The organism is Myroides sp. 1354, assembly GCF_030324495.1.
Taxonomy (GTDB): Bacteria; Bacteroidota; Bacteroidia; order Flavobacteriales; family Flavobacteriaceae; genus Flavobacterium.
The window spans coordinates 1-57,671 of sequence record NZ_JACAGN010000011.1; the positions used below are offsets into that span (position 1 = coordinate 1).

52 protein-coding genes and 2 tRNA genes (1 of these 54 running past the window's edge) are annotated in these 57,671 nt (G+C 36.8%); 19 read left to right on the plus strand and 35 right to left on the minus strand.

The genetic code is table 11. The features are described from left to right. Positions 1 to 179: 179 nt before the first annotated feature. The 12 genes from HX004_RS11750 to HX004_RS11805 form a co-directional block, all read right to left on the minus strand. On the minus strand, positions 180 to 1,352 hold the full coding sequence (locus HX004_RS11750; RefSeq protein ID WP_286442725.1) for a porin: 1,173 nt from the start codon (positions 1,350 to 1,352) through the stop codon (positions 180 to 182). Between the two features lie 26 nt (positions 1,353 to 1,378). Continuing rightward, complete coding sequence (locus tag HX004_RS11755; protein ID WP_286442726.1) at positions 1,379 to 2,731, minus strand: anaerobic C4-dicarboxylate transporter family protein; 1,353 nt, start codon at positions 2,729 to 2,731, stop codon at positions 1,379 to 1,381. A gap of 115 nt (positions 2,732 to 2,846) precedes the next feature. After that, on the minus strand, positions 2,847 to 3,917 hold the full coding sequence (locus HX004_RS11760) for a type II asparaginase (protein WP_286442727.1): 1,071 nt from the start codon (positions 3,915 to 3,917) through the stop codon (positions 2,847 to 2,849). A gap of 17 nt (positions 3,918 to 3,934) precedes the next feature. Continuing rightward, on the minus strand, positions 3,935 to 5,344 hold the full coding sequence (gene aspA / locus HX004_RS11765) for an aspartate ammonia-lyase (RefSeq protein ID WP_286442728.1): 1,410 nt from the start codon (positions 5,342 to 5,344) through the stop codon (positions 3,935 to 3,937). A 498-nt stretch (positions 5,345 to 5,842) separates the two neighbouring features. After that, positions 5,843 to 7,819, minus strand: coding sequence for a DNA primase (gene dnaG, locus HX004_RS11770; RefSeq protein WP_286442729.1), 1,977 nt, complete (start codon positions 7,817 to 7,819; stop codon positions 5,843 to 5,845). Between the two features lie 167 nt (positions 7,820 to 7,986). Further along, positions 7,987 to 9,117: a hypothetical protein gene (locus tag HX004_RS11775; RefSeq protein WP_286442730.1), complete on the minus strand. Its 1,131-nt coding sequence runs from the start codon at positions 9,115 to 9,117 to the stop codon at positions 7,987 to 7,989. 1 nt (position 9,118) lies between these two features. Beyond that, positions 9,119 to 9,739: a hypothetical protein gene (locus HX004_RS11780; RefSeq protein WP_286442732.1), complete on the minus strand. Its 621-nt coding sequence runs from the start codon at positions 9,737 to 9,739 to the stop codon at positions 9,119 to 9,121. After that, a complete protein-coding gene (locus tag HX004_RS11785) occupies positions 9,721 to 10,293 on the minus strand; it encodes an RNA polymerase sigma factor (RefSeq protein WP_286442733.1) in 573 nt (190 codons plus the stop codon). The genes HX004_RS11780 and HX004_RS11785 overlap by 19 nt, the downstream gene beginning before the upstream one ends. Positions 10,294 to 10,838: 545 nt before the next feature. Continuing rightward, positions 10,839 to 11,819, minus strand: coding sequence for a polyprenyl synthetase family protein (locus HX004_RS11790; RefSeq protein WP_286442734.1), 981 nt, complete (start codon positions 11,817 to 11,819; stop codon positions 10,839 to 10,841). A 95-nt stretch (positions 11,820 to 11,914) separates the two neighbouring features. Continuing rightward, the gene (gene rlmN / locus HX004_RS11795) at positions 11,915 to 12,955 is read right to left on the minus strand and encodes a dual-specificity RNA methyltransferase RlmN (protein WP_286442735.1); all 1,041 of its coding nucleotides are present in this window, start codon (positions 12,953 to 12,955) and stop codon (positions 11,915 to 11,917) included. 98 nt (positions 12,956 to 13,053) lie between these two features. After that, on the minus strand, positions 13,054 to 13,794 hold the full coding sequence (locus tag HX004_RS11800) for an SDR family NAD(P)-dependent oxidoreductase (RefSeq protein ID WP_286442736.1): 741 nt from the start codon (positions 13,792 to 13,794) through the stop codon (positions 13,054 to 13,056). 156 nt (positions 13,795 to 13,950) lie between these two features. Next, positions 13,951 to 15,552 (minus strand): fumarate hydratase, encoded by a 1,602-nt coding sequence (locus HX004_RS11805; RefSeq protein ID WP_286442741.1) that lies wholly within the window; start codon positions 15,550 to 15,552, stop codon positions 13,951 to 13,953. A 269-nt stretch (positions 15,553 to 15,821) separates the two neighbouring features. Here HX004_RS11805 and HX004_RS11810 point away from each other — a divergent pair, with 269 nt between their 5' ends. Then, positions 15,822 to 16,670 carry an alpha/beta hydrolase gene (locus HX004_RS11810; protein WP_286442742.1) on the plus strand — a complete coding sequence of 283 codons (849 nt, stop codon included), beginning with the start codon at positions 15,822 to 15,824 and terminating at the stop codon, positions 16,668 to 16,670. 108 nt (positions 16,671 to 16,778) lie between these two features. Here the strand turns inward: HX004_RS11810 and HX004_RS11815 are convergent, their stop codons facing one another. The 9 genes from HX004_RS11815 to hemA all read right to left on the minus strand — a co-directional run bounded on the left by HX004_RS11815 (position 16,779) and on the right by hemA (position 23,968). After that, positions 16,779 to 17,192, minus strand: a complete 414-nt coding sequence (locus tag HX004_RS11815; RefSeq protein ID WP_286442743.1) for a c-type cytochrome — start codon at positions 17,190 to 17,192, stop codon at positions 16,779 to 16,781. A 163-nt stretch (positions 17,193 to 17,355) separates the two neighbouring features. Next, positions 17,356 to 18,348: a porphobilinogen synthase gene (gene hemB, locus HX004_RS11820; RefSeq protein ID WP_182648537.1), complete on the minus strand. Its 993-nt coding sequence runs from the start codon at positions 18,346 to 18,348 to the stop codon at positions 17,356 to 17,358. A 60-nt stretch (positions 18,349 to 18,408) separates the two neighbouring features. Beyond that, positions 18,409 to 18,558 carry a hypothetical protein gene (locus HX004_RS11825; protein WP_286442744.1) on the minus strand — a complete coding sequence of 50 codons (150 nt, stop codon included), beginning with the start codon at positions 18,556 to 18,558 and terminating at the stop codon, positions 18,409 to 18,411. A gap of 126 nt (positions 18,559 to 18,684) precedes the next feature. After that, positions 18,685 to 19,596 carry an oxygen-dependent coproporphyrinogen oxidase gene (gene hemF / locus HX004_RS11830; RefSeq protein ID WP_286442745.1) on the minus strand — a complete coding sequence of 304 codons (912 nt, stop codon included), beginning with the start codon at positions 19,594 to 19,596 and terminating at the stop codon, positions 18,685 to 18,687. A 39-nt stretch (positions 19,597 to 19,635) separates the two neighbouring features. Continuing rightward, positions 19,636 to 19,995, minus strand: coding sequence for a hypothetical protein (locus HX004_RS11835; protein WP_286442746.1), 360 nt, complete (start codon positions 19,993 to 19,995; stop codon positions 19,636 to 19,638). Between the two features lie 63 nt (positions 19,996 to 20,058). Then, on the minus strand, positions 20,059 to 21,087 hold the full coding sequence (gene hemE, locus HX004_RS11840; RefSeq protein ID WP_286442748.1) for a uroporphyrinogen decarboxylase: 1,029 nt from the start codon (positions 21,085 to 21,087) through the stop codon (positions 20,059 to 20,061). Positions 21,088 to 21,123: 36 nt separating this feature from the next. Then, positions 21,124 to 21,780, minus strand: coding sequence for a uroporphyrinogen-III synthase (locus HX004_RS11845; protein WP_286442749.1), 657 nt, complete (start codon positions 21,778 to 21,780; stop codon positions 21,124 to 21,126). Between the two features lie 3 nt (positions 21,781 to 21,783). After that, the gene (hemC, locus tag HX004_RS11850) at positions 21,784 to 22,716 is read right to left on the minus strand and encodes a hydroxymethylbilane synthase (protein ID WP_286442750.1); all 933 of its coding nucleotides are present in this window, start codon (positions 22,714 to 22,716) and stop codon (positions 21,784 to 21,786) included. Further along, complete coding sequence (gene hemA, locus HX004_RS11855) at positions 22,709 to 23,968, minus strand: glutamyl-tRNA reductase (RefSeq protein WP_286442752.1); 1,260 nt, start codon at positions 23,966 to 23,968, stop codon at positions 22,709 to 22,711. The genes hemC and hemA overlap by 8 nt, the downstream gene beginning before the upstream one ends. A 227-nt stretch (positions 23,969 to 24,195) precedes the next feature. On the opposite strand from hemA, the gene HX004_RS11860 reads away from it, so the two are divergent. From HX004_RS11860 to HX004_RS11880, 5 genes are read left to right on the plus strand one after another with little or no spacing between them, the layout of a single operon-like run. Further along, entirely contained in the window at positions 24,196 to 25,071 is an 876-nt protein-coding gene (locus HX004_RS11860) for an AraC family transcriptional regulator (protein ID WP_286442754.1), read from the plus strand. Further along, the gene (gene hemH / locus HX004_RS11865; RefSeq protein WP_286442755.1) at positions 25,071 to 26,090 is read left to right on the plus strand and encodes a ferrochelatase; all 1,020 of its coding nucleotides are present in this window, start codon (positions 25,071 to 25,073) and stop codon (positions 26,088 to 26,090) included. Before HX004_RS11860 ends, hemH begins: the two co-directional genes overlap by 1 nt. Before the next feature lie 4 nt (positions 26,091 to 26,094). Further along, positions 26,095 to 26,640: a CopD family protein gene (locus tag HX004_RS11870; protein ID WP_286442756.1), complete on the plus strand. Its 546-nt coding sequence runs from the start codon at positions 26,095 to 26,097 to the stop codon at positions 26,638 to 26,640. Next, positions 26,637 to 28,106, plus strand: a complete 1,470-nt coding sequence (locus tag HX004_RS11875; protein ID WP_286442757.1) for a sensor histidine kinase — start codon at positions 26,637 to 26,639, stop codon at positions 28,104 to 28,106. The genes HX004_RS11870 and HX004_RS11875 overlap by 4 nt, the downstream gene beginning before the upstream one ends. Before the next feature lie 14 nt (positions 28,107 to 28,120). Then, a complete protein-coding gene (locus HX004_RS11880; protein WP_286442758.1) occupies positions 28,121 to 28,900 on the plus strand; it encodes an enoyl-CoA hydratase/isomerase family protein in 780 nt (259 codons plus the stop codon). Positions 28,901 to 28,985: 85 nt separating this feature from the next. Here the strand turns inward: HX004_RS11880 and HX004_RS11885 are convergent. Then, positions 28,986 to 29,056: transfer RNA gene (locus tag HX004_RS11885), tRNA-Gln, on the minus strand. Between the two features lie 485 nt (positions 29,057 to 29,541). Then, positions 29,542 to 29,612, minus strand: a tRNA-Gln gene (locus HX004_RS11890). A 177-nt stretch (positions 29,613 to 29,789) separates the two neighbouring features. Here HX004_RS11890 and HX004_RS11895 point away from each other — a divergent pair. The 6 genes from HX004_RS11895 to HX004_RS11920 all read left to right on the plus strand — a co-directional run bounded on the left by HX004_RS11895 (position 29,790) and on the right by HX004_RS11920 (position 41,031). Beyond that, positions 29,790 to 33,029, plus strand: coding sequence for a glycosyltransferase family 117 protein (locus HX004_RS11895; protein WP_286442759.1), 3,240 nt, complete (start codon positions 29,790 to 29,792; stop codon positions 33,027 to 33,029). Between the two features lie 143 nt (positions 33,030 to 33,172). After that, complete coding sequence (thiL, locus tag HX004_RS11900) at positions 33,173 to 34,216, plus strand: thiamine-phosphate kinase (protein WP_286442760.1); 1,044 nt, start codon at positions 33,173 to 33,175, stop codon at positions 34,214 to 34,216. A gap of 141 nt (positions 34,217 to 34,357) precedes the next feature. After that, positions 34,358 to 34,738, plus strand: a complete 381-nt coding sequence (locus tag HX004_RS11905) for a hypothetical protein (RefSeq protein ID WP_286442761.1) — start codon at positions 34,358 to 34,360, stop codon at positions 34,736 to 34,738. Positions 34,739 to 34,912: 174 nt separating this feature from the next. Then, positions 34,913 to 35,290 (plus strand): hypothetical protein, encoded by a 378-nt coding sequence (locus tag HX004_RS11910; RefSeq protein ID WP_286442762.1) that lies wholly within the window; start codon positions 34,913 to 34,915, stop codon positions 35,288 to 35,290. A 214-nt stretch (positions 35,291 to 35,504) separates the two neighbouring features. Further along, entirely contained in the window at positions 35,505 to 39,863 is a 4,359-nt protein-coding gene (locus HX004_RS11915; RefSeq protein WP_286442763.1) for a CusA/CzcA family heavy metal efflux RND transporter, read from the plus strand. Between the two features lie 4 nt (positions 39,864 to 39,867). Continuing rightward, entirely contained in the window at positions 39,868 to 41,031 is a 1,164-nt protein-coding gene (locus tag HX004_RS11920) for an efflux RND transporter periplasmic adaptor subunit (protein ID WP_286442764.1), read from the plus strand. Positions 41,032 to 41,061: 30 nt separating this feature from the next. Here the strand turns inward: HX004_RS11920 and HX004_RS11925 are convergent, their stop codons facing one another. Then, the gene (locus HX004_RS11925; RefSeq protein ID WP_286442765.1) at positions 41,062 to 41,469 is read right to left on the minus strand and encodes a hypothetical protein; all 408 of its coding nucleotides are present in this window, start codon (positions 41,467 to 41,469) and stop codon (positions 41,062 to 41,064) included. Between the two features lie 210 nt (positions 41,470 to 41,679). Between HX004_RS11925 and bla the strand changes: the two genes are divergently transcribed. Further along, entirely contained in the window at positions 41,680 to 42,420 is a 741-nt protein-coding gene (gene bla, locus HX004_RS11930) for an MUS/TUS/MOC family subclass B1 metallo-beta-lactamase (protein WP_286442766.1), read from the plus strand. Between the two features lie 92 nt (positions 42,421 to 42,512). Next, positions 42,513 to 44,057 (plus strand): glycine--tRNA ligase, encoded by a 1,545-nt coding sequence (locus tag HX004_RS11935; RefSeq protein WP_286442767.1) that lies wholly within the window; start codon positions 42,513 to 42,515, stop codon positions 44,055 to 44,057. Between the two features lie 53 nt (positions 44,058 to 44,110). On the opposite strand, the gene HX004_RS11940 is transcribed toward HX004_RS11935, so the two are convergent. Both HX004_RS11940 and HX004_RS11945 read right to left on the minus strand, forming a co-directional pair. Then, on the minus strand, positions 44,111 to 44,530 hold the full coding sequence (locus tag HX004_RS11940; RefSeq protein ID WP_286442768.1) for a hypothetical protein: 420 nt from the start codon (positions 44,528 to 44,530) through the stop codon (positions 44,111 to 44,113). Then, positions 44,527 to 45,297 (minus strand): hypothetical protein, encoded by a 771-nt coding sequence (locus tag HX004_RS11945; RefSeq protein WP_286442769.1) that lies wholly within the window; start codon positions 45,295 to 45,297, stop codon positions 44,527 to 44,529. The genes HX004_RS11940 and HX004_RS11945 overlap by 4 nt, the downstream gene beginning before the upstream one ends. Before the next feature lie 181 nt (positions 45,298 to 45,478). Between HX004_RS11945 and HX004_RS11950 the strand changes: the two genes are divergently transcribed. After that, positions 45,479 to 46,054, plus strand: a complete 576-nt coding sequence (locus tag HX004_RS11950) for a YceI family protein (protein ID WP_286442770.1) — start codon at positions 45,479 to 45,481, stop codon at positions 46,052 to 46,054. 53 nt (positions 46,055 to 46,107) lie between these two features. Here the strand turns inward: HX004_RS11950 and HX004_RS11955 are convergent, their stop codons facing one another. The 3 genes from HX004_RS11955 to HX004_RS11965 all read right to left on the minus strand — a co-directional run bounded on the left by HX004_RS11955 (position 46,108) and on the right by HX004_RS11965 (position 47,402). Continuing rightward, entirely contained in the window at positions 46,108 to 46,740 is a 633-nt protein-coding gene (locus tag HX004_RS11955) for an NAD(P)H-binding protein (RefSeq protein ID WP_286442771.1), read from the minus strand. A 91-nt stretch (positions 46,741 to 46,831) separates the two neighbouring features. Beyond that, entirely contained in the window at positions 46,832 to 47,206 is a 375-nt protein-coding gene (locus HX004_RS11960; RefSeq protein ID WP_286442772.1) for a YchJ family protein, read from the minus strand. A gap of 4 nt (positions 47,207 to 47,210) precedes the next feature. Then, on the minus strand, positions 47,211 to 47,402 hold the full coding sequence (locus HX004_RS11965) for a hypothetical protein (RefSeq protein ID WP_286442774.1): 192 nt from the start codon (positions 47,400 to 47,402) through the stop codon (positions 47,211 to 47,213). A 65-nt stretch (positions 47,403 to 47,467) separates the two neighbouring features. Between HX004_RS11965 and HX004_RS11970 the strand changes: the two genes are divergently transcribed. From HX004_RS11970 to HX004_RS11985, 4 genes are all read left to right on the plus strand, one after another. Then, the gene (locus tag HX004_RS11970) at positions 47,468 to 48,193 is read left to right on the plus strand and encodes a ComF family protein (RefSeq protein ID WP_286442775.1); all 726 of its coding nucleotides are present in this window, start codon (positions 47,468 to 47,470) and stop codon (positions 48,191 to 48,193) included. A 68-nt stretch (positions 48,194 to 48,261) separates the two neighbouring features. Further along, positions 48,262 to 49,869 carry an Ig-like domain-containing domain gene (locus tag HX004_RS11975; protein ID WP_286442776.1) on the plus strand — a complete coding sequence of 536 codons (1,608 nt, stop codon included), beginning with the start codon at positions 48,262 to 48,264 and terminating at the stop codon, positions 49,867 to 49,869. Positions 49,870 to 50,195: 326 nt separating this feature from the next. Beyond that, positions 50,196 to 50,621, plus strand: a complete 426-nt coding sequence (locus HX004_RS11980) for a lipocalin-like domain-containing protein (RefSeq protein WP_286442777.1) — start codon at positions 50,196 to 50,198, stop codon at positions 50,619 to 50,621. Between the two features lie 21 nt (positions 50,622 to 50,642). Next, positions 50,643 to 51,059 (plus strand): lipocalin-like domain-containing protein, encoded by a 417-nt coding sequence (locus HX004_RS11985; RefSeq protein ID WP_286442779.1) that lies wholly within the window; start codon positions 50,643 to 50,645, stop codon positions 51,057 to 51,059. A gap of 93 nt (positions 51,060 to 51,152) precedes the next feature. Here the strand turns inward: HX004_RS11985 and HX004_RS11990 are convergent, their stop codons facing one another. The 6 genes from HX004_RS11990 to HX004_RS12015 all read right to left on the minus strand — a co-directional run. Then, positions 51,153 to 51,920, minus strand: a complete 768-nt coding sequence (locus HX004_RS11990; RefSeq protein WP_286442781.1) for a nitrilase family protein — start codon at positions 51,918 to 51,920, stop codon at positions 51,153 to 51,155. 178 nt (positions 51,921 to 52,098) lie between these two features. Continuing rightward, positions 52,099 to 52,887: a hypothetical protein gene (locus HX004_RS11995; protein WP_286442782.1), complete on the minus strand. Its 789-nt coding sequence runs from the start codon at positions 52,885 to 52,887 to the stop codon at positions 52,099 to 52,101. Positions 52,888 to 53,018: 131 nt separating this feature from the next. Next, the gene (locus HX004_RS12000; RefSeq protein WP_286442783.1) at positions 53,019 to 53,759 is read right to left on the minus strand and encodes a succinate dehydrogenase/fumarate reductase iron-sulfur subunit; all 741 of its coding nucleotides are present in this window, start codon (positions 53,757 to 53,759) and stop codon (positions 53,019 to 53,021) included. Between the two features lie 51 nt (positions 53,760 to 53,810). Further along, positions 53,811 to 55,811, minus strand: a complete 2,001-nt coding sequence (locus HX004_RS12005; protein ID WP_182648465.1) for a fumarate reductase/succinate dehydrogenase flavoprotein subunit — start codon at positions 55,809 to 55,811, stop codon at positions 53,811 to 53,813. Positions 55,812 to 55,828: 17 nt separating this feature from the next. After that, complete coding sequence (locus HX004_RS12010) at positions 55,829 to 56,656, minus strand: succinate dehydrogenase cytochrome b subunit (protein ID WP_286442784.1); 828 nt, start codon at positions 56,654 to 56,656, stop codon at positions 55,829 to 55,831. Between the two features lie 182 nt (positions 56,657 to 56,838). Continuing rightward, positions 56,839 to 57,671, minus strand: the 3' portion of a protein-coding gene (locus HX004_RS12015; protein ID WP_286442785.1) for a ChaN family lipoprotein. 22 nt of this gene lie beyond the right edge of the window; only the last 833 of its 855 coding nucleotides appear in the window; the start codon falls outside the window, past its right edge — the gene reads right to left on this strand; the stop codon is at positions 56,839 to 56,841.

Sequence of the window (57,671 nt, forward strand, 5' to 3'; positions counted from 1 at the left end):
TTTCCATTTGCTCTTATCTATATATAAGGAGAGAATCAAATAAAATCATCTTTCATGCAAAAGGGCAGATAGCTATCAGCCCTCCTATTTAGAAAAAATAGCTCCCATTCGAAAAAGAAACTTCAAACAAAAAAAGCTCCCCGAAGGAAGCTTTCTGTACAAACGAAGTGCAATGATTTTTAAAAAATCAATAACGGTGCAATAAATCCAACACTTAATCGACCTGTGTTGTAATTTTCTTGACCTAAATGTTCTTTAGCATAACTTGAATAGTTGTAATATCTACCCACATAAGAAGCATAGAATCGAATATTCATATTTTTAAAAGGCATGTATTCGACAGTTGGAATGAACCCATAACTAGAACGAATATGACTAACCCCACTATCTTCTGCTACTAAATTTTTAGCATACGCATTATTATTCATCAAAGTCAACGTAACATTTACTTTTGGCGTTACCAAATATTCTGCTTTAATCCAGTTTTCTAAGTAAGATACGTTTTGTTGTGCAGCAACATCATCACCCGGAATCATTCCTGTAATAATACCTTTTCGATCTAATCCTTCATTACTGTATTTAAAATCATACATTAATTTAAAACGTCCGTCTTGGTATTTATTTCCCAAAGAATAATAATTCATTCCTCTATTTTTTGCTTCTTGGAAATAGCTATAACTATAAATGGTTTCAAATTTACCTCCAAAGAAACTACCTCTCCAATTGGTTACAATAGCCATAGGAGCTTTTGCTTTCTCAATTCCCTCTGGCATCTGTCCTTTATATACATCTTCAAAATCCGAAACACGCGAGTTTAAAACTTGCAATCCAAAAGAGTGGTTATTCGAAACTTGATGAGTAAGACCAACCCCTGTCAAGAAATTATCTGCATATTCTAAGATATCATTATACTCTAAGATATCGATTGGATTTAAATCGAACTCAAATCCTCCCCAGTCCGCACTCATCTTACCGAGATTCAATTGGGTTTTTGGAGATAAGGCCACTCCAATAAATGCCATATCTGTCGATCTGCTTATATTATCTCTACTTCCTGGATCAGTACTCTTCGTATAGCGATCTCTAAATCTAAAGTAGACTTTTTCGTGTATTTTACCTTTTATCTCTAATCGAAATTGATTATTACTAAAGGACGATTCTTGAAATTTACCATCGTGAAACGTATTATCGTTAGCAAAACGCATATTAAAAATCATATCTACGTTTTTCAACAAGTCGATTTTCTCTACGGGTAATAAGGGTTTCGAGATAGTATCTGTACTGGTTTGTGTTTCTTGTGCAAATACACCAACTTGCACAATGAACGCGAGAAATAACAAGATTTTTTTCATAGCTTATATATTAAGGTGAGTGTCCACTAGAGTAAAAACGATCCGAGTAAGAAACCTGCGGCAATAGCCACTACGATTGCAACTAATCCAGGGATCATAAAACTGTGGTTCACTACGAATTTTCCAATTTTTGTACTTCCAGTTCGGTCAAAGTTAATAGCTGCCAGTAACGTTGGATACCCCGGCAATACAAAATCTGCGTTTACAGCTGGGAAAATAGCGATTAATGCGGGATTAGAAACACCCAACGCCATTCCTAGCGGCATCATTGTTTTTGTTGTTGCCGCCTGACTGAACATCAAAGCGCCCAAGATGAAGACTGCGATAGCAAATGTCCAAGGGTAAAGCGTAACAATGTCACTTAAGAAACCTTTAATGACAACTTCATTATGCGACATAAAGGTTGCGCTCATCCAAACCACTCCAAAAACAGAAACCACTGCAGTAGCCATAGAAGAGAACAAACTTACTTTGGTCACACTTATAGCACTTGTTTTTGTAATAAGCATCATCAAGGCGGAAGCAGTTAAGGTAATCATACTAATCACACTCACCATTTGCAATTCACCATTGGCTTTCACAACCAAACTAGCTTCACCAGGTTCGAATTGAGGTAAGATATGAGGAAACGCTCCAGCAATAACGATTAACAATACAGCAATTGCAAAAATGACTACCGATGTTTTTGCTCCTTTTTTTAATGGTTTTTTATTTCCTGAGGCATCTTCATCAGCATCTAAACTTTTTGCAAATTCAGGATCTTTCATTTTTTCTAAGAAAATAGGATCTTCATTTAATTCTTTTCCTTTTTTCAACACCACTAAACAAGTAATCAATATTCCGATTAAACAAGCGGGGATACAAATTTTCATGATGTCAATTAAAGCGCCTGGGTAAGCGAGAATACTTGCACCAGCAAAGGCAGCAGTAGCGGCACTCATTGGGCTTCCAGTAATAGCTAAATGGGAAGCGATTACAGAAACACTCAAAGGGCGTTCTGGTCGGATTCTCTTTTTTGTAGCCACCTCAGCGATAATAGGCAATAAAGAATATAACAAGTGGGCAGTTCCTGCAAAAAGGCAGAAAAAATAAACCGTAAATGGCGCAATAAATACAATATTTGAGGGGTTACTGCGAATTACTCGTTCTGCTAATCGCACGAGATAATCCAATCCACCACAGGCTTGTAAAGTAGCCGCAGTAGAGACAATAGCCATAATCACTAACATTACATCAATAGGAGGATCCCCAGGTTTCATCTGAAAGATAAAAACAAAAATGAGTAATCCCACCATGCCCATCACTCCTAATCCAATTCCTTTCATTTGGGAACCGATTAATATCATAGCAATTAAAATTGCAAACTGAATCAATAACATAGCATTTTATTTTAAGGTTTCAAGCTCATCAATGGGTACAAAAAAGGGAGCGAACAACAAATCGTGTTCTGTACGCTCCCCCTTTCCATGTCCCTTCTGATGTACTCGATGGGATTTAGTATGTAAAGAAAATATCTTGTAATTCTTTTTGATTATTGGTCTTAGTCAATGCTAACATCAATAAAACACGTGCTTTTTGTGGATTCAAATCATCCGCAACTACAAATCCTAATGCTTGATCATCTACTTCATTGAATAGGGTGACTCTTCCAGAACCTGCACGAGCTGATCGACAAACTGCAATTCCCTTTTTAGCTGCTCTTTCTAAAGCCTCTCCAACAGGTGCATTGAAGTTACCATTTCCCATTCCGGCATAAACGATTCCTTTCACTCCTTCTTCGATAGCTGCATTAACTGCTCTTGGACTTGCATCGGCATAACCATAGACAATTTCTACTTGAGGTAATTTTTTCAGCCCTTTGATATCGAATTTTTGTTCCGGTGAACGCAGTGTTTTATAGTAATAATTCACTTTTCCATCATAGATTAATCCAATGGGGCCGAAATTTCTCGATTTAAACGTAGCGATATTTGTGGTTACCGTTTTGGTAACATCTCTTGCGGCGTACACTTCTTCATTCATAGCCGTTACAACCCCTACCTCTTTACTATTAGGAGAAGCTGCGACCATCACAGCATCCAATAAATTTCTATTTCCATCTTGACTCATGGCCGTTGAAGGACGCATTGCCCCAACTAAAACAACTGGTTTTGACGATTTCACAGTTAGTTCTAAAAAATAAGCGGTTTCTTCTTGTGTATCTGTTCCATGTGTTACAACAACACCATCTGCTTCATTTTTTTCAAAAATCTCATTGATGCGATTACTCAATTTCAACCAAGTATCAACATTCATATCTTGACTTCCAATTTGAGCAATTTGCTCTCCTTTAATTTTAGCAATATTGTGCATCTGTGGTACTGCATTCAACAAATCGTCAATAGGCACTTTTCCAGCAGTATATGCAGCCTTCGTTGAAGACTCCCCTGCCCCAGCAATTGTTCCTCCAGTAGCTAAGATAATTACGCGAGGTAATTCTTTTGCTGCTTGATTGTGTTGCTTCGTTTGTGCCTGTACTTGAAAAACAAGTAATACAACAAATAATACGTTGATGATCTTTTTCATAGTCTGTGTGATTTAGTTTAGGATACGATTAATTTCGGGTGAATTAAGTTTTCCAGAGAATATACTTCATCCCATTTGGCTTGTGTAATCAATTTTCTTTCCTCCACCACGATTTGATGCACACTTTTTCCTGATAACAAAGCTTCTCCTGCTACACTTGCACATACTTCATACCCAAGGATTGGATTTAATTGTGTCACAATACCAATACTATTCATAACTAAATCAGCACAATGTGCCTCATTTGCTGTAATACCCACAATACATTTGTCGATTAACGTATTCAAGCTGTTTCCTAAATACTCTAGTGAAGTAAATAAAGCAAATCCAATAACAGGTTCCATTACGTTTAATTGTAATTGTCCTGCCTCAGCCGCCATGGTCAGTGTTAAATCTTGTCCGATTACATAAAAACAAGTTTGGTTTACCACTTCTGGAATAACTGGATTTACTTTTCCTGGCATAATAGATGATCCAGGTTGACGAGCAGGAAGGTTAATTTCATTGAATCCTGTTCGCGGACCAGAACTTAACAAACGCAAGTCATTACATATTTTAGAAATTTTGATTGCGGCGCGTTTAATTGTACCCATGATTTGTACATAAGCTCCTGTATCACTTGTAGCTTCAATTAAATCTGGAGATAATACTAAAGGCAAACCTGTTTCTTTCGCTAAATATTGAACACATAATTCAGGATAAGCCTCAGGCGCATTTACTTTTGTTCCGATAGCTGTAGCTCCCATATTCACTTCTAAGATTAGACGTTGAGCTTCGCGTAAACGCAATAAATCCTCACCAACTGTTGTAGAAAAAGCATTGAATTCTTGTCCTAAAGTCATAGGAACCGCATCTTGTAATTGAGTACGTCCCATTTTAAGTACATTTTTAAATTGTTCCCCTTTAGCAGCAAATGCTTTTTGTAAATTGGCGATAATTTGACAGAATCCGTCTAATTTGTAGTATAATGCCAATCGAAATGCCGTTGGATATGCATCGTTGGTTGATTGAGAACAGTTCACATGATTGTTTGGGTGTACATATTGATATTCTCCTTTTTTATGTCCTAAGTATTCCAAGGCAACATTGGCAATTACTTCATTGGCATTCATATTTACAGAAGTCCCCGCTCCACCTTGAATTAAATCACTTACAAATTGATCGTCATATTTTCCTGCAATCACTTGATCACAAGCAAAGCAAATCGCATCTGCGATTTTTGGATCTAATACACCACAATCTTTATTTGCTAAAGCTGCCGCTTTTTTCACTTCTCCCAAGGCTTTGATTAACCCTTTTTCGTGATTTAAGGTTATACCTGTAATATTAAAATTCTCAACAGCGCGGAATGTTTGAACACCGTAGTATTTATCATTAGGAATATCTAATTCACCTAAAAAGTCGTGTTCTCTTCTAGTATCTTTCATATGCTTAAATTTTTTTGTTCTATATATAGCATTCAATTCTTCAAATGCGGTTTCTATTTGTTTTATACTTCAAAAATAGTGCTAGAATAAAAATTAGGATATGATAAAAATACAGTGATTATTTTATTTTTTTTTCTTATATTATTGAGACAACAAATTACTTACTAATAAAATCACAAGAAAAGAGTTGTATTCCCTTTAACAAATCGAAAAATATTTAACGACAATCCGAATTCCATTCATCATCTAATTTATATTCTTAAAAAAAGTAATAATACCTAAACAAATATATAAAAAAATAATATTCACCCCCTGATTCTGTATCAAAATTTTAAAAACAACAAAAGTTGTATTTTTTTAAAAAAACGGAATTTTTTTTCTTATCCTACCTAATAAAGAAAGGAATTTCAACCCTTTGTTTTGTTTTTTTGTTCCTTTCAATACAGAAATAACAAAAAAAGGAATAAAAAAAACCTCATCATCCAATGAGGTTTATATTTATAATCGAAATCGCGTGGTAACTTGTCCTAATCGTTTAGAGAAAGTATTCATTAAAGCAGAATAATCAATAATAATTCCAAGTATTTCGAAGGCGCGATCTTGTTCTACTCCTCCTAGTTTACTCTTATACTTTTCAATAATAGTATTAACCAAGTGCATGCGAAGTGTGAGAATTGTTTCTGTAGTATATTGGCCAATTCCATCTTTCTTCTGTTTGACAAAAATATTCTGACTTTCCCAGTTGTGCAGATTTTCTTTTTCTTCTTCCATTAAGATAGAGGTTACCTGTCCTGAAAGTTCTCCATCTAGACGTTTGAGATAAGCTTCTAAACTCCAACTATTATTATGGTAATACTCCATAATATCTGCGTATAATTTTTTAAAAATTGGATTCGTCAATTGAACCTCATCTTCTTGTAAACTCAAATAGATTTTTTCGTATACTTTTTGTACAATTTTATGTTCCACCTCTACGATTTCATCCTCTTCATTGGTTTCAAAAACTAACTCAACAAATTGTTCCTCTTCATTTCCATAAAGCAACAAAATTTCGATAATGCGTTGTTCCAGTAAATACAATGCGTCAACTGCAACAGCTTCCTGTTGTTTCTCCGCGTGCACCACTTCCATTTGCTGGCGTTCTTGGGTAAACTTTTTATTAGCGTCGGCAAGATCTTTCTTACTGATTTGCGCTAGTGAACTAAAAATGACCTCTTCTGATATATCCATGATGCGAGAACATTCCTGGATATAAATTTCGCGTTTAATTGGATCGGGTATTTTAGAAATACTCGTCACCATATCGCGAATAATTTCTGCTTTTTTAATGGGATCTCCTTTGGAATCTTCCATTAGTGCGTTTGCTTTAAAGCGAATAAAGTCGGTTGAATTCGCTTCGAAATAAGCTTCTAACTCCTCTAATGTATGTTTACGTGCAAAGCTATCGGGGTCTTCTCCATCTGGTAATGGACAGATGCGCACATTCATCCCTGCTTCGAGAATTAAATCTACCCCGCGAAAAGACGCTCTAATTCCCGCTGCATCACCGTCAAAAAGCATGGTAATATTTTGTGTCAAACGACTGACTAATCGAATTTGATCCGGAGTCAAAGCCGTCCCAGAAGAAGCTACAACGTTTTTTACCCCCGTTTGATGCATTTGAATAACATCCGTATACCCTTCTACCAAATAACAATTGTCTTTTTTAGCTATTTCTTGTTTAGCATGTGAGATTCCATAAAGTACCTTACTCTTGTGGTAAATATCACTTTCAGGCGAATTGAGGTATTTAGCCGCTTTTTTATCATTGGTGAGAATACGTCCTCCAAATCCCAAAACACGACCAGACATACTTTGAATAGGAAACATGACGCGTCCTTTAAAACGGTCAAAACGCTTGTCTTCTTTGACAATGGTCAATCCTGTTTTCTCTAAATAGTCTAAAGAGTATCCTTTCTTTAAAGCTTCTTCAGTAAAGGCGTCCCATTTATCGGGTGAATATCCTAAGCCAAAAGCTTTAATCGTATCAGATGTGAATCCTCTTTCTTTAAAATAAGAAAGTCCTATCGCTCGTCCTTCCTCTGAATTCATCAAAATGTCTTCGAAATAATTCTTAGCAAACTCCGACACGATGAACATACTTTCTTTTTCGTTCAGCTGTTCCTTCTCCGCATCGGTTTGTTCGGTTTCTTCTATTTCAATGCCATATTTTCTCGCTAAATAGCGAATGGCTTCTGGATAGGAAAAATGCTCGTGTTCCATCAAGAATGTAATGGCATTTCCTCCTTTTCCCGAACTAAAGTCTTTCCAAATTTGCTTGACTGGCGAGACCATAAACGAGGGGGTCTTTTCATTGACGAAAGGACTCAATCCTCTATAGTTTGCCCCTGCTTTCTTTAAATTGACGAAATCGCCAATTACCTCCTCTACTCGAGCAGTATCAAAAACGGTATCAATGGTTGCTTTGGAAATCATACGTTACATTTGTTCCACAAAGATAAAAAAAGAAGTTGCTTTATAGTAAAACAACTTCTTTTCTATTGGTAAATGATTGATCTGTTTTTTGTTTATAATGAATTCTACCGTATCTTATATTATCTATTATTTTTTTCTAGATTAATTTGATCCGCAATTTACTATTATTAAATATCCACACGTAGTCCTAACGACCACACCTTTTGCTCTATGGTATTGTGTTTGAATAACGGTGTCAACTCATATTGGAATTGTACAGCCCAAGAGCGATATCCTATATAGCTTCCCACTCCAAATCTAGTTTTATCTATATCTAAATCTGTTCTTTGTTTTACGCGATAAGTGCCTTGATCTTTATAACGATATACTTGTTTACCACTGCTATTGCCAAAATTCACATAACCACCAAAACCTAAACGCAAACTTCTTTCTGAAAGAAAATAAGCTCTTCCCGTTTTGCTATCTATTTTCTTAGGTGTAAAATCAAACTCTAAATAAATGGGAATTTGAAAAGAACCCAAAGCCAATCTTGATTTTGTAAATCGCTCATCGTAGTCAGCCAATACAGTTTGTCCATTTTGCACCTCAAAAAGACGATGTCCGCTTGGTTTTAGATTGCTATATTCCCAAGCGATTCCATAACGCAGATACAATAAATTACTGTGCTTTAACAGCCTTGTTTTTACGTGCAATCCAAATTGCACAAAATTTGACGGAATATAGCGTATTTCTGAATTAGCAAAAGCTCCATCTGTAGCCAAATTACTTATTCCATACATCAACTGTACACGAAGATTACTTCGGCGCTCACCCAAAATGTGTTCTCCCTTTTTTTGATGACTATCGTAAGTTCCTCCAATCATAATGGTAGCTGCTCGCTTTGTTGTATCGGCAACTTTTAAAAACTCCCCGTTTTTCATCGCATAATTCACACGACTCTGTACGACATTCGTCAAGCTATCTTGCATACGTACCACTTCTTTTTCAATGCGGTCCGAAGCCTCTTTGGCAAATTTGCTTTTGAGCGTTTGGCCACGCTCCTCTGTCAAAACATTAGTCTCGATTAGATTGTTGATTGAATCTACTCGAATACGCAAATGCTCCTTTTCTCTCACTGTTGTATTCTGAATATCCACCGCAATCTGACTTACTTTATAATCAAATGCTTTTAACGATTGATCTGTCGCCTTAGAAATTTTCTCCTTTTCTTCTAAATGTTCGCCTTCTCTTTCTATTCTAATTTGACTATAACCTGTGGTTATCCATAAAAAAGCGAGAAAAGCTATACTATATTTCATCTTATTTTTCATATCTACTATCTGATAAATCTACTACAGCTTTCCTTGTAGTTTCAATAATTTTTTTCAATTTCGTATCTCTATATTCCACCTCAATTTCCCCTTCTACTTGTTTGAGCAGATTATTACTATCTACCACTACTTTACGTTGGGGTTTCTTTACCCAAATTTCATCAATAATCAAAGAATCCATTTTTTCTCTTTTGGCGATTGTTGGTATTGATGTTGTATTTTCAATCTGAGCTATTGATTTAATCTCAATCCTTTCTTTCTCTTTTCGAGGCGATACACTCAGGTCTTTGTCCACAGTTCTTACTTCATTCTCTTCCGAAAAGACGTCTTCTGCCTTTACTTCCTCTATAACTAGTTGCTGTTCTACAGTAGGCGAATCAATTCCATTGAACTCAATAGAGGGTTCCGTTTTCAATAATAGCAACCCAATCATTCCTCCTACAACCAAACAAGCTGCAATCCCAATCCAGGTTGTAATTACTCCTCTTTTTTTCTTCTTTTCGCGCTTATCCAATTGTTGAGACAGTTTATCCCAGGCAGCAGCTGAAGGAGCAATGGATTGTTCATCCAATTGCTTTTTCCAATCTTTCTCTATTTTATTCCATTCCATAAACCTCGATTTTTTAAGTGCTCTAATTGTTGTTGTAATAACTTACGTGCTTGTGCGAGTTGTGATTTTGATGTTCCCTCACTAATCTGCAGCATGGTTGCTATTTCTTGATGTTTGTATTCTTCTATGACATAGAGATTGAATATGGTTCTACATCCTTCTGGCAATTGATCGATTAGTTGCTGTATTTCCTCTAAAGACAAATCTCCTTCATATTCACTGACTAAATCCTGTACAACATCATCGTATTCCTCCACATAGGTCAACTTTTTTTGTGCTCTTAAAAAAGAAATTGATTCATTGACCATAATGCGTCTAATCCACCCTTCAAAACTTCCTTTGTTCTCGTATTTGTTCATGGTTGTAAATACCTTCATAAAAGCGCTGATCATCACATCCTCCGCAAAGTGCACATCCTGTATATATTGTCTACAAATACTCAGCATTTTTCCAGAAAGTAATTGATAGACCTCTTGCTGTGCGCCTCGTTTTTCACGCCGCAAGTCCTCAATATAATCTTCTATCTTTTTAGGGTATAATCGTATCAATTTCATTTCTATTTAACACTGCCAAATTTAAAATTTATAAAAGGCTTTTGCTTTTCTTTAAGCAATAAATTGAGTGACAAAAGAAACAATGGCATCGACTAAACTGATAATAAGTAGTAATAATCCTTTCATTTTATGTTGATTTTGGTGGTTCATCTACTATATAGACGCAAGAAGTAATAAAAAGGTTGGGATAGCAAGTGATTTTTTTATTATTATTTTTTGACCTCCCTTTTATATTAGGGTTTTCAGTCAGGTATAAAAACAAACAAGCCCCAGTTGTGGGGCTTGTTGTACAATTTAAAATATGTTCATTATCCTAGAAGGGGTAAGAAACAAACATGAAGTCCATTTATTTTTTTGGTATGTCGAAACAATACCGAAGTTTCATTCGTTTTTTCAACGTCTGATCCTCATTCATATCCTTCGTAAGATACAGTATTTTGAGCAATAAAACTAAATATAAATCACAATTTTTTATATTTACAATTCTATTTTATTTCTTTTATCAGAGAATTTTATATCCTATTTGCCGAATCATTCTCTTTTTACTATTTTTTACGTTCAATTACATAATTTACCATCGTAATCAAAGCTTCTTTAAATGGAGAAGAAGGAAAGTTTTCAACCAACTGCAAGGCTTCTTGTTGATAAGCAATCATTTTTTCTGTAGCATAAGTTAATCCTCCAGCTTCTTTGACGTAATCAATGACCTCTTTTACTCTGCGTTTATCTTCGTTGTGATTTTTTACTGAATTAATGAGCCATTTGCGTTTTTCTTTCGATGCAGTATTGAGTGCATAAATTAGTGGCAAGGTCATTTTCTGTTCTTTGATATCAATTCCAGTTGGTTTTCCAATTGGCCCATCGGTATAATCAAATAAGTCATCCTTGATTTGAAAGGCCATTCCGATTACCTCGCCAAATTTGCGCATTTTCTCGATTAATTCCGCGTTATCGGGTTGAACAGATGCTGCACCAAGCGCACAACAAGCGGCAATTAGCGTTGCTGTTTTTTGACGGATTATCTCGTAATAAATATCTTCTGTGATATCTAAACGACGGGCTTTTTCAATTTGGAGTAATTCCCCTTCGCTCATTTCGCGAACGGCTACTGAAATAATGCGCAATAAATCAAAATCTCCATTGTCAATGGATAACAAGAGTCCCTTTGACAATAAATAATCGCCAACCAACACTGCGATTTTATTTTTCCATAAGGCATTTAAAGAGAAGAATCCACGGCGTTTATTGCTATCATCAACCACATCATCATGCACAAGGGTAGCGGTGTGAATCAATTCTATCACGGAAGCTCCGCGATATGTACGTTCATTGACCTCACCTTCATGTACCATTTTAGCCACAAGAAAAACAAACATTGGTCTCATTTGTTTTCCCTTTCGGTTTACAATGTAGTAAGTGATTCGATTTAATAGTGCAACTTTCGTTGCCATAGACTTATGAAACTTCTTTTCGAAGAGTTCCATTTCTACCTTAATTGGTTCCTGTATTTGCTGTACAATATTCATTATAAACAAATTTATGACTTTTTCGGTCATAGTATGCAACTCAATTCAATATCTACGCGATAAAAAGACACTTTGATTGTTTTAGTTCTCTTTTATTATGATTTATTCGCTAATTGTCCACAAGCGGCATCAATATCTTTTCCACGGCTACGTCTAACGACTACCGTAATATCGTTATTTTCAAGTGCTTTAATGTAGTTTTCTATTGCCTGATTATCGGCTTGTTGAAATTCACCATCATCAATGGGATTGTATTCAATCAGGTTAACTTTACTTGGCATCTGTTTACAGAATTTCACCAAGGCATCAATAGATGCTTTGTCGTCGTTAATTCCTTTCCATACAACATATTCAAACGTAATTCGGCTTTTTGTTTTGCTGTACCAATATTGAAGTGCATCTCTTAAATCAGTTAATGGGAAGCTTTTAGAGAAAGGCATAATGCGATTACGCGTTTCTTCGATAGCCGAGTGAAGTGAAACCGCTAATTTAAATTTCACTTGATCATCCGCAAGTTTGCGAATCATTTTGGGAATACCTGAAGTAGAAACGGTAATGCGTTTTGGCGACATTCCCAATCCTTCTTCTGAGGTGATTTTATCAATGGCCGCTTGCACATTATTGTAGTTCATCAGGGGTTCTCCCATTCCCATGAAAACAATATTCGAAAGTGGACGACCGTGATTTTGACGACTTTGTTGATCAATTGTTAAGACTTGATCATAGATTTCATCGGGATTTAGATTTCTCATGCGTTTCAATTTTGCTGTTGCACAAAATTCACAATCTAAACTACATCCAACTTGAGAAGACACACAAGCCGTAGTACGTGTTTCTGTAGGGATTAAAACAGATTCCACGATTAATCCATCGTGTAATTTCACTCCATTTTTAATCGTTCCATCCGAACTAATCTGCATATTGTCTACGCGAATATGGTTAATCACAAAATGATCTTCCAACATTTGACGGGTAGCTTTAGAGAGATTACTCATATCCTCGAAAGAATGAGCTCCTTTACTCCATAACCACTCGTACACCTGATTACCTCTAAATGATTTATCTCCTTGAGAAACAAAAAAATCTCTCAATTGTTCTTTGGATAAACTACGTATGTCTTTTTTCTCTAATTGCATGCTGCAAATTTACTTTTTTTACTGGAATAATTGACATCTCTATTTTAGATATAAAAAAAGGATGTAGCATCATGTCCTACATCCTTTTTCTAAACTTACTATTTAGCGAGGTATCCTCCTTCAATGGGATAATATCCTCCTGTTGCAAAAGAGGCTTTGTCTGAAGCTAACCAGAGAATAATCTCAGCTACTTCTTCTGGCGTACCCAAACGCTGCATCGCATGTTGAGATTCTAAGAAGTGTTTTACTTGAGGATCCATAGAGGCCAACAATGGCGTTTCAATAAAACCTGGTCCTACAGCATTCACGCGAATTCCTTGGGTTCCATACTCCCATCCTGCAGATTTCGTCAATCCCACAACCCCGTGTTTTGCCGCAACATAAGCAGGAGAATTGGCAAAACCAACTTGGCCTAAAATAGAGGCAATGTTGACAATACTTCCGCCTCCATTTTTCAACATCGCTGGAATTTGATAGCGCATCCCGTAGAATACACCATCTAAATTAATAGAGGTTACTTTTTTCCATTCCTCTATATCATATTCACCCGTTGGGGCACTCATTCCTCCAATTCCAGCATTATTCACTGCAATATCTAATGCTCCAAATTTATTTATCGTTTCTGCAACTAAGGCTTCGTTGTCTGAAGGTGAAGCGGCATTTGACTTTACAAAATGCACATCTGCTCCTAAGTCAGTGGCTAATTTTTTTCCCAATTCTTCATTCAAATCAGCTATTACGACTTTTGCGCCTTCTTTTACAAATAACTCGACAACTGCTTTTCCAATTCCTGAAGCTCCTCCTGTAACAATAGCAACTTTATTTTCTAACATTTTCATATTTTATAATTTTAGTTTCTATTAAGTTACGTATTGTCTCGGAGAATACTAGTTTCCAATGAATTAATTAACAGAGTTTTAATGTATACAGGTACAAAAAAAAACTGCCTTACCGAAGTAAGACAGCTTTTCCTCGTTATTGAGTTATCGTCTATTTTACAAATTTTGGAAGAAATCATTTCCTTTATCGTCAGTAATGATAAAGGCAGGGAAATCTTTTACCACGATTTTGCGAACCGCTTCCATTCCCAACTCTGGGAAATCAACAACCTCAACACTCAAGATATTCTCTTTCGCTAAGATGGCTGCAGGTCCACCGATTGATCCCAAATAGAATCCACCGTGTTTTTTACAAGCATCGGTTACCGCTTGAGAACGGTTTCCTTTTGCCAACATAATCATACTTCCTCCAACAGCCTGGAATGCATCTACATAAGGATCCATACGTCCTGCTGTCGTTGGCCCAAAACTTCCTGAAGGCATTCCTTCTGGAGTTTTTGCTGGTCCTGCATAATATACAGGGTGATTTTTGAAGTATTCTGGCATTGCTTCACCCTTGTCTAACATTTCTTGAATCTTCGCGTGTGCAATATCACGAGCAACAATTACCGTTCCATTTAACATCACACGTGTTTTAATTGGATGTTTGGTCAATTCTGCTAATTGCTCTTTCATTGGTCTATCTAAATCAATGATAACAGGCTCTTCTAAATGTGGAGCTACTGCAGGCAATAAACGCGCTGGATTTTCTTCTAATTGTTCGATGAACAAGCCTTCTGCTGTAATTTTTGCTTTGATATTTCGGTCTGCCGAACAAGAAACTCCTAATCCAACTGGACAAGAAGCGGCGTGACGAGGTAAGCGAATTACACGTACATCATGGGTAAAATATTTACCGCCAAATTGTGCTCCAATATGAGATTCTTGGCAGATTAATTGTAATTTTTTCTCCCATTCAATATCGCGGAACGCTTGACCTCCCATATTACCAGAAGTAGGTAAATGATCGTAATACCCTGCAGATGCTTTTTTCACTGCTGCAAGGTTCGCTTCTGCCGATGTACCACCAATCACTAATGCTAAGTGATAGGGAGGACAAGCTGACGTACCTAAATCCATGATTTTTTCTTTGATAAACTCCGTCAGGTTTTTATCGTTCAACAAGGACTTTGTCTTTTGGTATAAGAAGGTTTTATTCGCAGATCCTCCTCCTTTTGCCAAGAATAAAAATTCATATTTCTGACCTTGTGTGGCATAAATATCAATTTGAGCAGGTAGATTCGATCCTGAGTTCTTCTCTTCAAACATACTGATGGGAACAATCTGAGAGTATCTCAAATTTTTCTTTTGGTAGGTATTGAAAATTCCTTTGGATAAACTTTCAGCATCATTAGATCCTGTATATACATTTTCTCCTTTTTTTGCTACAACGATAGCCGTTCCTGTATCTTGACAAGAAGGCAATTGTCCATCAATCGCCACAACTGCATTTTGCAATAAATTATATGCCACAAAACGATCGTTATCTGTTGCTTCTGGATCGTCTAGGATTGCTTTTAAACTTTCTAAGTGAGCTGTTCTCAACATGAAAGAAACATCTGTCATCGCCGCTTCAGATAAAACTTCTAAAGCCTTTGGATCTACAACTAAGATTTCGCGATCACCTAACTTTTCAATTTTTACAAAATCAGAAGAAATTTTTTTATACTTCGTATCGTCCTTTTGAATTGGATACGGATCTTGATATATAAAGTCCATGGAATTATTCGTTTATTTTTGAAGGATAAAATTACGAAATATACCAATCAAAAAACCGTAGAACGTTTCTAAATAACCCGCATCTACTGGGCTTTCCATTAAAGATGATTTGTGTACTACAGCTATCAAAACAACTAAATAGGTCTCCGATTAAGAGCCCCACTTCCTCTCTACTCACTTGCCATTATTTCAGTACTCTCACTTTTTATGGACAAATTGTCCTTCTCCCTTACATTTTATTTACATTTGAATTTATTAATTTATAACCTATGACAGTTTTAAACAAAGTTCTATCTGCTGTTTTTTGTTTGGTTGCTTTTACAGCCTTTGGACAAAAAGAAGCACAAAAAATATCAATTGGCGAATCGATTGCGTTAGAATCAAACATCTTGAATGAGACGAGAACGATTAATATCTATTTACCTCCTTATTATCAACCGAATGACACGATTAAATACCCAGTTGTCTACATTTTAGATGGTGGAGTTGAAGAAGATTTTATTCATTTAGCGGGTATTTTCCGCGTTAATTCTCAACCCTGGATCAATCGATTCCCCGAGGCTATTGTGGTGGGAATTGAAAACGTCAACCGCAGACGAGATTTTACGTTTGCTGTACCTAACATCGACTTTTTAGACAAGCTAAAATACAGCAAAGACTTTTTTCCTCAATACGGTGGAGCAGAACCTTATGCGGCATTTTTAGAAGGAGAACTGATTCCATATATTGATCAACACTACAACACCACAAATGTACGTACTGTTGTTGGAGAATCTTTAGCGGGATTGATGTCTTCTTATTTACTAATCAAACACCCTAACTTATTTTCGAATTACATTATCGTAAGTCCGAGTTTTTGGTGGGGAGAAGAAGAATTATTGAACGAAACAAATCAGTGCTTATTGAAAAAGATAAAACAGCCCGTAAATGTTTATGTAGGTGTTCCAAGCAAAGAAGAAGACGAAATGATGTATGAAGTAGGCCATCGCTTTTATTCATACTTGAAACAAAATCCAGCAATACACGCTACTTTTGATTATATGCCTGAAGAGGTACACGCAACTGTTTTACATCAAGCGGTTCTCCATGCGATAAAAAAACAATTTCACATAAAGTAAAACGTATTCTAAACGAAAGAAAGCTTATAAAAAAAGAAAAAGCTTGAGTACCGAATCTGTACGCAAGCTTTTTTTATTTAGATGACAATAACGTATAAAAAAGGATATTTACATGCTGCGCATGTAGGCTTCCAAAGCCTCTAACTCCGCATCACTAAATTTCTTCGTAATCTCTAAGTTAGCCTGCATAATGATAAATTGTGCAGGATCCACGATAGCTTCTTCTTGTCCTTTTAAAAAGGAAATCAGGCTCACATCGTGTTTATCGTATATTTCAATAATTTCTCTTACACTCGGACCAATTACTTTTTTATCTGCTATATGGCAAGAAGCACAGGTTCCTTTTCCCTCAAAAATCTGTTTTCCCAAGGCAATTTTTTCTGCTTGGCTCATTTCAGTTGCCCCCCCTCGCTCAGATTCATATACGGGCTCGGGCATGGTTTGTTTTTCTTCTTTTTTACCGCAAGAAACTAAAAGTACTGCTGCAAAAAACGGTATCGCTTTAAGTAGATAGTTACGCATAAGTTGTTTGTTTATTTGTTGTATCAAAAATACAAAAACAATTTGGGTTCCCTCTTTCACAAATCACGCCAATTCATGTAAAAAAACGACATCTATCTTCCCTAAAACAAGTAAATCTCATTTAAAACAAATAAAAAAAGCTCAGAAAGTCTGAGCTTTTTTATTATTTATTCAGCAAGATTGCTGCTTCTTTTGCAAAATAAGTGGAGATGATACTCGCACCTGCGCGTTTGATACACGTTAGTTGCTCCATCATCACTAAATCGTGATCCAACCATCCTTTTTCAGCGGCTGCTTTTACCATGGCATATTCTCCAGATACGTGATATACCGATACGGGTACGTTCACTGCGTCTTTTACTTCACGTACAATATCTAAATAAGCAATCCCCGGTTTTACCATGACAATATCTGCTCCTTCTTCTACATCATACAACGCTTCTTTTATCGCTTCAATGCGATTGGCGTAATCCATTTGATAGGTTTTCTTGTCTTTTGGAATTTCTACATTTGCACGAGGTGCACTATCTAATGCATCTCTAAATGGTCCATAAAATGCTGAAGCATATTTAGCAGAATAGCTCATGATTCCAACATCTGTATAACCCGATTGATCTAAGGCTTCACGCATGCGCAATACACGTCCATCCATCATATCACTTGGAGCCACAAAATCAGCTCCTGCAGCGGCGTGAGATACACTCATTCTAGTTAGCGCATCTACAGTTGCATCATTGATTACCTTTCCATTTTCGATGATTCCATCATGTCCGTAAATCGAATACGGATCTAAAGCCACATCGGGCATCACAATCATCCCAGGACAAGCATCTTTAATCGCTTTAATTGCAGTTTGCATCAATCCATTGGCATTCCATGACTCAGTACCCGCATTGTCTTTTAAGTGATCACTTACTTTTACATAGATATTCACAGCGCGAATGCCCAACGCATATAATTCTTTTACCTCTTTTACCGTTAAATCCACCGATCTTCTATAGATCCCAGGCATGGATAAAATAGGTTCTTCTACATTTGTTCCCTCAGCAATAAACATGGGAAACATAAAATCTTGTGGGGTCACAATCGTCTCTCTCACTAAACTGCGAATGGACTCACTTGTTCTTAATCTTCTACCTCTTTGTAATGGAAACATAGTATTTGGTTTTTTATTGATAAGTACGGGTACAAGGTCTTGTACCCCTATAAGAATGAACTATTTTATTCCTTCTAAATTTGATTCTGTCTTTATAAAAGATGGATGTAAATCAACGGGTGTATGGTCATACACTCCTATATAATCGTTAATCAATGGGGTATGGTCATACACTCCTACGTAATCGTTAATCAATGGGGGTATGGTCATACACTCCTATATAATCGTTAATCAATGGGGGTATGGTCATACACTCCTATATAATCGTTAATCAATGGGTGTATTGCCATACACCCCTATATAATCGTTAATCAATGGGTGTATTGCCATACACCCCTACGTAATTTTCAACCAATCGATTGGTTTGGCTAATACGTCCAATAATTTTTCTTCTTGACTACCTACTTCTGGTTGGTGGTCATATACCCATTGAACATGTGGAGGTAAACTCATCAAAATGGATTCAATACGTCCATTGGTTTTCAATCCGAATAGTGTTCCTTTATCGTGAACTAAATTAAATTCCACATAACGTCCTCTTCGAATTTCTTGCCAAGTGCGTTGTTCATCGGTATAGGTTAACGTTTTACGCTTTTCAACAATGGGTACATAGGCCTCCAGGAAGCTATTTCCTACTGTAGTAACAAAATCATACCATTGTTGAGCAGATTTATCTGCTGTTTCTTCCAATCGATCGAAAAACAATCCCCCTATTCCTCGTGCTTCTTCTCGGTGTGCATTCCAGAAATATTCGTCACATTGTTTTTTATAAAGCGGATAAAATGTTGCATCGTGTTGATCACAAGCCTTTTTACACACTTGATGAAAGTGAATAGCATCTTCCTCAAATAGATAATAAGGCGTTAAATCCTGTCCTCCTCCAAACCAAGAACGCACTACTTTTCCTTCTTTATCGTACATTTCAAAGTAACGCCAATTGGCGTGAACTGTTGGCACCACCGGACTTTTAGGGTGGATGACTAAGCTCAATCCACAAGCGTAAAAATCGACATCTCCTACATTAAAATATTTTTGCATCGCAACAGGCAATGCTCCGTGTACTGCAGAAATATTTACTCCTCCTTTTTCAAATACACGTCCATTTTCAATAACACGTGTTCTTCCACCTCCACCTCCAGGGCGTTCCCATAGGTCTTGTTGGAATTTAACTGCTCCATCCACCTCTTCTAATCTCGATGTAATTTGATCTTGAAGCTGTTGTATATACTGATAAAATTTTTCTTTCATACTTCCCTTAAACAAGCGTATACGTTTAATTTCTTTCTGTTATAGTTGAGCGATTTTACCCATTATTTCAAAGGAGAAAGCTTTGCTTTCATTTTGAATAAAAGTATATAAGTTCTTCGCTTTTGCTTTGAATTGGGGCTCAGTTTTGGACCAGTTAACTAATACATCAGCAAATTGTTCCATGCGATCCCATCCAAAATTGAACTGCACTAAATGTGCATGGAGTGCTGTTGGTTCCATCGATACTAAAATCTCATACGTCAGACCCATTTTACCTAGTTCAACATCAATTTCTTCTTTTACTTGTAGATCATCAGGGACAAATCCAATTGATGAAAGTTTTACGACAATCGATTCGATTCGTCTGTCTTCTTCGCTTTTAACTCCTTTGTTTAACATAGGCCTTCTTATAAAAAAGCAAAAAAGTTTACGCTATTTCGTAAACCTTTTTGCGTTATTTTCTTATTTGTGTTCGTATTCTTTTACTGCTTCAATAAAAGCTTTGGCGTGATCAACAGGAATATGGGGTAAGATACCATGTCCTAAGTTCACGATGTATTTATCTTTTCCGAAAGCATCGATCATCTCATGCACCATTTTTTTAATGGTAGGAATTGGGGACATTAATCTACTTGGATCAAAATTTCCTTGTAGCGTAATATTCCCACCGGTAAATAAACGTGCATTTTGTGGGCTACAAGTCCAATCTACTCCTAGAGCAGACGCTTTAGACTGTGCCATTTCAGGCAATGCAAACCAGCATCCTTTACCAAATACGATAACAGGTGTAATCTCCGCTAGTGCCTCTATAATTTGATTGATATATTTCCATGAAAATTCTTGATAATCTACTGGAGAAAGCATGCCTCCCCAAGAGTCAAAAATCTGAACAGCATCTACCCCTGCTCTTACTTTTTCTTTTAAGTATAAAATCGTGGTATCCGTAATTTTTTGTAACAAGGTATGCGCTGCGACAGGATCTGAGAAACAGAATCCTTTAGCTAAATCAAAGCTTTTAGATCCTTTTCCTTCTACTGCATAACAGAAGATGGTCCAAGGAGAACCTGCGAAACCAATCAAAGGAACCTCATCGTTCAACATTTCTTTGGTGACCTTAATAGCATCCATCACATAACCCAACGTTTCTTCTATATTGGGGATGATTACTTGTTCAACATCCTTAGCAGAGCGAATTGGATTCGGTACCCAAGGTCCTACTCCTTCCTTCATTTCCACATGGATATTCATGGCTTGTGGAACAACTAAAATATCCGAAAATAGAATGGCTGCATCTGGTTTCACAATACGAATCGGTTGTACCGTAATTTCAGCTGCGATTTCTGGCATTCTACAACGGGTAAAAAAATCGTATTTATCTCGTAAAGCGCGGAATTCTGGTAAGTATCTACCTGCTTGACGCATCATCCAAACGGGTGGTCTTTCCACCGTTTCTCCTTTTAAAGCTCTTAAGAATAAATCATTTTTAATCATTTCTAAACCATTTAATTACGTCAATTTTAGCTGACACTATTTATAATATGCTAAGCACGATTGTAAGGTAGCTTCGATTGTTGGTTGACTAGCTACCACAATTTGCGTTGTAATCTCTTTGAGTGCATCTGCTGTTGTATCTCCTATACAAAAGCAAACTTCCGTTGTAATTTGATTGTTTTGTAAAAAACTCTCAATAGCCGATGGGCTGTAAAAACAAATGCCATCTATTTTTTGTTGGATTTGATGGGGTTGTTTCACCGTTTGATAGGCTTCATATTCATCAAAAACAATTTGCTGTTCGTTAAAAAACGTCGGCAATACCTCACGTCGAATATTTCCACAGCAAAAAGAAAAACTTCGATGGGCAAAATCGCGTTCAATAACCGCTGTTAATTCTTTAGCATAATGCGTCCAAGCGAGCACTTCCCATCCATGTTCCACTAAAAGCGCTTGCGTTTTCACTCCTACACAAAGGGCAGGTTTGGTCTTGAGCAATTGTGCTTTTGAGTTATTCAATACGCTTTTCACTGCATTTTGACTGGTAAATAGCACTAAATCTCTCACCCTATCAACGGTAAAATCTTGGGGAATTGTCGCAATAAAATCCTCTTCTATCCACTGTATAGCTGCCGTATCTAGAAGTTGATGCTGCGCTTCACTCAATCGACGCGTTGATAAAACCGTAGGCATTTGTTATCGTTTTAATTCCTGACGAAGTTTCTCCATCAAGGCTTGTCCGCCATTGGTCAACAATTCTTGTGCGGCAAAAAATCCCAGTTTTTTCCATTCTTGGATAGGTACTGTCTTCGTGATTTCGAATTTTTCTTTCCCATCTAAAGACAACAATACCCCTGTAAAATCAATGGTTTCTTCTTTTTGGTTATAGGTAGCGATTGCACCAATTGGCGCCGTACATCCACCCTCTAGCGTACGCAAGAACTGACGTTCAATATGCGTAGTCATTTCCGCTTCATAATCGTTCAACTGACGTAGTGCATCCAAGGCAAAAGAATCCTCTGCCATCGCTACTACCACCATAGCTCCTTGTGCAGGTGCTGGAATCATCCAATCCAAATTGACAAAACCCTTCGGTTTCTTTTTAATGCGATCTAACCCTGCAGAAGCAAAGATGGCTCCTTTCCAATCCGCATTGTCACTTAGTTTTTGCATTCTCGTATTGACATTTCCTCTTAAATCTACGAGCGTATGTTTGGGAAAGCGATTCAACCATTGGGCTTTTCGTCTTAAACTTCCCGTCGCTACTACAGCTTCTGCTTCTGGATCTAAAAAAGAAGTATCTCCTTTGTGTAGTAAAATATCAACTGTATTAGCTCTTTGTAATACTGCTGCTTGTACGATACCCTGCGGCAAAGCCGTTGGCACATCCTTCATCGAATGCACCGCAATATCAACTTGTTTGTTGATCATGGCTACATCCAAGGTTTTGGTAAAAATACCCGTAATACCCATTTCATATAAAGGCTTGTCCAATACTAAATCTCCTTCGGACTTCACCGGAACTAATTCCGTTTGATATCCCAATGCATTTAATGCCTTTTCCACTGTTGTTGCCTGCCACATAGCAAGTTCACTATCGCGTGTACCGATACGAATAATTCTATCCATTTTGTCTTGTATCTAATTGAAAAACTTTTTCTATCCATTCAATGCTGTCATCAACAACGGTTTCCTCATGTCGCAGATGATTGGCAAAGTGTGTGGTGATCTTCTGAATAATACGCATCGTTATTACTTCAGCTTGATCACTATCAAAGTTCTCATATTTTTTTCGATGGTAGTCAATTTCTCCATCTTTTATTTGTTCTAATCGCGTTTTTAAGGCATGGATCGTCGGAGCAAACTTTCTCATTTTGGTCCAAGCAACAAATTCCGACATCACTTCGTCTATAATTTCTTCTGCTTGAGGGATGAATTCTTTTCTTCTCTCGATGGTTTTATCCGTCATCTTAGATAGGTCATCCATGTGAATGAGCTCGACCATTGGATGTGAGGCAACCAAGGGGTCGACATTTTTTGGAATAGATAAATCTAATATTGTCAACGGTTTGTTCAATTGTAGTGTCGATAAATCAACCGTAGGCTGTTGAGCCCCCGTAGCTACGACCAACACATCCGATTTTGAAATTTCTTCTTCTAGATTTTCGTAATCTTTTACGTGTAGATTAAACTTCCCCGCCACTTCTAAAGCACGTTCTTTGGTTCTGTTAATTAAGACAATGTGATCGTTGTGAGTGTGTTTAACAAGATTCTCACAGGTATTACGGCCGATTTTGCCCGTTCCAAACAAAAGAATGTTTTTCGCTGATATATCGTGAACTTGATCCATAATATACTGCACTGCAGCAAAAGAAACAGAAGTAGCCCCTGAACTGAGCTCGGTTTCGTTTTTAATGCGTTTGCTTGCTTGAATCACTGCATTGACTAAACGCTCAAAGTAGTTGGTGGTCAATCCTTGTTCTTTAGCCAATACAAAACCATTGCGAATTTGACTAATAATCTCGAAATCGCCTAAGATTTGGCTATCTAATCCTGTTCCAACGCGAAATAAGTGACGAATGGCCTCATTGTTTTTACACACATAAGCCACTTGTCGGAAATCGTCAACCGTTCCATTACTATTATCACATAATAACTTGATCAATTCAAAGGGATGTTGTGCAAAACCGTAAATCTCTGTTCGATTACACGTAGAGATCACAATTAAACTTTCTATTCCTTCTTCTTTCGCTTGACGTAATAGATTTTCTTTGGCCGTATCACTCAAACTAAACTTTCCTCTCATCTCAGCGTCCGCTTTTTTATAGCTTAATCCCACTGCATAAAAAGTAGTTGATTTGACCTTATCTATTTTTTCCATATCTATTTCAATTTCAAAAGTAAGCAAATTTAGCGCTAATGATTCGATAAAAGTAACGCTAGAAGGACTATTAATAACGCTGAAAGAAAAAGAAAAACATTTGACAATATTTCATTATAATACAGTACATTTGCAGTATTAGCAAGGGTTACAAAAGACTTTATATAGAATCATTCTAAATAAAAAATACAAGATTGCGTTTCCTTGCCTTTCAAAAAAATAACGCTATGAGTCCCATAGAAGAAATCAACATAGACCCTGAATTTTCGGTTTATAAAATAGACAATACCCTTCCGCAATCCTATAGTTTCCACAAGGAGATTGGCACGGATATTATCCAATTTTACTTCTGTTTAAAAGGCAGCGGCCAGTTTATTTACAATCACGGCGCCTATACCTTAGACTTACCAGAAGAGAAATCACTTCTTTTGTATAATCCGCAAAAACAACTGCCGGTTCACTTAGAAGTAAAGAGTCAATCTGCGATTATTTGCTTGATGATTCCGATTAAAAAATTTCACTCCCTATTTTCATCCGAAGCGGAATTTATTGGTTTTCTAACCGAAGAGAATAAAGAAAAAAAGTATTATACGGAAGAAAAAATCACCCCTGCTATTGCGATAGTATTGACACAAATGCTCAATGCATCCATGCATCCTTCAGTAAAAAACCTATTCTATAAAGGAAAGACCTATGAGCTATTAAGCCTCGTATTTAATTATAACGAGGAACAAAATATAGACAACTGTCCTTTTCTATCAGATGAAGAAGATGTTTTAAAAATCAAACAAGCGAAGGATATTATTATCCAGCAAATGACAGAACCACCTACCCTGCAAGAGTTAGCCGATCACATCGGTTTAAACATCAAGAAGCTCAAAATCGGGTTCAAGCAAATTTATGGGGATTCTGTGTTCAGCTTTTTGTTTGATTACAAGATGGAATATGCGAGAAAGTTGTTAGACGAAGGGAATTACAACGTAAATGAGGTTGGATTAAAGATTGGCTATAGCTCTGCCAGCCACTTCATTTCAGCTTTTAAAAAGAAATACGGCATTACGCCAAAAAAATATTTAATGTCAATTAATTCAAACAATCAATAATGAAAGGGATACTACTTGTAAATTTAGGTTCGCCAAAATCTCCAACTGCCGAGGATGTAAAACCTTATTTGGATGAATTTTTAATGGACAAAAGAGTCATTGATATGCCTTATTTGCTAAGAGCGTTCTTAGTTAAGGGGATCATCCTCAACACAAGACCTAAAAAATCAGCAGAAGCTTATCAAAAAGTATGGTGGCCAGAAGGATCACCATTAATTGTCATTTCTCAGCGTCAGCAAAAAAAATTACAACAGAAGATTGATTTACCTATCGCACTAGCGATGCGTTATGGAGAACCTTCAATCAAAACAGGGCTACAAGAATTGAAAGACAAAGGTGTAACCGATGTTTTCATGATTCCCCTATATCCTCAATTTGCCATGGCGACGACAGAAACTATTGAGGTTTTAGCTGAAGAATTGCGCAAAAAACACTTTGCCAATATGACCATCACCAGTATGCCTGCGTTTTACAACAGACAGGAATACATTGATGCTTTGGCAACATCTATCCAGACCCATTTAGATCAAAACGAATGGGATCACATTCTATTCTCCTATCACGGTGTACCAGAACGTCACATCTATAAATCAGACACCACAAAATCGCATTGTAAAATTGATGGTTCTTGTTGTAATACGCCTTCAGTTGCCCATCAACATTGCTATAGACATCAATGTTTAGAAACAACAAAACAAGTAGTTGAAAAGCTTAACATTCCTGAAGGCAAGTATACCAACACCTTTCAATCGCGTTTAGGTCCAGATAAATGGCTTCAACCACCAACAGATAAAACCGTGAATCAATTAGCCGAAAATGGCATTAAACACTTGGCTGTGGTAACTCCAGCTTTCGTTGCAGACTGTTTAGAAACACTAGAGGAAATTGGGATGGAAGCACGGGATGAATTCTTACACCACGGAGGAACATCATTTAAGACTATTCCTTGTTTGAATGACAATGATGCTTTTATTGATGCTTTAGCCACTTGGATTACTACTTGGCAACAAACGAATTAATCCTATGGCCTATTTATATTTAAAAGCACTACACGTCATCTTTGTAGTTTGTTGGTTTGCAGGTTTATTTTATATCGTTCGCCTTTTTGTTTATTACGTAGAAGCGAACGAAAAACCGCAATTGGAACAAGACATTCTCAAGAAGCAATATCGCATCATGACGAATCGATTATGGAACATCATCACCTGGCCTGCAGCCATATTAACGCTTATTTTTGGAATTTCTATGTTTGTCGTTAATCCTTATTTACTGCAACAACCTTGGATGCATGTCAAATTGTTATTTGTGGTCTTTTTAATCGCTTATCATCTAAAATGCCATCAATTTGTCAAACAAATTAACACCAACACCCTAACCAAATCTTCCTCCTTTTTTCGCATTTGGAATGAGGGAGCAACAATTATTTTATTCTCTGTTGTTTTTTTAGTATTTTTAAAGAATGCTTTCAACTGGATATTTGGTGTAGTCGGACTATTGGGATTGGCTATATTATTAATGCTAGGTATTAAGCTTTATAAACAAATTCGCCAACGCAAAGAAAATGAATGAAAAACAAGTTTTTTGTAAAAAGTTTCTCGCTTCAAAATAGAATATTTTTTTCTTTAATTTTCCTAAGTATCATATCTTCCATATTGATATCTGCCGTTTCTGTATATCAATTTAAGGAGGAAGCGCGTACCTATCATCAATATCGATTAGAGCGAAAAGAAGGTTCAATTACGGAGAATATCAATTATATTTTGACGACTACTCCGTATGAATTAAATACAGAGAATCTTCCATTAATTTTTAAAGACAAAATACACGAGTTAGCCGCTATCCACAACACAGAATTGCACATCCACGATCTCGATGGCAAGTTGCTACTTTCTTCTAAAGGGAGTTTCTCTGTTGATGGGGTGCAGTCTAATATTCCACTCATCATTTTAAAAACCATCAAATCCTCCCCCAACAAGCGTTTTGTCGATGTAGAAGAGGTAGACAATACCAGAATACGAACAGCCTATCGCTACATCAAAGATCAAAAGTTTAAACCTCTAGGGATTATTAAAATCCCCTATGCGGAAGAAACCGAATTTTACGAGAACGAAGTGCGCAACTTCATGTATAAATTCAGTCAAGTTTACATTATCATGTTGATTATGTCTATTGCGATTTCTTACTTTTTATCCAACTATATTACGCAAAGTCTGAACAAGCTGAGTATTAAAATGACCCGTACCAAATTGGGGCAGAAAAACGAAAAGATTGAGGACATCTCTACAAGCAAAGAGATTTCCAACTTAATCAACGCCTACAACGACATGGTAGAAAAGCTAGATGAAACCTATGAGCGATTGGCGCAAAACGAACGAGAACAGGCTTGGCGAGAAATGGCCAAACAAGTGGCACATGAAATAAAAAACCCACTGACCCCAATGCGTTTGACCATTCAGAGTTTTGAACGAAAATTTGATCCAACGGACCCCGAAATCATCGCTAAGCTCAAGGATTACTCTGCTGTACTAATAGGACAAATTGATACGATGTCATCGGTTGCCACCGCTTTCTCCAGCTTTGCTTCTATGCCTGCTCAACAAAACGAAACCCTCGATGTCATTAAAACGATTCGAATTTCTCTGGATATCTTTACAGAAGATTTCATCTACTTTGAACACGGAGACGATGAAATTATCGCCATTATTGACCAAACACAACTTATCCGTATTATTACTAACTTAGTAAAAAATGCAATTCAAGCGATTCCCGATAGCAATCCTAGCCCGATTGTCATTGTAAAAGCCTACCAGGATGACAAAAACATCATCATCACTGTTACAGATAACGGATCTGGAGTTGCCATTGCGGATAAAACGAGGATATTCGAACCGAAATTTACCACCAAATCAAGTGGAATGGGACTTGGACTGGGGATTATAAAAAATATTGTAGAAAATTATCAAGGAACCATTACCTTTGAAACAGAAGCTGGTAAGGGAACAACTTTTACTGTAACTTTACCGCTGACCAAATAAAAAATTTGAGAAATATGGAATATGAAAATATTTTAATTGAAACAGATGATCATATATCGGTCATCACCATTAACAGACCAACGAAACTAAATGCATTAAACAAGCCAACAATTGAAGAGTTACACCGCGCCTTAATCCAATTAGAGGAAGATAAAGAAGTTCGCGTTGTTATTATTACAGGAAGTGGAGAAAAAGCTTTTGTTGCGGGTGCAGATATTAAAGAATTTTCAAGCTTTAACGTGAGCGAAGGTTCACAATTAGCAGCAAAAGGACAAGAACTTTTATTTGACTACGCACAAAATTATTCTAAACCTATTATTGCTGCCGTAAATGGTTTTGCACTAGGAGGAGGATTAGAATTAGCAATGGCTTGTCATTTTAGAGTCGCTTCAACAAATGCGAAAATGGGATTACCAGAAGTAACCTTAGGATTAATTCCTGGTTATGGAGGAACACAGCGTTTACCTCAATTAATAGGCAAAGGACGTGCAATGGAGCTAATCATGACAGCCGATATGATTAACGCAGAAAAGGCCTTAAACTACGGCCTAGTTAACCATGTTGTAGAACAAACCGAATTATTGACCTTTACAAAAGCAATTGCTCAAAAAATTTCGGCCAATTCATCTTCTGCCATTTCAAAAGCAATCAAATCCATCAATGCCAACTATAAAGATGGTACGAATGGATATCACGAAGAAATCAAACACTTTGGAGAATGCTTTAACACAAAAGACTTCACAGAGGGTACAACAGCTTTCTTAGAAAAGAGAAAACCAAATTTTAAAGGATAAAAAAAAGGTTGGAATGTTATTCCAACCTTTTTTGTTTACACACAAGGTCATAAAAAAAGCTCCTTGAATTTCAAGGAGCTTTTTGTTGGCCTACTAGGACTCGAACCTAGAACGACTGAACCAAAATCAGCTGTGTTACCATTACACCATAGGCCAGTACCACTTTGCTTCCAAAAGTAAATTACTTCTGTATTGCGGATGCAAAAGTAGCATTATTTCTGTAGTTACCAAAGATTTTCAAAAGAATAATATCTCAAAAAGGTCGACTCTCACTACAATCCATTAATAATCAATCGAAAGCGAAATAAATTTTAACATATTTTTTTACGAGGGTGGTGTGAGGGTGAGAGGATGAGGTGTTTGTTGTTGGTTGGTTGTTGGTTGATTGTTTGCTGATAACTGATAACCTTTAGATTTGCTTTTTCGCTTTTTTGCAAGTTGCTTTTTTGCAAGTTGCTTTTTTGCCAGATTATCGATTAAAGAAAATACATCCTTAAATCAGAAAATTAACTGATAACCCATAACTGATAACCCATAACTGATAACCCATAACTGATAACCCATAACTGATAACCCATAACTGATAACTGACACCTGATAACCCCAAAAAAAAAGCTCCTTGATTTCTCAAGGAGCTCTTGTTGGCCTACTAGGACTCGAACCTAGAACGACTGAACCAAAATCAGCTGTGTTACCATTACACCATAGGCCAATACCACTTTGCGACTCAAAAGTAGTGACTACTTCTGCATTGCGGAGGCAAAAGTAACACTTTTTTTATATTATCCAAAAACAAAACGCAAAATTATTTTTTTTTAATGTGACACGTATCTAATAAAAAAAGACTTTCTTTGTATATATTGATTAAAAATACCAAGAATATTCTTATATGTTAACATTCAACTACAAAAAGTGGAATATAATCGGTGGATGGCTATGCTTCCTCGTTGCATTAATCACTTACACTTTAACCGTAGAACCTACCGTTAGTTTCTGGGATCCAGGAGAATACATTGCTACTTCTGCAAAACTTGAGGTTGGACACCCACCAGGAGCTCCTTTTTATCAAATGCTAGGTGCTTTGTTCTCTCTCTTCGCTGCTTCTCCTCAACATATTGCTTTAGCAGTGAATATGGTAGCTGTTATTTCTAGTGCTTTTACTATTCTTTTTATGTTCTGGTCGATGACCAATATCTTGAAAAAGATGGTAACCAAAACATCAGAATGGAATACTTCTAACGCCATTGCCGTTTTAGGAAGTGCTGCCATTGGATCATTGGCCTTCAGCTTTACTGATAGTTTCTGGTTTAATGCTGTAGAATCCGAAGTATATGCTTCAGCTATGGTATTGACGGCTTTGTTACTGTATTTGGGATTAAGATGGGTTGACGATATGGATCAACCTCGTGGAAATCGTTGGTTGTTGTTGATTGGTCTTGTAGCTGGATGTTCTTTCGGGGTTCATATCATGGCTTTGTTGACCATTCCTTCTATTGGATTATTATACTTCTTCAAGAAATACGAAAAAGTAACGGTTAAGAATTTTATCATTGGAAATATAGCAGCCGTAGCTGCCCTATTCTTCTTATTTGCCTTTTTCTTTCCTAAGCTTTTGGCTTTCTTCGGGAAAACGGAAATTTTTGCAATCAATACACTTGGACTTCCCTTCAACAGTGGAACCATTCTTGCGTTTTTAATTTTAATTGGAGTTACTGTCTTTGGTTTATATTATACCCGTAAAAAAGGTTATGTAACAGCAAATACAGCCATTTTATCGTTAGTATTTGTATGTGTAGGATTAACCGCTTGGTTGATGTTGCCTATACGTGCCAATGCCAATGTAACAATTAATGAAAATACGCCTTCGGATGCGGCTGAATTATTAGCTTATTACCAACGTGAACAATATGGAGATGAAAGTATTTACTACGATTCATATTTCACCAAAGCCTACGTTGGTTTAGATAAGAATAATCCGTGGAAAGACGATAAACCCAACTACGAAAGAGATTACAAAACGGGTAAATACGTAGTGGTAAACGAATGGAAAAATGCAGGACAAAACTTTGATGAAAAACACAAAGGTTTTTTACCGCGTATGTGGAGTACAGATAAGAATCACCGCATCAACTATATGCGTTATTCTAAACCACTTAATTTCAACATTGCACAAGGATATACCAATAACGAACAATTAATATTCCTGGACCGAGGAGTCAAACAAAAACTAGCTAGTGGAGAATTTGGCGTAGAGGAATTAGACAATTTCTTTAGTCAATATGGTCAAGCACTTGATATTGAAGTGCCTAGTTTTTCTGATAATATGTCGTATATGTTTACCTACCAATTTGGGTATATGTACTGGCGATATTTGATGTGGAATTTCGTTGGACGTCAAGACGACATCCAAGGACAAGGGGATTTAGAACACGGAAACTGGTTGAGTGGAGTGAAATTCTTAGACGAAATTCGCCTAGGATCTCAAGACAATCTTCCTTCGGACGTATTAAATAACAAAGGAAGAAACACGTATTTCTTCTTGCCTTTTATTTTGGGAATTGTGGGAATTGTCTTCAATTACCGCAAAGATCCAAAGATGTTCTGGGTCTTATTGGTTCTATTTTTATTTACGAGTTTAGCCTTAAAAGTATTCTTAAACGAGCGTCCTTTTGAACCAAGAGAACGCGATTATGCCGTCGTTCCTTCGTTTTATATTTTTGCGATGTGGTTAGGATTTGGGGTATACTCTATCTATGAAGGAGTAAAGAAATACCTTTCTCCAAAACTATCTAACGTCCTTGTATTAACGGTATGTACATTAGCTGCTCCTGTACTATTAGCTCAACAAAACTGGGATGATCACGATCGTTCTAATCGTTATACGGCTTTAGCCAATGCCCGAGCCTATTTAGATTCTTGTGATCCGAATGCGATCATCTTCACTATTGGAGACAACGATACCTTCCCACTTTGGTATTTACAAGAAATTGAAGGCTATCGTACAGACGTTCGCGTCGTGTGTACAAGTTTATTAACTCAAGATTGGTACATCGATCAAATGAAAGCCAAAGCGTATGATTCTGAACCATTGCCAATCAAATTTACACATGATCAATATGTAGGAAATAAACGCGATGCCATTCTAATTGATGCAAGAACAGAACAACGTTTTGATTTATCTTTATTACTAGATGTTGTTCGCTCAGATGATCAAAGAACGAAAAAAATGACCGAAGCTGGTACAACGCTTTATTTTATTCCAACGAATAAATTTAGCATTCCAGTTGACAGTGCTATTATTGCAAAGAACAATATTGTATCTCCTTACTTAAGAGATCAGGTTGTTTCTTCTTTGGATATTGATATCACAGATCAAGCGATTTACAAACACCGTTTGATTATGCTGGACATTATTGCAAACAACAACTGGGAGCGTCCAGTTTACTTCTCTGGAGGTAGCTTTAACAATGACGACTTCGTTTGGATGAAAGACTATTTACAGTTACAAGGATTGATTTACAAATTAGTCCCAATCAAAACATCAGGTCAAAATGCTCATCCAATCGATTTGGGTATGATTGATTCAGATCGCATGTACGAGACAGTAAAAAAATGGTATTGGGGGAATATGGGTAGTGATAAAATTTACCACGATCCACAAACACGCCGAAATTCTTTGAGCTACCGCATCAACTTAAGTCGCTTGGCAGAGCAACTAATTGAAGAGGGTAAAAATGCAAAAGCAAAAGAAATTTTGGATATTGCCATGACCAATATGCCAATCGAATATTACGGTTATTACCAATTAGTGATCCCATTCGTAGAATGTTACTACAAAATTGGAGAAACGAAATTAGCACAAGAATACGCCAAACAATTAGCGCAAAAATCGAAAGAGAAATTGTTCTATTACAAAAATCTTTCGTTAGAGGATCAAAATTATTATGCGTATGAAATTCTATCCGAATTAGAAATATGGAGAAATTTAGTGGCAATTGTAGATGGAGAAGATAAACAACCTAATTATGTAAATCAATTCAAAAACGATTTCAACGAGTATTTCACTCACTTCAATTACTTATTCAAACGTTACCAAGGAGGACAGGAAGAAGGGCAACCGGAAGCTTAACTCTCCAAAAACATAGATTCAAACAAAAGCCTTTATTGTCAATCAATAGAGGCTTTTGTCTTACTAAACCTCAGCAAAAAACAAATCCTATAGGCGTGGTTGAGTTTTCTTCTTACCTTTGTCTTTCAAAAGGAATCACAATTATGATTGAAAATAAAAATCAAAGCAAAACGCAATTAGAGCAATTGGGTGAATTTGGCTTAATCAAACACTTAACCAAAGACTTCACTATTACGCAACCTTCTACAGTAAAGGGAATTGGCGATGATGGAGCCGTCTTAAACTTTACAGAGGACAAAGTTGTGGTTTCAACTGATTTACTCATCGAAGGCGTGCATTTCGATTTAGCATATGCTCCATTGAAACACTTAGGTTACAAAGCTATTGTTGTCAATCTTTCTGATATTTGCGCCATGAATGCGGTTCCCACTCAAGTTACAGTCTCTATTGCTGTTTCTAATCGCTTTCCTTTAGAAGCTTTAGAAGAACTATACGAAGGAATTGCTTTAGCTTGTAATTACTACAAAGTAGATTTAATTGGTGGTGATACGACTTCTTCTCAAAAAGGGCTCATCATTAGCGTTACTGCTTTAGGTAAAGCAAAAGAAGAAGATATCGTATACAGAAATAATGCACAAGACAATGACCTCTTAGTCCTGACGGGAGATATTGGAGGAGCTTATATGGGATTACAAGTGTTGGAACGCGAAAAACAAGTTTATCTTGTCAATCCAAATAACCAACCTGATTTATCCCTATATGACTATATCATCGAAAGACAACTAAAACCAGAAGCGCGTACCGATATCAAACAATTATTAGCTGAACTTGATGTTAAACCAACGAGTATGATTGATGTTTCAGATGGATTATCTTCTGAAATTATGCATCTATGTACCTCTTCTAAAGTAGGTTGTAATTTATTTGAAGAGAAACTTCCACTTGACCCACAATTCATCAATACTTGTGAGGAGTTCAATATTGATTCCACCACTATTGCAATTAATGGAGGAGAAGATTACGAATTATTATTCACCGTGAAGATGGAAGATTACGACAAAATCAAAGGAAATCCCAATTTAACCGTGATTGGTCATATGACACAAGAGAGCGAAGGCGTTCACCTCATCACTAGAGATAATACAAAAATTCCAATCAAAGCAAAGGGTTGGAACGCTTTACAATAAATTAAAAACTGGCAATAAGCCAGTTTTTTTTTGCTTTTCTAATCGCTATTTTTGATAACAAAATCTTCATTAAACAAAATATTAACTATTTTTTACATTAATTTAGTAAAATGTTTTAAATTTGAGCAAAAACACTAAATTATGAACACAAATTATCAAGAAGAAAACCAGGAGCAACCAATAGAACAAGTATCGACTCAACAAGAGGAGGTTGTTGCTTCATCAACAAACACAGGGTATCAAAATTTTCCACCACCTTTACAACAACCTATCGAAAAAAATAATATGGGTCTAACTGGATTCATCTTATCCATTGTGGCTATCGTTTTATGTTGGGTTCCTTTAGTTGGATGGTTGTGTTGGTTAGTAGGTTTAATCCTTTCTATTGTTGGACTGTTCCGAAGACCTAAAGGATTTGCTATCGCAGGTTTAGTTATTTCCTTATTGGGCTTCATTGTAATGTTTCTATTATTGGGAATTTTAGGCTTAGCTACAGCAGCGGCAGTTGCATCAGAAATGTAATCATACACATAAAGCAGAACCAATAGGTTCTGCTTTTTACGTTAAGAAATCATTAGATTTTTATTAGAATTGAGCCAAATCTTATTTTGAATTTAAACAAATTACTACCTTGCACCCACCTAATCGAAAAGATTACTTAATTTTGTATCATCTAATAAACTCATAACAAGCGTCGTGAAAAGAAAAATAGCTGTTTTTTTTATGCTTATGTTTCTGATTTCAACAACTGAATTTGGTCAGCTGTTGAAGTTTCCTTTGCTTGTAGAGCATTATATTGAACACAAAGGATTAAATCCGGATTTGAGTGTTTGGGGATTTTTGCAAATCCACTATGACAACAACCACAAAGAAGATGGAGATCCCACCGATGAGAAACTGCCTTTTGTTTCCCACGCTCCCATTATTCACCTTGTGGCCATAACACCTCCTACGGTATTAAAAATTGATCGCGTTAAAATTCCAACGAATAATACGCAAGTGGAAAATTTTCACGATGCTGCTTTTGAGAGTAGCTTCTTATCCTCTATTTGGCAACCGCCGAAATACTGTTAATACATCACCCTTTTCCTCGTGCTGTAAAAATAGCGCGTGGTTCTTATCGTATTTATGTATCAACTCAACAGCAGTATTCATCTAATAGTGCGCGATTCTACATTACCCCTTAGTTATTTTCTCATCAAACCTCTTGTTTATTGAGACCTAGCGCTTGTGGTTGTATTTCGTTTGCCACGGGTTAATGCTTGTTGTAGAGCATAACAACAGTATTATGTTAAATAAAATCATTGAATATTCTGTAAAGAATAAACTCATCATAGGCCTAATGGTACTTGGCCTCATTGGAATTGGTATTTTTCAAATGACAAAATTACCGATTGATGCAGTACCCGATATCACAGACAACCAAGTGCAAGTTATCACGGTAGCACCTAATTATGGAGCAACGGATATTGAGCGTTTAGTTACTTTTCCCATCGAACAAGCCAATAGCAATATTCCTGGAATGAAAAGTATTCGAAGCTTTTCTCGCTTCGGGCTGTCTTTAATCACCATTGTATTTGAAGAAGACGTGGATATTTATTGGGCCCGCCAACAGGTAGGCGAACGTTTACAACAAGTGCAAAATGACATCCCCAAAGAAGTAGGACAACCAGAATTGGGACCTATTTCCACTGGATTAGGAGAAATCTATCAATACGTTGTTCGCCCAGAACCTGGCTATGAGAAACAATTCGATCTAACGGAATTGAGATCGATTCAAGATTGGATTGTTCGCCGCCAGTTAATTGCTGTAAAAGGAGTCGCAGAAGTAAGCAGTTTTGGAGGAAAATTAAAACAATATGAAATCGCCATTAACCCCAATCAACTAGATGCCAATGGCCTGACCATCAAAGATGTTTTTGATGCCCTCAATCAAAACAATGAAAATACAGGAGGAGCCTATATTGAAAAAGGCCCCACAGTTTTATACATTCGCTCTGAAGGGTTAATAGGCACAGTGGAAGACATTGAAAATATTGCCATTACTTCCAAAAATAGCGAATTTCCAATTCTCATTCGCGATATTGCGACCGTACAAATCGGACACGCGACCCGTTATGGTGCCATGACCTACAATGACCAAGGTGAAGTGGCTGGAGGTATTGTGATGATGCTAAAAGGAGAAAACAGCAACAACGTCATACAAGACGTCAAAGCACGTGTTGCTGAAATTCAGAAATCTTTGCCGAAAGGAGTCGTAATTGAACCTTTCTTAGACCGAACTAAGATGGTAAATAACGCCATTGGCACCGTAGAAACTAATTTATTAGAAGGGGCATTAATTGTCGTTTTAGTCTTGGTTTTATTTTTAGGGAACTTCCGTGCAGGATTATTAGTAGCTTCTATTATTCCTTTAGCCATGTTGTTCGCTATTTCCATGATGAATCTATTTGGTGTAAGCGGAAATTTAATGAGTTTGGGTGCGTTAGACTTTGGATTAATCATCGATGGAGCCGTCATCATTGTAGAAGCCGTCCTCCATCAATTTAGTCACAACAATAAATTCAAGGAAAAAGTATTGCTCAAACAAGAGGAAATGAACCAAACTGTCGTGCAATCAGCGTCAAAAATGATGAATAGCGCAGTATTTGGACAGATTATTATCCTCATTGTATACATTCCTATTTTAACCTTACAAGGAATCGAGGGAAAAATGTTTAAACCCATGGCCCAAACCGTAGCTTTTGCTTTATTGGGTGCCTTTCTACTTTCCTTGACTTATGTTCCGATGATGAGCTCCTTGATCTTAAGTCGAAAAGTGAGTACAAAACCTAATTTTGCCGATCGTTTTATGGCTAAATTGGAAAAAGTATATCAAAACGCCTTGGTCAAAGTATTGGAAATTCCCAAAACCATTTATACCATTGTTGCCCTATTATTTATCAGTGCCATTTATATCCTTTCCACTTTAGGAGGCGAGTTTATCCCTTCTTTAGAAGAGGGTGATTTTGCTGTGGATACCAAAGTATTAAACGGAAGTAATCTGACGACAACCATAGAAAGTACACAAAAAGCCGTACATATTTTAGTGACTCAATTTCCAGAAGTAGAAAAAGTAGTAACCAAAATTGGAAATAGTGAAGTTCCTACTGATCCGATGCCGATGGAAGCGGGAGATATGATGGTTATCCTCAAAGACAAAAAAGAATGGACCTCAGCTTCTTCCTTTCCTGAATTGGCTGAAAAGATGACCCTTGCACTAGAAGAAGTACCTGGTATTACCGTTGGTTTTCAATTTCCCGTACAAATGCGATTCAATGAATTAATGACAGGGGCTCGACAAGACGTTGTAGTCAAAGTATTTGGGGATAATCTCGATACACTCGCTTCAACGGCTAGTCAAATTGGACAAATTATCAACACCATCCCAGGTGCAGCCAACCTTTATGTGGAACCCATCACAGGAATGCCACAATTGTTAATTGAATATGACCGCGCTGCCATTGCTCGTCATCGTTTATCCATTAGTGAGGTTAATACTATTGTCAATACTTCTTTAGCGGGACAAAGCGCTGGAATGGTATACGAAGGCGAAAAAAGATTTGACGTTGTGGTGCGTATGAATGAGAAAAGTAAAAAAGACATTCAACAAATCCGCAACATATTAATTCCAACTCCATCAGGCGCTCAGATTCCATTGAGTCAATTAGCCCATGTGGATATCAAAGAAGGTCCAAATCAAATTCAACGCGAAAATGCCCAGCGTCGTATTTTTGTCGGCTTCAATGTCAAAGGACGAGACGTTCAAAGTATTGTAGAAGAATTGCAACAAAAAGTAGATGCTAAAATAACCTTACCCACAGGGTATCGCATTACCTATGGCGGTCAATTTGAAAATCTAAACGAAGCCAAAGAACGCTTAGCCATTGCTGTACCATTAGCCTTAGTTTTAATTTTTGTTTTATTGTTCTTCGCTTTCCGAGACATCAAAGAATGCTTAATGATTTTCACGGCTATTCCCCTTTCTATCATTGGAGGAGTATTTCTACTTGCCTTGAGAGGTATGCCCTTTAGTATCAGTGCGGGTGTTGGTTTTATTGCCTTGTTTGGTGTAGCTGTATTAAATGGGATTGTGTTAATTGCCGAATTCAACCGATTGCAAAAATCGGGAATTACCAATATTGTGTATGTGGTCGTTCGCGGTGCAAAGAGTCGATTGCGTCCCGTATTGATGACCGCTTCTGTTGCCTCGTTTGGATTCTTGCCTATGGCCTTGAGCAATGGAGCCGGAGCAGAAGTACAACGCCCTCTAGCTACCGTTGTCATTGGAGGATTAATTCTAGCCACTTTCTTAACTTTATTTATTTTGCCTTTATTATACATCACCTTTGAACAAAAGCTTAACTTTTCTTTCTTTAAAAAGAAAAAAGCCATTACCCTAGCAGCGACAATAGCATTGTTGCTCTTCACAAACAGTCAATCCTTCGCTCAGACACCTATTTCGTTGAATGAAGCTATTGATCGAGCTATGGCCAACAACCACGCCATTCGAACGGAACAACTGCGTTCAGACTTCGCTAAGGCCTTTATCCACACCGCAACGGATATTCCACAAACAACCATAGCAGGCGAGTTTGGACAAATTAACGGTCCGTATACCGATAATAAATTTAGTGTTAGTCAAGATATTGCCTTTCCTACCATTTACAATAGACAAAAAAAGGTATACCAAAAAACATGGCAGAAAAGCATTTTTGACCTTGAACTCAAAACCGTTGAAATCAAAAAAGAAGTAACCCAAAGCTTTTTCGATTACTTCTATTGGAAAGAGAAAGAACAATTACTGCATCAAGCCGATAGTATGTATACCTCCTTCTACACTAAAGCTACTTTGCGCTTTAAAAAAGGGGAAAGTACCATATTGGAACAGACCACGGCCAAAAATCAGTTGATCAAAATCCAAATGCAACTCGCTGAGATTGCACAAACGAAAAGCTTAGCGCAATTGCAATTGAAATACTTACTCAATACAGAGGAGGATTTACTTCCAATACTAGAAGAAAATAAAGTAGAATTACTGGGATTAGAACAAGATTTGGATCAAAATCCACAGTTAAAAATCGCAGAGCAAAATAACGAAATTGCCCATGCACAAACCCGATTGGAGCGATCAAAATTGTTACCTACCCTTCAACTGACTTACAACAACAGCAGTTTTATGGGATTAGCCGCGAATGATGTATACTACAATCGCCAAGATCGCTTTCACGCCTTTCAGGTTGGCTTAACCTTACCGCTTTTTGACTTCGGACAAAAGGGAAGGATTCGCGCCTCCAAAGAAGCAGAAAAAGTAGCGGAAGCAGAATTTACCCTGACAAAACAAAAGGTTATCAACCGTTATCAACAATTGTTGATAAACCTAACAAATAGTCAACAAGTATTGGCAAGTTATGAACAACAAGCACCGAAAGGAGCTGATGTTATCATGAAAACGGCAGAATTACAGTTCGTCAATGGGGAAATCAACTACTTAGAGTATGTTCTTTTAACCAATCAAGCCCTAGAACTGTTAAGCAATTACTTTGACGCCTTGAAAGCGTACAATGACACCGTCATCCAAATCAATTATCTAACTTCAAACAATTAGTATCATGTCTATCTTATATAAAACTATCCGTCCTTTTTCTCTTGCAGCACTGGGTTTTCTCCTATCTACTGCCTTTGTTCAATGCAAGGGAAATGAAACCACCACAGAAGAAGTAGTCGTTCAGGAAGAAACAGATATTGTACAATTAACAGACGCTCAACTGAAACACGTGGAGCTAGAAACTACAAAAATTCAGGAGCACACCATCGCAACCGTTTTAAAATTAAACGGAAAAATTGACGTTCCCCCTCAAAATTTAATCTCCGTGACTAATCCTTTGGGCGGCTACGTAAAACAAACGAAATTAATGCCAGGTATGCACATCAAAAAAGGGGAGCAAATTGCCATCATGGAAGATCCTCGTTATATTGAATTGCAACAAAACTACCTAATTGCCAAAGACAAATATGAATTTGCGAAGTTGGACTACCAACGTCAAAAAGACCTGAATGCGAGTCAAGCAAGCAGTGACAAAGTTATGCAACAAGCCCAAGCAGAAATGAATGCACAGCGCATTGCCATGAATGCACTAGGGCAACAATTGAGCTTGATTAATATCAATCCCTCGACCTTAACACACAATTCCATCAGTCGATCCATTGCTATTTACAGTCCGATTAATGGTTTTGTGAGTAATACTTATGTCAACATTGGAAAATATGTAACCCCCTCGGATGTGATGTTTGAACTGATTGACCCTTCAGATATCCATTTAAATTTGAAAGTGTATGAAAAGGATTTAGATAAATTAGAAGTAGGACAACGCGTGGTGAGTTTCACCAACAACAATCCTGCGAAAAAATACGAAGGAGAAATTGTACTAATTAGCATGGATGTCAATACAGAAGGAACATCAGAAGTACACTGTCATTTCGAGAATTTTGAAAAGAACCTTTTACCAGGGATGTATATGAATGCGGAAATTGACACCCATTCTTCCTTAACCAAAGCACTACCAGAGGAAAGTGTGGTTTACTTTGAAGGCAAACACTTCATTTTTGTTGAAACGGGTAAACAAACCTATCAACTAACCGCTGTAGAAGTTGGAGAAACAGAAAACGGTTTCACAGCTATTCTCAATGCGGATGCATTAACCAATAAAACTATCGTTTCAAAAGGCGCTTATACGCTATTAATGAAACTCCGAAATACAGAAGAAGAAGAATAAACTAAAAAGTCCAGCACATGCTGGACTTTTTTATGGTTTTATCGTACAATAAATAATTTCAGAACAATCCCCTCCTTTGACCACAACCTCAAATTTGAGCGCTGTATCTCCATAATAGGGATTGGTACGCACAACTAGTCTTCCATCTCCTACTTTTTGAACCGTATAATTGGAGGTTCCATAACTCTCTACACTGCGTTCTTCGTACATATACCCCTCATCTCCTACTTGTCCAATTTGAACTTTTTGAATGATGTGATAGGGTTTAGGATTAACATCTACCAATTCTTCTCCTCCCGTATTGGGAAAAGTCAGGTACCTGCGGCTAACCTGGGTTGATCCTTTGCATTTGGAAGAATCGCGATCCCACCACTCTACACAAGCGGAAGATAATCCCGCACAAACAAGAGCGATGAAAATTACTTTATTTTTTTTCATTTTGGTTTTGATCAAAAGCGCTCAAAAATAAGTCAATTTGAAGTAAAAAAACAAGGAACCTCAAATAATGGTTCTGCTTTTCTTATTTTTGTTCAACTAAAGGGCTAACTCCAAAAAGCAATGCTGCATTTGTTGTTTGCTACTTGCACTTATCCTTGAAAAAGTAAGGCATCACATTCATTTTTTATCCATTATTTTAAACTTCTAACTATGTACAACTACTTTAGCAGTATCCTTCTACTTCTATTCACTTCTTTCGTTTATCCCCAATCAGACAAATTAAAGATTGAAAAACTCAATGACCATATGTATGTGTATACAACCTATCAAGAGTTCAAAGGAGTAGAATACTCATCCAATGCGTTGTACATCGTAACTGATGAAGGGGTTATTCTCTTGGATACACCTTGGGACAAAACCCAATATCAACCCTTAGTGGATCATATTAGAACGCAACACCACAAAGAAATTAAATGGGTAATTACCACACACTTTCACGAGGACCGTTCGGGAGGTTTAGCGTATTTCAACGAGGCAGGTGCAGAAACGTATACGTATGCCCTAACGAATGAAATTCTAGGACAGCGCAAGGAACCTCAAGCTACTTTTACATTTGGCAAAGAGAAAACCTTTACCTTGGGCAACGAAAAACTAACCGTTTATTTTTTAGGAGAAGGACACAGTAAAGACAATACGGTAATCTGGTTTCCCAAAGAAAAAGTTTTATATGGAGGTTGTTTAATCAAAAGTGCAGAAGCAACCACCATTGGCAATATAGAAGACGGCAATACAGCAGCTTGGCCTCAGACAATCAACGAAGTAAAACGCAAGTTTAAAAAAGCTAAAGTTATTATTCCAGGACATGATGCTTGGAATCAAGCAGGTCATATTGAAAATACGGAACGCATCTTAGCGGCCTATCATGCACAAAAATTAAAAAATAACAAGTAAATAGAATAGTAAACCCATAAACTTAAGATTATTAACAGCAAATAGCTTGTGGTGAAGTTTTTAATCTTAAAGTCTTTTATTACTTTTGCACTATGGCAAAACAAGATGATATTTTTAAGAATGTTATTTCGCATGCAAAAGAGTATGGATACATTTTTCCATCTAGCGAAATATACGATGGTTTAAGCGCAGTATATGACTATGCTCAAAACGGTGTAGAATTAAAGAGAAACATTAGAGAGTACTGGTGGAAATCCATGGTACAAATGCACGAAAATATTGTAGGAATTGATGCCTCAATCTTTATGCATCCAACCACTTGGAAGGCTTCAGGTCACGTTGATGCATTCAATGATCCTTTAATTGACAACAAAGACAGTAAAAAGAGATATAGAGCAGACGTTTTAATTGAAGACTACTGTGAAAAATTACACCAAAAAGCATTAAAAGAAATTGAAAAAGCGAAAAAGCGCTTTGGAGAGTCTTTTGATGAGGAGCAATTTATTGCGACTAACCCACGTGTGGTAGAATACTACGCAAAGAAAAAAGAAATTTTAGAGCGCATGGCTCGCGGTTTAGATACGGGAGATTTAGCGGATGTAAAAGCCCTAATCGAAGAGTTGGAAATTGCGGATCCTGAAACAGGTTCTAAAAACTGGACCGAAGTACGTCAATTCAACTTGATGTTTGGTACAAAATTAGGAGCTTCTGCAGATACAGCGATGGATTTATACCTTCGTCCAGAAACAGCTCAAGGTATTTTCGTTAACTTCCTAAACGTTCAAAAAACAGGGCGTATGAAGATTCCTTTTGGTATCGCTCAAACAGGGAAGGCCTTCCGAAACGAAATCGTTGCTCGTCAGTTCATCTTCCGCATGCGTGAATTCGAACAGATGGAAATGCAATTCTTCGTGAAACCAGGAGAAGAAATGAAATACTACGAGTATTGGAAAGATACGCGTTTAAAATGGCATTTATCGCTAGGTTTAGGAGCGGAAAACTACCGTTACCACGACCATGAAAAATTAGCACACTATGCCAATGCTGCTACTGATATTGAATTCAACTTCCCATTCGGATTTAAAGAATTAGAAGGAATTCACTCCCGTACAGATTTCGATTTAAAAGCACACGAACAATTCTCTGGTAAGAAATTGCAGTTCTTTGACAACGAAACGAACTCTTCTTATGTTCCTTATGTAGTAGAAACATCAGTAGGATTGGATCGTATGTTCTTATCTGTATTCTCAAAATCACTTCAAGAAGAAACACTTGAAGATGGAACAACGAGAACGGTATTGAAATTACCTGCGGTATTAGCCCCAACTAAAGCGGCAATCTTCCCTCTAGTGAAAAAAGATGGTTTACCAGAAATCGCACAGGAGATTATTGAAGACTTGAAATGGGATTTCAACGTAGCTTACGATGAAAAAGATGCAGTAGGGCGTCGTTACCGCCGTGCGGATGCTTTGGGTACTCCTTTCTGTATTACAGTGGATCACCAAACCCTAGAAGATAAAACGGTTACAATTCGCCACAGAGATACGATGAAACAAGATCGCGTTGCAATTGCTGATCTTCGAAACATCATCAACGAAGAAGTGTCGATGAAAAACTGGTTAAAGAAAATGATGTAATACATATAAAACGAGGGTATCCACAAGATAACCCTCGTTTTTTTTATTATCATCTACTTGTACTTTAAGTCTCTTAATTGCTGTACTGTTAATCCCGAAACGACTTCTCCTTTTATTTTTACCTCAGAGACATCAAGTTCTTCACACCGCCAGTCCACTGTAATAATAGTATCTTTCTTGTGTAGAGAAAAACGCAATTCCCCTTTTCTCTTAATGATCGTATCTCCTTTTTCAAGAAGTTCTGAATAACAACCTAACCATCTTGTTTCATCTACACAAGTACAAGGTTTCTTTGTAAGTAGATGTACTCCTTTTGATTTTAAATTATATGCGCTTGATGATGGTCGCCTCTCAACGATTTGCAGGCATTCAATAGTAGATACATACTTTTTATTTGCTTCACAATCAATTTCAAAACAAGAAGAAAAAAGCAGCAATACGCCACAAGCACTTATTTTTGTTACACTCTTCATTCCAACCAATTTTTTACTGTTTCAATTCCTTTACTCAACTTATACACCTCAGCCTTGGATCTTGTATATCCTCCCCCCAAACCTATACCATAATTAATTGTCGTTGTTTGCACTCCTGAGCTGCTCAATACTCCATTTTCAAAAATAGATCGTGTCCTAGACATCCCTAAAATTCCTATTTGCCCTGTCCATCCTAAATCATATCCTCCTAAGCCTTGTAAAACATCTTTACTTTGACCATAATTATCGTGAAACCCAATATTACCCGTTGCAGCAAATCCTGGTCGAGATAATTCCAAGCCAAAGTCAAAGCTCCCTCCAATCACGATGGCAATATCCTGATGTGTAGCTACAATACTAAAATTAAAGCTTGCAGAAAAAAAACCACCACTTCCACCAAAACCAACACCCAAACTCATTGCATCAGGCGAATAATTACCGTACTTACCCGATGGAACGTTGTAGAAATAAGGATAATGCTTTTTAACAGGCGCTACAATCACAATCTCTTCTAAATATTTTTTGGGTGTCAGTTGCTGTTGTAATCGCTGTAGTTTTCGAATCCGTTCATCTGGTACATAGTCAAAATAATAGTTCATGTTAATATCAGAAAAACTAACAGTTCCAGTAAAAAAAGAGTTGAATCTGTTTTTTTTCTGATAATACCCATACCCATAAACCAAATAATCTAACTGAGACCCCTGTTTAACTTCATAAACAAAAGTCAAATAATCAACAATTCGAATTGATAAAATATACTTTTCCATTGAAAATCAATCATTTATTAAGAATATAGAGTAAACCTTCAAGAATGATACCACGAATCCATTATAGTTCGTTCATTCCCCTGAACTTCATTTGCGTTTTCCTTTCTTAATGTAGGTTAAGTACTTCTCCTTCAGAACATCCGTATCTTTGTATCATTGATAATCACAAAATATAACCGATATGAAAAAAATAGCTTTATTCGTGGTAGCTGCCTTATTTTCAGTTACTTCATTTGCACAAACAAAATGGAATGTTGATCCGATGCACTCATTCTTAAACTTCTCAGTGAAACATTTAGGAATTTCTTTTGTAGATGGTCGCTTTGACAAATACGAAGGAACTTTTGTAGGAAATCCAGAAGATTTAACCAAAGGTACCTTCAACTTTACAGTGGATTTAAACAGCATCAATACCAGTGTAGAAATGCGCGATAACCACCTAAAATCAGCAGACTTTTTTGACACTGCTAAATATGCTTCAATGAAGTTTGACAGTAAGTCAATCAAAAAAACAGGGAAAGATAAATATGAACTAGTAGGAAACTTAACAATTAAAAACATCACAAAACCTGTAACATTCCAATTGACTTATGGTGGTTTATTAGCAGATGATGGAAATGGAAATACAAAACTTGGTTTCCAAGCGACTACGACAATCAACCGTTTTGATTTTGATGTAGCTTATGATCCGTCAGGACAAGCTATTGGAAAAAACGTTGATATTACAGTGAATTTAGAATTCAGTAAAGCGAACTAATCCTTTATATATTTTCAACTAAAAAGGGCCCACTAATACAAGTAGGCCCTTTTTTATATTTCATCGTTTTCAATAACAACAAGATTATACGTTACATGTTCAACAGCTGCATTGCGAATCCGATCAGCTACTTTAGAAACCGCCACGGGTCGATAAGATTTGAACATTCCCATGCGGTTGAGGAAGGTCAAGATTTTCACTCCTATATCTTCTCCTTTGCGATTGGAATTCGGTCGAATCAGTGAGCTCGGTCGAATGATGATGGTACGGCTAAAGTGCAATTGAGCAATGGCTTGTTCAATTCTACCTTTGAGATACAAATAAAAAACCTTACTGCGGTAATCGGCTCCTTTGGAGGATACAAGAACAAAAGTTTGTATGGATTTTGCCTTGCAGTATTTGGCAAACTGCACCACATAGTCGTAATCAATATGCCATTGGTTGGTTTTTCCTCCCGCTTGCTTCTTGGTCGTTCCCAAACAGCTAAAAGCAATATCACCTTCAATGAGATGATGCCATTGTCCCATTTTTTCAAAATCGACAACGTGGCAAATCAGCTTTGGATGTTGAATATCCCAAGGACTACGCACAAAAATTTCGACAAAATGGTAGCGATCGTCACACAAAAGTTGACGGACTAATACTTTTCCAACGGCTCCTGTGGCGCCAATAATTACAGCTCTCATAACAGTAAATTACAAAAAAAACTTCAAGAAGTTATTTCTTTTTTAAATTTTCTTCACTTACATCCTCAATCCCTAAGCTAAACAACCTCAGTTATTCTTCAAAAATACCTGAAACATAATACAACTTATCTCCTAACCTTGCAAAAGTTGAGTTTTCATAATGTTGTTGTTCCTGACCACTTGGATCTTTAAAATACGCGCGAAATACCACATTCAAGGCGGAAGCAGATACAATCTCCAATCGCATCCATTGATTTTCACTCGCCCATTGTAAAATGGATTTTTTACTATATAAATGACGCGCGCTCGGATGCGTCGTTTCAATCAGGTATTTTGCATTCGCCAATACATAAGCAGTATAGCGTGAACGCATTAAGGCCTCTGCTGTTGTTGGGTTTTGTTCTCCTTTGAGTAAAGGCATACAGCAAGTTTCCAGTGTAGATCCACTTCCACAAGGACATTCCATAAAGTTAAGCTTTTAATTGTTGTTCTAAATCTCCTACAATCTTTTGCATCTTGGCCAATCGCACTAAATCTTCATCAATATCCGTCGAATCAATCATCATCTTTAATCGCCCTTTTATCTCCTCTGCTAATCGCTCTGCTTCCACCGTTCTTCCTTGTTCCACCATTTGCTTTAAAATGATTATTAACTTTTCCATGAATTTTTTCTTTTTGCTTATACTGTACAAAGATATTGGTTGCTTTCATTTAAAAGAAGTTTTTTATGGGTGGGATTTCTGTTATTTTTAAGTCTATCAATCTTCTTTTTATGCTCAAAGATCTCCTTCATTTCCTTTTTCCCAAAAGTTGTCCTGGCTGTTCCATCCTGCTCTTGACGCATGAAGTCTTGTTGTGTACGGTTTGTCGCGCGACTTTACCCTTTACCCATCAGCACCAAAGTGCCACCAATGAAGCCCTAGGGAAATTCTACGGAAAAGTGAAAATACAACAAGCGAGTTGCTTATTATACTACGCTAAAGGCGGCCTTGTTTCCAACCTGCTCCATCAATTAAAATACAACAACCAGCCTAGCATCGCTTTTGTCCTCGGTCAATTATATGCGGAATTATTAGCGGATGACCAAGCTTTTCCTTCCGTAGATTATATTGTGTCTGTCCCTTTGCATCCCAAAAAACTCAAACAACGAGGCTACAATCAGGTCGATGGATTTGCCACTGCTTTGTCTCAACATTTTCAAATTCCCATTCACTCTTCTGTTTTGGCAAAAGTAGAACGAACAGCTTCTCAAACAACAAAGAGCTTTCAAGAACGCATCAAATCCAAACCCGCTGTTTTTCAACTTCAATCAACTCCCAATTTAGCGGGTAAACACTTTCTTCTTCTAGACGATATCTTAACCACAGGGAGCACCTTGGAAAATTGCGCCAAGTTATTGTTACAAATCCCTGATAGCAAGGTGAGTATTTTGTGTTTAGCCTATACAAAATAAAGTTTTTAAGGGCTGATATTTTCTAAGTAAAAAATATAATTGTTACTTTGCCTTTTCAAAACAAACCTATGTCGAAGTTTCGTCTTTATTTTTTTACCTGTTTACTCGTTTTATGCGTAACTTGTTTTTCAAATTGTGCTAAAAGAGGATTTATTTCCGGTGGTCCTATGGATACCTTGCCTCCTGTTGTATTAAAAAGTTACCCAGAGAACTACTCTATTAACTTTGACCAGGATGAGATTCGAATTGAGTTTGATGAATTTATCAAATTGAAAAACGCCAATCAAAACTTAATTGTATCTCCACCGTTGAAGAACAATCCAGATATCTCCCCTATGGGAAGTCCAAAAAAGGTAATGACTATTAAATTAAAGGATACGCTTCATCCCAATACAACCTATAGTTTTAATTTTGGCGACGCGATTACAGACAACAATGAAGGAAATGTATTAAAGCAATTTAAATACATCTTCTCTACAGGTAGCTACATTGACTCCCTTAAACTAGAAGGTACTATACAATCCGCTCATAAATTAAAAACAGACAACTTTGTCAATGTGATGTTGTATGATGCAACCACGTTTAAAGACTCCACGGTATATAAAGAAAAGCCCTTATATATTACCAATACACTAGATTCCTTAACTACTTTTTCTATCGAAAATATCAAGGCTGGAACCTATTATGCAGTTGCTTTAAAACAAAAGAACAATACCTATATGTTCAATCCCGAGCAAGATAAGATTGCTTTTATCCAGGATACTATTGTTATTCCTACAGATAAAAAATACAATCTTGTTCTGTTCAAATCAGAAGAAAAATTCTCGGCAAAACGCCCTGCGCAGATTTCTGAAAACAAGTGGTACTTACCTTATAAAGGAAATAAAGAGGGGGTAAAAATAAAGGTGTCTAAAAACGACAGTTTAATCCAAAGTGCTTACACTCCATTAGAAGGAAAGGATTCTCTTCAGGTATGGTTTCCTAAGGTTATTGCGGATTCACTTCATATTGCGGTCAGTAAAGACGATTATTTAGAAACCTTTACGGTGCGACCACGAGTAAAAATGAAAGAAGTGGACACCCTAAGTGTAACAGCAAAGAACAACAATATCGACTTCAAAGAGAATTTCACTTTAAAGACGTCAACGCCAATTGCAACAGTAAATAAAAACTTAATTCAAATTATCAACAAAGACTCTCTTCCAGTTTCTTTTGAAGTTCAAGAATTCTTAGCCGAGCAAAAGGTAACTTTGTTATTTGAGAAAAACCAAGAAGAATTATATTCCATCCAGTTATTGCCACAAGCTTTAACGGATCTCTTTGGCCACGCCAATGACACCCTAAAATACGCGTTGAAAACAACGAAACACACAGATTATGGAAATTTAAACCTCAAGTTAAGTGCTGTGAAACGTTACCCTATTATTGTTGAACTGATTGATGAACAAGAAAAGGTATACGCGACGCAAATCGTCAAAGAACCACAAGTTGTTCCTTTCGATTTATTACCTCCTCGAAAGTATTACGTTCGAATCATTTATGACGACAACCAAAATGGCAAATGGGATACGGGGTATTATTGGGACAAACGTCAACCAGAAGAGACCTTCTATTCCAAAGAACCAATTGACGTACGCGCCAACTGGGATATCAACCAAGATTTAAACTTAAATTAGTACCTGTTGCAGGATTGAGCACTGACAACAAGGATCTTATATCTAAAACAACATAAAAATGCCCCTTGATATAGAAAATCAAGGGGCATTTATTTATGCAGAACCTTTTGTTACTAATTTTCTTTTTTCACCTCCAAGGCATCTTCAAGAATATTTTTAAAACCCTTGTGTAAATATTTAACTAAAAAAAGAAAACGAATCCAAAAAAAGCAACCCAGAACACTATAAATCAATAAATTACAAACATAGTTAAATAAGTATTAAAATAATTTTTTCACACTTTCCTGCTATACATTTGGTCTATCAAAATTAAAATTTAATCCACGATGAGATTAACAAAAATGACTTTAGCTATCGCATTTGTAGCTATCGCTTTCGCTTCTTGTAAAGATCAAAAAGAAGCTCCTGTGACTGAAGAAACAGCAACTACTGAAGTAGTAGAAGAAGCTACAGCACCTGTGACTGTAGACACTAAAGTATTAGTTGCTTCTTGGACACAACCTAACCCTATTAATGACAAAGAAGTACAAGGTTTCGAATTAAAAGAAGACGGAACAGCTGCTTCAATTAATATGGCAACACTTAAAACAAACAAGTGGTGGGTAGAAGGAGATAAATTGTTCTTAGAGCAAGAAAGCATCGGTAATGGTACGTCAAGTGTTGACACGGTATCCTACCAATTTGAGGTGGTTGACGGTACGACCTTAAACCTAATTAACGGTGAGTCTAAAGACTCTTTCACTAGAAAATAATCTTTTTTCGAGATTTAGTAGATGAAAACAAAACAAACTGTACTTGCATTGGCTTTTGTAGCTCTTGCATTCGCTTCTTGTAAAGATCAAAAAGAAGCAACCGTAGTAGAAGAAACTACAACAGTAACAGAGCAAGCTGCTCCAGAAGTAGCACCTGCTCAAGCATTAGTGGGAGTTTGGACACAAACAAACCCAGCAAATCCAAGCGTACAACAAGGATTTGAATTAAAAGCAGACGGAACCATGGTAGCTGTAAATGATCCAGCTATGGCATTTACCAAATGGAAACTAGTGGATAACACCCTTGTTTTTGAAAGTGAAGTTGCCAATAACGACCCTGCTTCAGTGAAAGTTAGTAGCTTGAAATACGAACTAGTAGATGGCAAAACCCTTACACTTGAAGTTGAAGGAGCTATCCAATCGTTTACAAAACAATAAAATCCATTCTTTTTATAACAAAAAGCTACCCCTTAGGGTAGCTTTTTTATTTATCAGGTACTAATGGATTGACGGACTCCTTTGCTTTTTCAATTATTTAATCGCAATCTCATCGGCATCTTTCAGAAATGCGAATCGATTTCTCGCTTTATCTTGGATTGCTTTATCTAAAGTACAATATTGTACAGTTGTTCCTAACTGAGGTTCAATAAGATACTGCCCCATATAATCAATCACTTGAGAATGTCCACTATATTGATTGTCATTTTGATCCTCTCCACTGCGATTAACTCCCACCACATAGCTCATATTTTCAATTGCACGCGCTTTTAAGAGTGAATCCCAAGCATAGATGCGTTGATCAGGCCAACTGGCAACATACAACAACAAGTCATAAACCTCCCCAATATTACGGGCAAAAGCTGGGAAGCGCAAATCGTAACACACCAATGGACAGATATTCCAGCCTTTATACTGAACGATTAAACGTTCCGTTCCAGGTGCATATACTTTTTCTTCGCCTGCGAGTGAAAATAAATGACGCTTATCATAGGTTTTAAATTCCCCTGTGGGCCAAATAAAAAATAAACGATTGTAGAATTGATTTCCTTCTTTGATAACGATACTACCCGTTAAGGCAAAATCAAGCGATTTACAGCACGATTGCAACTCTTTGATAAACTTGTCCTCCATCGTCATAAAAACGCGCTCAGGGTTCATGGTAAAGCCTGAAGTGAACATTTCTGGTAATACAACCAAATCCGTTCCGCTTTCAATCTGATGCAATTGTTTTTTGAAATAAGTCGTGTTTTTCTGTACATCCTCCCAAACTAGAGGTGCTTGAATCAAAGCTACTTTCATACGTTTCTTTTAGGTCATTCAAAAATACGAAATATTCTCTATTGCTGGTTGTTGCGTGTTGTCGGTTGACTGTTGTTGACTGTTGTTAGTTGACTGTTGTTGATTAACCACGTGAACATCAAACGACAAACATCAAACGACAAACAACCATCAATAATCCTATTTCGTTTATATCGAACTACTGATGATTTTCATGTGTACAAAGTTCCTTGTATTTCTCAAATATTTGTTGAAAGAACACAAACCTCTCCTGACTTTTATAGTCAAGTTTAGCTAATTTTTTAGGAAATCCGGCTGCTATTCTTTCTGCAATATACTCCGATTTAGCTGCTTTAAATTCAGCCAATGCCTTTTTATACTCTTCTTTATAATTCTTTGAATCGATGTAATTCTCTTGCAAATACGTCTGAAAAGCTTCACAATTTTTATCCATCAACATCATAAACTGAGCGGCTTCACGATCAGTTCTGCGATAAGCGTCATGAAAGAAGAAAAAGTAATCGGTATTGGCTACTGGAAAATAAAAATGAGTAAATATCAATTTTCCATTATCTAAAATTAAAAGTTTTGCATATGGAATATCCTTATAGGTATTTAACGGGTAGAAATCCACAAAGTACTTGTCTGAAAAGGTGTACTTTTTATCAAATTTTCTAACGCGAATCGGGTGATAGACTGTTGACCAATTTTCCTTTTTTTTATCAAAAATCTCAACAGATACTACATCATTAGATGAAACAGAACGATAATCTTTTGCGCCATCATTCTTAAACTTAAATTCATAAGGGTCATCATAGTGGTACCCAAAAACTAGGAATTTTTCTTTTATCTTTCCAACTTCTCTAGTACCATTCTTAAACGTAAGAACAGTTTTTCCTCGATTAGCACCTGTACCAGCGAAACCAAGCTGGCCATAACTAATAAAAGAAGTACATGCAAATAAAATGCACAGTAGTAAGGTTTTCATTAAATTATAAAATATTATGTTAATAGGCGCCAAATATAAGTTAATGAAAGTTAGAAATGAAGTAATTAAAAATAAAAAAAGCAGCACAAATTGTGCTGCTTTTTTCTTTTTCAAAAAAATATTAAAATCCTCTATAAGGCTGCTTTTAAGTATTCTCTGTTCATACGAGCAATATTCTCTAGAGAAATACCTTTTGGACATTCTACCTCACAAGCACCTGTATTTGTACAGTTACCGAAGCCTAAAGCGTCCATCTCAGCTACCATGTTCATTACACGGTCTGCTGCTTCTACCTTACCTTGTGGCAACAAAGCAAATTGAGAAACTTTTGCAGAAACGAATAACATAGCTGATGAGTTTTTACACGTTGCCACACATGCTCCACATCCGATACAAGTTGCAGCGTCAAATGAGCGGTCTGCATCGTGTTTAGGGATTGGAATAGCGTTAGCATCTTGCGTATTACCAGAAGTATTTACCGAAATAAATCCTCCAGCGTGTTGAATTTTATCAAAAGCTGTACGGTCTACTACTAAATCCTTGATTACAGGGAAAGCTTTTGCTCTAAATGGCTCAATATAAATCGTATCACCATCTTTGAACTTTCTCATGTGTAACTGACAAGTAGTAATTCCTCTGTCTGGTCCGTGAGCTTGTCCATTAATAAACAATGAACACATTCCACAAATACCTTCACGACAGTCGTGGTCAAATGCTACGGGATCATCCCCTTTCTCGATTAGCTCGTTGTTTAAAACATCAAGCATTTCTAAGAAAGACATATCAGGAGAAACATTATTGATTTTGTACTCAACTATTTTTCCTTGTTCTTTAGCGTTTTTTTGACGCCATATTTTTAATGTAAGATTCATCTGCATCGAATTTTTACAACAAGATATGATTCAAGAATCAATACCTCAATATTATTTATAACTACGAGTTACCAACTTAATGTTTTCATACACCAACTCTTCTTTGTGTAGAACAGCATCTCTAGGATTTCCTTTGTACTCCCATGCAGCTGCATAAGCAAAGTTCTCATCATCACGTTGTGCTTCCCCATCTTCTGTTTGGTGTTCTTCGCGGAAGTGACCTCCACAAGATTCTTCACGGTGTAAAGCATCTTTCGCAAACAATTCACCTAACTCTAGGAAGTCAGCAACTCTAAGCGCTTTTTCTAACTCTTGGTTAAAGCTATCTGCAGTTCCAGATACTTTCACATCTTTGTAGAATTCTTCTCTCAATGCAGCAATTTCGTCCATTGCTTCGTTTAGACCTTGTGCATTACGAGCCATACCTACTTTATCCCACATGATTTTACCTAATTTTTTGTGGAAGTAATCTACCGAATGTGATCCTTTATTGTTCATTAAGTGATCAATCATGTCTTGTACATTTTTCTCCGCAGCAACGAATTCTGGTAAGTCAGTTGGAATTGCACCTGTACGAATATCATCAGCTAGGTAATCCCCGATTGTATAAGGTAATACGAAATATCCATCTGCTAAACCTTGCATCAAAGCAGAAGCTCCTAAACGGTTTGCTCCGTGATCTGAGAAGTTAGCCTCACCAATTACATAACATCCTTCGATTGTAGACATTAAGTTGTAATCTACCCATACACCACCCATTGTGTAGTGAACAGCTGGATAAATCATCATTGGTGTAGTGTATGGATCCTCATCAACGATTTTCTCATACATTTGGAATAAGTTTCCGTATTTATTCTCTACAACGTCTCTACCTAATTTGTAAACTAATTTCGCATCGTTTTCATCCAAGTGGTGAATACGCGCTTGTTCTTTACCGTAACGCTCAATCGCTGAAGCGAAGTCTAAGTAAACTGCTTCACCTGTTGCGTTAACTCCATATCCAGCATCACATCTTTCTTTAGCTGCACGAGACGCAACGTCACGTGGTACTAAGTTTCCGAATGATGGATATCTTCTTTCTAAGTAGTAATCTCTATCTTCTTCTGCAATTTGAGTTGGTTTTAATTTTCCTTCTCTAATTGCAACTGCATCTTCCATTTTCTTTGGAACCCAAATACGTCCATCATTACGCAAAGACTCAGACATCAAAGTTAATTTTGATTGGTGGTCTCCTGTAACAGGAATACAAGTTGGGTGAATTTGTGTAAAACAAGGGTTAGCAAAGAATGCTCCGCGTTTGTGTGCTTTCCAAGCAGCAGTAACGTTAGAACCCATTGCATTTGTAGACAAGAAGAATACGTTTCCGTAACCACCTGTAGCGATAACTACTGCGTGTCCTGAGTGACGTTCAATCTCCCCGTTAATTAAGTTACGAGCGATAATACCTCTTGCTTTTCCATCTACTAATACTAAGTCTAGCATTTCGTGACGGTTGTACATTTTGATCTTACCACGACCAATTTGACGATTCATTGCAGAGTAAGCTCCTAACAATAATTGTTGACCTGTTTGTCCTTTTGCGTAGAATGTACGAGAAACTTGTGTTCCCCCGAACGAACGGTTGTCTAATAAACCACCGTACTCACGCGCTAATGGCACACCTTGAGCCACACATTGGTCAATAATATTTGCTGAAACTTCAGACAAACGGTGAACGTTTGCTTCACGAGCGCGGTAATCTCCACCTTTTACAGTATCATAGAATAATCTGTAAATCGAGTCACCATCTCCTTGGTAGTTTTTCGCCGCGTTAATCCCTCCTTGTGCTGCAATTGAGTGCGCACGACGAGGTGAATCTTGATAACAAAATGCTTTTACATTATAACCAAGCTCTGCTAAAGTTGCAGCAGCTGATCCACCAGCTAATCCTGTTCCAACAACAATAACATCAATGTTACGTTTATTCGCAGGGTTTACTAATTTAATGTGGTTTTTATAATCAGACCATTTCTTATCGATTGGTCCTTGAGGTATCTTTGAATCTAATTTCATAATCAATTTCTTTAGGACTATTTAATAAAGTGAATGTATAATGGAATGATCGCAAATAAAGCTGGTACTAAGTATGCGAATGCATAACCTAATCCTTTAATCAAACAGTTATACTTTGGATTATTTATCCCTAAAGATTGGAATGCACTTGCAAAACCATGAGATAAATGGAATCCAAGAACAATCATTGCGATTACATATAAAATTGTGCTAATCAATCCTGTAGAAGGATCTTTGAAAAACTCAATTGTAATTTTATGTAAATCTTTGTAACCATCTGCAATTTTTAAGTCCATGCCTTTTTGATAAAACGCAGTTCCTTTAATTTCCAATTGTCCCATTTCAACCGCTCTTACATCGATTGGTTGCTCTTGAACTGTTTTGTAAATTGTAATGGGTTCCTCTTGACCTTCAACTTTAACTTCTATTGTTTGCAAAGGCATAGCCGAAAAGTGCATTTTCGCCCAGAAATTTACCATGTGCGTTACAATAAAAACTAACAATAAAGTCCCTAAAATCGCCATGTTACGAGAAGCCCATTTGCTGTTTGCACCAGCGTTGTTCTTCGCATATCCGATTGGACGAGCTTTTTTGTTTTGAACCGTAAGAACTATACCATCAATCGCGTGGAAAAGGATTGATATATACGTTAAATAAGATAATACTTTTACAGCTGGATTAGTTGTCATGAATAAGGCATACTCATTGAATTTTGACGCATCCCCAAAAATCAACTGAAGATTCCCTATCAAGTGACCAACTAAAAACAAGCATAAAAATAACCCTGTAAGAGACATCCAATATTTCTTTGCAATGGATGACTTTAAAAGTGCAGATTTTGCCATAATGTAATTTTAATTGTTTTTCTTGAAAAAATCTCTCAAAAATACACCTAATTAACGTTATCCACAATGCGTGAACGTTTATTTATATTGAATATAAACAAAGTTTTTTACCTTATTTCACTTAAAAAAAAATTAGATTGAAACTAGATTTAAGACTAAATAGTATATTATCTTAAAAGATTCTAAAACGACTTTAAAATATTCGCATCTATAACAAGAATAAAGTCAGCTAAACCTAGATTGAGTTTTTCGAAATTCCCCACTTCATCCGCCTCAACCATGGTAATTGTCGCTACTTTCAACTGAGGAGCGTAATTTTTTAAATACCAAAATATACCCTCATAGTTATTGCTGTGATAAGAACCATTATAGTGAACAAAAACTTTATCTGCCACCTGATTGGACTGAATAAAATGTGCCATTGTTGCATCTTTAATTGCTTGAGCTTTTGGTAAATTCTCATTCACATGATCTGCATCAAACATCGTCAACATCTCTTTATACCCAGGCAATTCTGGATCATAAGGAAAAGGAAGTGGTGCAATCCATGCTTTTTCTTCTACTTTCAATGTATCCAAAGCTTCCATCCCTCCTTTAAACAACAAACTCGCATAACGACGCGGAACATTCGTTGCAATAAAAGGAAAATTACTTTGCTTCGCATACTCTACCAACGGACGGTAATCTCCTTTGTAATTATTCCACAAACGCACCTCTTTAGAAAATTCTTCTTCTGAAATTTTTCCCGTCACATAAGCTGTCAAGCCTCCTTGATTATCTGCTTCAAACATTTCTGCTCCTAACACCAATTCTCGTTTTGCTCCTAAACTTTGTGTTACTTTCAACTGCAACCAATGTCCCAACGAGTTATTGTGGTATTCCCCAAACAAAACTACGTCCGATTTTTCCAATGTTTTAATCATCTGTTTATAGGTCACCTGCTTTCCTTTTGCATTGTAAATTTGATAAGGTTGTCCCTCACTTGCAAAAACGGTTCCCATGATTAAAGCGAATA

What these genes read in the sequence shown, in the direction of transcription:
- HX004_RS11750 (WP_286442725.1), bottom strand. Translation starts at nt 1,352, where the DNA reads ATGAAAAAAATCTTGTTATTTCTCGCGTTCATTGTGCAAGTTGGTGTA.
- HX004_RS11755 (WP_286442726.1), bottom strand. Translation starts at nt 2,731, where the DNA reads ATGTTATTGATTCAGTTTGCAATTTTAATTGCTATGATATTAATCGGT.
- HX004_RS11760 (WP_286442727.1), bottom strand. Translation starts at nt 3,917, where the DNA reads ATGAAAAAGATCATCAACGTATTATTTGTTGTATTACTTGTTTTTCAA.
- aspA (WP_286442728.1), bottom strand. Translation starts at nt 5,344, where the DNA reads ATGAAAGATACTAGAAGAGAACACGACTTTTTAGGTGAATTAGATATT.
- dnaG (WP_286442729.1), bottom strand. Translation starts at nt 7,819, where the DNA reads ATGATTTCCAAAGCAACCATTGATACCGTTTTTGATACTGCTCGAGTA.
- HX004_RS11775 (WP_286442730.1), bottom strand. Translation starts at nt 9,117, where the DNA reads ATGAAATATAGTATAGCTTTTCTCGCTTTTTTATGGATAACCACAGGT.
- HX004_RS11780 (WP_286442732.1), bottom strand. Translation starts at nt 9,739, where the DNA reads ATGGAATGGAATAAAATAGAGAAAGATTGGAAAAAGCAATTGGATGAA.
- HX004_RS11785 (WP_286442733.1), bottom strand. Translation starts at nt 10,293, where the DNA reads ATGAAATTGATACGATTATACCCTAAAAAGATAGAAGATTATATTGAG.
- HX004_RS11790 (WP_286442734.1), bottom strand. Translation starts at nt 11,819, where the DNA reads ATGAATATTGTACAGCAAATACAGGAACCAATTAAGGTAGAAATGGAA.
- rlmN (WP_286442735.1), bottom strand. Translation starts at nt 12,955, where the DNA reads ATGCAATTAGAGAAAAAAGACATACGTAGTTTATCCAAAGAACAATTG.
- HX004_RS11800 (WP_286442736.1), bottom strand. Translation starts at nt 13,794, where the DNA reads ATGAAAATGTTAGAAAATAAAGTTGCTATTGTTACAGGAGGAGCTTCA.
- HX004_RS11805 (WP_286442741.1), bottom strand. Translation starts at nt 15,552, where the DNA reads ATGGACTTTATATATCAAGATCCGTATCCAATTCAAAAGGACGATACG.
- HX004_RS11810 (WP_286442742.1), top strand. Translation starts at nt 15,822, where the DNA reads ATGACAGTTTTAAACAAAGTTCTATCTGCTGTTTTTTGTTTGGTTGCT.
- HX004_RS11815 (WP_286442743.1), bottom strand. Translation starts at nt 17,192, where the DNA reads ATGCGTAACTATCTACTTAAAGCGATACCGTTTTTTGCAGCAGTACTT.
- hemB (WP_182648537.1), bottom strand. Translation starts at nt 18,348, where the DNA reads ATGTTTCCATTACAAAGAGGTAGAAGATTAAGAACAAGTGAGTCCATT.
- HX004_RS11825 (WP_286442744.1), bottom strand. Translation starts at nt 18,558, where the DNA reads ATGACCATACCCCCATTGATTAACGATTACGTAGGAGTGTATGACCAT.
- hemF (WP_286442745.1), bottom strand. Translation starts at nt 19,596, where the DNA reads ATGAAAGAAAAATTTTATCAGTATATACAACAGCTTCAAGATCAAATT.
- HX004_RS11835 (WP_286442746.1), bottom strand. Translation starts at nt 19,995, where the DNA reads ATGTTAAACAAAGGAGTTAAAAGCGAAGAAGACAGACGAATCGAATCG.
- hemE (WP_286442748.1), bottom strand. Translation starts at nt 21,087, where the DNA reads ATGATTAAAAATGATTTATTCTTAAGAGCTTTAAAAGGAGAAACGGTG.
- HX004_RS11845 (WP_286442749.1), bottom strand. Translation starts at nt 21,780, where the DNA reads ATGCCTACGGTTTTATCAACGCGTCGATTGAGTGAAGCGCAGCATCAA.
- hemC (WP_286442750.1), bottom strand. Translation starts at nt 22,716, where the DNA reads ATGGATAGAATTATTCGTATCGGTACACGCGATAGTGAACTTGCTATG.
- hemA (WP_286442752.1), bottom strand. Translation starts at nt 23,968, where the DNA reads ATGGAAAAAATAGATAAGGTCAAATCAACTACTTTTTATGCAGTGGGA.
- HX004_RS11860 (WP_286442754.1), top strand. Translation starts at nt 24,196, where the DNA reads ATGAGTCCCATAGAAGAAATCAACATAGACCCTGAATTTTCGGTTTAT.
- hemH (WP_286442755.1), top strand. Translation starts at nt 25,071, where the DNA reads ATGAAAGGGATACTACTTGTAAATTTAGGTTCGCCAAAATCTCCAACT.
- HX004_RS11870 (WP_286442756.1), top strand. Translation starts at nt 26,095, where the DNA reads ATGGCCTATTTATATTTAAAAGCACTACACGTCATCTTTGTAGTTTGT.
- HX004_RS11875 (WP_286442757.1), top strand. Translation starts at nt 26,637, where the DNA reads ATGAAAAACAAGTTTTTTGTAAAAAGTTTCTCGCTTCAAAATAGAATA.
- HX004_RS11880 (WP_286442758.1), top strand. Translation starts at nt 28,121, where the DNA reads ATGGAATATGAAAATATTTTAATTGAAACAGATGATCATATATCGGTC.
- HX004_RS11895 (WP_286442759.1), top strand. Translation starts at nt 29,790, where the DNA reads ATGTTAACATTCAACTACAAAAAGTGGAATATAATCGGTGGATGGCTA.
- thiL (WP_286442760.1), top strand. Translation starts at nt 33,173, where the DNA reads ATGATTGAAAATAAAAATCAAAGCAAAACGCAATTAGAGCAATTGGGT.
- HX004_RS11905 (WP_286442761.1), top strand. Translation starts at nt 34,358, where the DNA reads ATGAACACAAATTATCAAGAAGAAAACCAGGAGCAACCAATAGAACAA.
- HX004_RS11915 (WP_286442763.1), top strand. Translation starts at nt 35,505, where the DNA reads ATGTTAAATAAAATCATTGAATATTCTGTAAAGAATAAACTCATCATA.
- HX004_RS11920 (WP_286442764.1), top strand. Translation starts at nt 39,868, where the DNA reads ATGTCTATCTTATATAAAACTATCCGTCCTTTTTCTCTTGCAGCACTG.
- HX004_RS11925 (WP_286442765.1), bottom strand. Translation starts at nt 41,469, where the DNA reads ATGAAAAAAAATAAAGTAATTTTCATCGCTCTTGTTTGTGCGGGATTA.
- bla (WP_286442766.1), top strand. Translation starts at nt 41,680, where the DNA reads ATGTACAACTACTTTAGCAGTATCCTTCTACTTCTATTCACTTCTTTC.
- HX004_RS11935 (WP_286442767.1), top strand. Translation starts at nt 42,513, where the DNA reads ATGGCAAAACAAGATGATATTTTTAAGAATGTTATTTCGCATGCAAAA.
- HX004_RS11940 (WP_286442768.1), bottom strand. Translation starts at nt 44,530, where the DNA reads ATGAAGAGTGTAACAAAAATAAGTGCTTGTGGCGTATTGCTGCTTTTT.
- HX004_RS11945 (WP_286442769.1), bottom strand. Translation starts at nt 45,297, where the DNA reads ATGGAAAAGTATATTTTATCAATTCGAATTGTTGATTATTTGACTTTT.
- HX004_RS11950 (WP_286442770.1), top strand. Translation starts at nt 45,479, where the DNA reads ATGAAAAAAATAGCTTTATTCGTGGTAGCTGCCTTATTTTCAGTTACT.
- HX004_RS11955 (WP_286442771.1), bottom strand. Translation starts at nt 46,740, where the DNA reads ATGAGAGCTGTAATTATTGGCGCCACAGGAGCCGTTGGAAAAGTATTA.
- HX004_RS11960 (WP_286442772.1), bottom strand. Translation starts at nt 47,206, where the DNA reads ATGGAATGTCCTTGTGGAAGTGGATCTACACTGGAAACTTGCTGTATG.
- HX004_RS11965 (WP_286442774.1), bottom strand. Translation starts at nt 47,402, where the DNA reads ATGGAAAAGTTAATAATCATTTTAAAGCAAATGGTGGAACAAGGAAGA.
- HX004_RS11970 (WP_286442775.1), top strand. Translation starts at nt 47,468, where the DNA reads ATGGGTGGGATTTCTGTTATTTTTAAGTCTATCAATCTTCTTTTTATG.
- HX004_RS11975 (WP_286442776.1), top strand. Translation starts at nt 48,262, where the DNA reads ATGTCGAAGTTTCGTCTTTATTTTTTTACCTGTTTACTCGTTTTATGC.
- HX004_RS11980 (WP_286442777.1), top strand. Translation starts at nt 50,196, where the DNA reads ATGAGATTAACAAAAATGACTTTAGCTATCGCATTTGTAGCTATCGCT.
- HX004_RS11985 (WP_286442779.1), top strand. Translation starts at nt 50,643, where the DNA reads ATGAAAACAAAACAAACTGTACTTGCATTGGCTTTTGTAGCTCTTGCA.
- HX004_RS11990 (WP_286442781.1), bottom strand. Translation starts at nt 51,920, where the DNA reads ATGAAAGTAGCTTTGATTCAAGCACCTCTAGTTTGGGAGGATGTACAG.
- HX004_RS11995 (WP_286442782.1), bottom strand. Translation starts at nt 52,887, where the DNA reads ATGAAAACCTTACTACTGTGCATTTTATTTGCATGTACTTCTTTTATT.
- HX004_RS12000 (WP_286442783.1), bottom strand. Translation starts at nt 53,759, where the DNA reads ATGAATCTTACATTAAAAATATGGCGTCAAAAAAACGCTAAAGAACAA.
- HX004_RS12005 (WP_182648465.1), bottom strand. Translation starts at nt 55,811, where the DNA reads ATGAAATTAGATTCAAAGATACCTCAAGGACCAATCGATAAGAAATGG.
- HX004_RS12010 (WP_286442784.1), bottom strand. Translation starts at nt 56,656, where the DNA reads ATGGCAAAATCTGCACTTTTAAAGTCATCCATTGCAAAGAAATATTGG.